The 57,671-nt window shown below is 63.7% G+C and carries 47 protein-coding genes and 4 tRNA genes (1 of these 51 running past the window's edge); 15 read left to right on the top strand and 36 right to left on the bottom strand.

From position 1 onward, the window contains the following. Positions 1-479: benzoate/H(+) symporter BenE family transporter (locus tag APH42_RS11775; protein WP_177336850.1), on the top strand; the 479-nt coding region annotated here is incomplete at its 5' end. A gap of 58 nt (positions 480-537) precedes the next feature. Beyond that, the gene (locus APH42_RS11780; RefSeq protein WP_060493343.1) at positions 538-1,755 is read left to right on the top strand and encodes an MFS transporter; all 1,218 of its coding nucleotides are present in this window, start codon (positions 538-540) and stop codon (positions 1,753-1,755) included. A gap of 29 nt (positions 1,756-1,784) precedes the next feature. Here the strand turns inward: APH42_RS11780 and APH42_RS11785 are convergent, their stop codons facing one another. Beyond that, a complete protein-coding gene (locus tag APH42_RS11785; protein ID WP_060493344.1) occupies positions 1,785-3,095 on the bottom strand; it encodes a DUF2235 domain-containing protein in 1,311 nt (436 codons plus the stop codon). 227 nt (positions 3,096-3,322) lie between these two features. Here APH42_RS11785 and APH42_RS11790 point away from each other — a divergent pair, with 227 nt between their 5' ends. The 9 genes from APH42_RS11790 (at position 3,323) to APH42_RS11830 (ending at position 15,732) form a co-directional block, all read left to right on the top strand. Further along, positions 3,323-4,282 (top strand): MoxR family ATPase, encoded by a 960-nt coding sequence (locus tag APH42_RS11790; protein ID WP_012271235.1) that lies wholly within the window; start codon positions 3,323-3,325, stop codon positions 4,280-4,282. A 4-nt stretch (positions 4,283-4,286) separates the two neighbouring features. Continuing rightward, positions 4,287-5,231 (top strand): DUF58 domain-containing protein, encoded by a 945-nt coding sequence (locus APH42_RS11795; RefSeq protein WP_012271234.1) that lies wholly within the window; start codon positions 4,287-4,289, stop codon positions 5,229-5,231. After that, positions 5,228-5,722: a DUF4381 domain-containing protein gene (locus APH42_RS11800; RefSeq protein WP_060493345.1), complete on the top strand. Its 495-nt coding sequence runs from the start codon at positions 5,228-5,230 to the stop codon at positions 5,720-5,722. Before APH42_RS11795 ends, APH42_RS11800 begins: the two co-directional genes overlap by 4 nt. Next, positions 5,715-6,791 carry a VWA domain-containing protein gene (locus tag APH42_RS11805; RefSeq protein ID WP_060493346.1) on the top strand — a complete coding sequence of 359 codons (1,077 nt, stop codon included), beginning with the start codon at positions 5,715-5,717 and terminating at the stop codon, positions 6,789-6,791. Before APH42_RS11800 ends, APH42_RS11805 begins: the two co-directional genes overlap by 8 nt. Further along, on the top strand, positions 6,788-8,506 hold the full coding sequence (locus APH42_RS11810) for a tetratricopeptide repeat protein (protein WP_060493347.1): 1,719 nt from the start codon (positions 6,788-6,790) through the stop codon (positions 8,504-8,506). The genes APH42_RS11805 and APH42_RS11810 overlap by 4 nt, the downstream gene beginning before the upstream one ends. Next, complete coding sequence (locus APH42_RS11815) at positions 8,503-10,137, top strand: BatD family protein (protein WP_060493348.1); 1,635 nt, start codon at positions 8,503-8,505, stop codon at positions 10,135-10,137. The genes APH42_RS11810 and APH42_RS11815 overlap by 4 nt, the downstream gene beginning before the upstream one ends. A gap of 125 nt (positions 10,138-10,262) precedes the next feature. After that, the gene (locus APH42_RS11820) at positions 10,263-11,501 is read left to right on the top strand and encodes an exonuclease SbcCD subunit D C-terminal domain-containing protein (protein ID WP_012271228.1); all 1,239 of its coding nucleotides are present in this window, start codon (positions 10,263-10,265) and stop codon (positions 11,499-11,501) included. Continuing rightward, a complete protein-coding gene (locus tag APH42_RS11825; RefSeq protein WP_060493349.1) occupies positions 11,498-15,142 on the top strand; it encodes an SbcC/MukB-like Walker B domain-containing protein in 3,645 nt (1,214 codons plus the stop codon). Before APH42_RS11820 ends, APH42_RS11825 begins: the two co-directional genes overlap by 4 nt. Beyond that, positions 15,139-15,732 (top strand): glutathione S-transferase, encoded by a 594-nt coding sequence (locus tag APH42_RS11830; RefSeq protein ID WP_060493350.1) that lies wholly within the window; start codon positions 15,139-15,141, stop codon positions 15,730-15,732. The genes APH42_RS11825 and APH42_RS11830 overlap by 4 nt, the downstream gene beginning before the upstream one ends. 132 nt (positions 15,733-15,864) lie before the next feature. Here the strand turns inward: APH42_RS11830 and APH42_RS11835 are convergent, their stop codons facing one another. The 11 genes from APH42_RS11835 to APH42_RS11885 all read right to left on the bottom strand — a co-directional run bounded on the left by APH42_RS11835 (position 15,865) and on the right by APH42_RS11885 (position 27,758). Then, complete coding sequence (locus APH42_RS11835; protein ID WP_012271225.1) at positions 15,865-16,044, bottom strand: hypothetical protein; 180 nt, start codon at positions 16,042-16,044, stop codon at positions 15,865-15,867. Between the two features lie 122 nt (positions 16,045-16,166). Further along, entirely contained in the window at positions 16,167-17,297 is a 1,131-nt protein-coding gene (locus APH42_RS11840; protein WP_256217822.1) for a lactonase family protein, read from the bottom strand. Next, the gene (locus APH42_RS11845) at positions 17,263-17,553 is read right to left on the bottom strand and encodes a DUF5629 family protein (RefSeq protein ID WP_060493366.1); all 291 of its coding nucleotides are present in this window, start codon (positions 17,551-17,553) and stop codon (positions 17,263-17,265) included. Before APH42_RS11845 ends, APH42_RS11840 begins: the two co-directional genes overlap by 35 nt. Before the next feature lie 63 nt (positions 17,554-17,616). After that, positions 17,617-19,992, bottom strand: a complete 2,376-nt coding sequence (locus APH42_RS11850) for an RND family transporter (protein ID WP_041166422.1) — start codon at positions 19,990-19,992, stop codon at positions 17,617-17,619. 20 nt (positions 19,993-20,012) lie between these two features. After that, complete coding sequence (locus tag APH42_RS11855; RefSeq protein WP_060493352.1) at positions 20,013-21,041, bottom strand: YCF48-related protein; 1,029 nt, start codon at positions 21,039-21,041, stop codon at positions 20,013-20,015. Positions 21,042-21,225: 184 nt separating this feature from the next. Then, entirely contained in the window at positions 21,226-23,883 is a 2,658-nt protein-coding gene (gene pepN, locus APH42_RS11860; protein ID WP_060493353.1) for an aminopeptidase N, read from the bottom strand. 13 nt (positions 23,884-23,896) lie between these two features. Further along, complete coding sequence (locus APH42_RS11865) at positions 23,897-24,727, bottom strand: DUF2797 domain-containing protein (RefSeq protein WP_012271219.1); 831 nt, start codon at positions 24,725-24,727, stop codon at positions 23,897-23,899. Beyond that, the gene (locus APH42_RS11870) at positions 24,724-24,984 is read right to left on the bottom strand and encodes a YeaC family protein (protein WP_003260154.1); all 261 of its coding nucleotides are present in this window, start codon (positions 24,982-24,984) and stop codon (positions 24,724-24,726) included. Before APH42_RS11870 ends, APH42_RS11865 begins: the two co-directional genes overlap by 4 nt. A gap of 13 nt (positions 24,985-24,997) precedes the next feature. Beyond that, positions 24,998-25,900: a rhomboid family intramembrane serine protease gene (locus APH42_RS11875; RefSeq protein WP_060493354.1), complete on the bottom strand. Its 903-nt coding sequence runs from the start codon at positions 25,898-25,900 to the stop codon at positions 24,998-25,000. Continuing rightward, positions 25,897-26,868, bottom strand: a complete 972-nt coding sequence (locus APH42_RS11880; RefSeq protein ID WP_060493355.1) for a metallophosphoesterase — start codon at positions 26,866-26,868, stop codon at positions 25,897-25,899. Before APH42_RS11880 ends, APH42_RS11875 begins: the two co-directional genes overlap by 4 nt. After that, complete coding sequence (locus APH42_RS11885; protein WP_012271216.1) at positions 26,868-27,758, bottom strand: NAD(+) kinase; 891 nt, start codon at positions 27,756-27,758, stop codon at positions 26,868-26,870. The genes APH42_RS11880 and APH42_RS11885 overlap by 1 nt, the downstream gene beginning before the upstream one ends. Here APH42_RS11885 and APH42_RS11890 point away from each other — a divergent pair. Together APH42_RS11890 and APH42_RS11895 are read left to right on the top strand one after the other, a co-directional pair. Further along, entirely contained in the window at positions 27,757-28,779 is a 1,023-nt protein-coding gene (locus APH42_RS11890; RefSeq protein ID WP_060493356.1) for a DUF1853 family protein, read from the top strand. The genes APH42_RS11885 and APH42_RS11890 overlap by 2 nt on opposite strands. A 136-nt stretch (positions 28,780-28,915) precedes the next feature. Next, entirely contained in the window at positions 28,916-29,461 is a 546-nt protein-coding gene (locus tag APH42_RS11895; protein ID WP_012271214.1) for a cytochrome b, read from the top strand. On the opposite strand, the gene APH42_RS11900 is transcribed toward APH42_RS11895, so the two are convergent. Together APH42_RS11900 and APH42_RS11905 are read right to left on the bottom strand one after the other, a co-directional pair. Further along, on the bottom strand, positions 29,452-30,345 hold the full coding sequence (locus APH42_RS11900) for a 1-aminocyclopropane-1-carboxylate deaminase/D-cysteine desulfhydrase (RefSeq protein ID WP_060493357.1): 894 nt from the start codon (positions 30,343-30,345) through the stop codon (positions 29,452-29,454). The genes APH42_RS11895 and APH42_RS11900 overlap by 10 nt on opposite strands. A 96-nt stretch (positions 30,346-30,441) precedes the next feature. Further along, positions 30,442-32,478, bottom strand: a complete 2,037-nt coding sequence (locus APH42_RS11905) for an NADPH-dependent 2,4-dienoyl-CoA reductase (protein ID WP_012271212.1) — start codon at positions 32,476-32,478, stop codon at positions 30,442-30,444. A gap of 192 nt (positions 32,479-32,670) precedes the next feature. Here APH42_RS11905 and APH42_RS11910 point away from each other — a divergent pair, with 192 nt between their 5' ends. Both APH42_RS11910 and APH42_RS11915 read left to right on the top strand, forming a co-directional pair. After that, positions 32,671-33,789 carry a nitrilase-related carbon-nitrogen hydrolase gene (locus tag APH42_RS11910; protein WP_012271211.1) on the top strand — a complete coding sequence of 373 codons (1,119 nt, stop codon included), beginning with the start codon at positions 32,671-32,673 and terminating at the stop codon, positions 33,787-33,789. A 4-nt stretch (positions 33,790-33,793) separates the two neighbouring features. Continuing rightward, positions 33,794-34,834: an AraC family transcriptional regulator gene (locus APH42_RS11915; RefSeq protein WP_012271210.1), complete on the top strand. Its 1,041-nt coding sequence runs from the start codon at positions 33,794-33,796 to the stop codon at positions 34,832-34,834. A gap of 251 nt (positions 34,835-35,085) precedes the next feature. Here the strand turns inward: APH42_RS11915 and APH42_RS11920 are convergent, their stop codons facing one another. The 22 genes from APH42_RS11920 to asd form a co-directional block, all read right to left on the bottom strand. Further along, positions 35,086-35,898 (bottom strand): DUF2242 domain-containing protein, encoded by an 813-nt coding sequence (locus APH42_RS11920; RefSeq protein WP_012271209.1) that lies wholly within the window; start codon positions 35,896-35,898, stop codon positions 35,086-35,088. 201 nt (positions 35,899-36,099) lie between these two features. After that, positions 36,100-36,176 (bottom strand) — tRNA-Asp (locus tag APH42_RS11925). A 141-nt stretch (positions 36,177-36,317) separates the two neighbouring features. Then, positions 36,318-36,394: transfer RNA gene (locus APH42_RS11930), tRNA-Asp, on the bottom strand. Positions 36,395-36,493: 99 nt separating this feature from the next. After that, positions 36,494-36,570: transfer RNA gene (locus APH42_RS11935), tRNA-Asp, on the bottom strand. A 65-nt stretch (positions 36,571-36,635) separates the two neighbouring features. Beyond that, positions 36,636-36,711, bottom strand: a tRNA-Val gene (locus tag APH42_RS11940). A gap of 128 nt (positions 36,712-36,839) precedes the next feature. Further along, on the bottom strand, positions 36,840-37,613 hold the full coding sequence (locus tag APH42_RS11945) for an SDR family oxidoreductase (RefSeq protein ID WP_012271208.1): 774 nt from the start codon (positions 37,611-37,613) through the stop codon (positions 36,840-36,842). Further along, entirely contained in the window at positions 37,610-38,821 is a 1,212-nt protein-coding gene (locus APH42_RS11950) for an O-succinylhomoserine sulfhydrylase (protein WP_012271207.1), read from the bottom strand. The genes APH42_RS11945 and APH42_RS11950 overlap by 4 nt, the downstream gene beginning before the upstream one ends. Positions 38,822-38,837: 16 nt before the next feature. After that, a complete protein-coding gene (gene purF, locus APH42_RS11955; protein WP_012271206.1) occupies positions 38,838-40,343 on the bottom strand; it encodes an amidophosphoribosyltransferase in 1,506 nt (501 codons plus the stop codon). Between the two features lie 42 nt (positions 40,344-40,385). After that, entirely contained in the window at positions 40,386-40,943 is a 558-nt protein-coding gene (locus tag APH42_RS11960) for a CvpA family protein (protein ID WP_012271205.1), read from the bottom strand. Positions 40,944-41,134: 191 nt separating this feature from the next. After that, positions 41,135-41,785 carry an SPOR domain-containing protein gene (locus APH42_RS11965; RefSeq protein WP_012271204.1) on the bottom strand — a complete coding sequence of 217 codons (651 nt, stop codon included), beginning with the start codon at positions 41,783-41,785 and terminating at the stop codon, positions 41,135-41,137. Continuing rightward, positions 41,769-43,076, bottom strand: a complete 1,308-nt coding sequence (folC, locus tag APH42_RS11970; protein WP_060493358.1) for a bifunctional tetrahydrofolate synthase/dihydrofolate synthase — start codon at positions 43,074-43,076, stop codon at positions 41,769-41,771. Before folC ends, APH42_RS11965 begins: the two co-directional genes overlap by 17 nt. Continuing rightward, on the bottom strand, positions 43,076-43,969 hold the full coding sequence (gene accD / locus APH42_RS11975; protein ID WP_012271202.1) for an acetyl-CoA carboxylase, carboxyltransferase subunit beta: 894 nt from the start codon (positions 43,967-43,969) through the stop codon (positions 43,076-43,078). The genes folC and accD overlap by 1 nt, the downstream gene beginning before the upstream one ends. A 222-nt stretch (positions 43,970-44,191) precedes the next feature. Beyond that, positions 44,192-44,812 carry a phosphoribosylanthranilate isomerase gene (locus tag APH42_RS11980; RefSeq protein ID WP_060493359.1) on the bottom strand — a complete coding sequence of 207 codons (621 nt, stop codon included), beginning with the start codon at positions 44,810-44,812 and terminating at the stop codon, positions 44,192-44,194. A 61-nt stretch (positions 44,813-44,873) separates the two neighbouring features. Further along, complete coding sequence (gene truA, locus APH42_RS11985) at positions 44,874-45,734, bottom strand: tRNA pseudouridine(38-40) synthase TruA (RefSeq protein ID WP_012271200.1); 861 nt, start codon at positions 45,732-45,734, stop codon at positions 44,874-44,876. Between the two features lie 130 nt (positions 45,735-45,864). Next, positions 45,865-48,564, bottom strand: coding sequence for a FimV/HubP family polar landmark protein (locus APH42_RS11990; RefSeq protein ID WP_060493360.1), 2,700 nt, complete (start codon positions 48,562-48,564; stop codon positions 45,865-45,867). Positions 48,565-48,635: 71 nt separating this feature from the next. After that, entirely contained in the window at positions 48,636-49,640 is a 1,005-nt protein-coding gene (locus APH42_RS11995; RefSeq protein WP_060493361.1) for an aspartate-semialdehyde dehydrogenase, read from the bottom strand. Positions 49,641-49,723: 83 nt separating this feature from the next. Continuing rightward, the gene (locus APH42_RS12000) at positions 49,724-51,196 is read right to left on the bottom strand and encodes a surface lipoprotein assembly modifier (RefSeq protein WP_060493362.1); all 1,473 of its coding nucleotides are present in this window, start codon (positions 51,194-51,196) and stop codon (positions 49,724-49,726) included. A gap of 90 nt (positions 51,197-51,286) precedes the next feature. Then, on the bottom strand, positions 51,287-52,045 hold the full coding sequence (locus tag APH42_RS12005) for a Slam-dependent surface lipoprotein (RefSeq protein WP_041166420.1): 759 nt from the start codon (positions 52,043-52,045) through the stop codon (positions 51,287-51,289). Positions 52,046-52,132: 87 nt separating this feature from the next. Continuing rightward, the gene (locus tag APH42_RS12010; protein ID WP_060493363.1) at positions 52,133-55,270 is read right to left on the bottom strand and encodes a TonB-dependent receptor domain-containing protein; all 3,138 of its coding nucleotides are present in this window, start codon (positions 55,268-55,270) and stop codon (positions 52,133-52,135) included. 109 nt (positions 55,271-55,379) lie between these two features. Next, positions 55,380-56,378, bottom strand: a complete 999-nt coding sequence (locus APH42_RS12015; RefSeq protein WP_256217823.1) for a FecR domain-containing protein — start codon at positions 56,376-56,378, stop codon at positions 55,380-55,382. Positions 56,379-56,438: 60 nt separating this feature from the next. After that, the gene (locus APH42_RS12020; RefSeq protein ID WP_012271193.1) at positions 56,439-56,930 is read right to left on the bottom strand and encodes an RNA polymerase sigma factor; all 492 of its coding nucleotides are present in this window, start codon (positions 56,928-56,930) and stop codon (positions 56,439-56,441) included. Between the two features lie 210 nt (positions 56,931-57,140). Then, on the bottom strand, positions 57,141-57,671 hold the final stretch of the coding sequence (gene asd, locus APH42_RS12025; protein ID WP_012271192.1) for an aspartate-semialdehyde dehydrogenase. 582 nt of this gene lie beyond the right edge of the window; 531 of the gene's 1,113 nt are visible here — the last part of the coding sequence; its start codon lies off the right edge, out of view — the gene reads right to left on this strand; it ends in the stop codon at positions 57,141-57,143.

The raw sequence follows: 57,671 nt of genomic DNA on the forward strand, positions 1-57,671 counted from the left end.
ATGACGGCTTCAAGACCAGCGCCAGCCCGATCGTCGCGGTCACTGGCCTGGGTTCGTTGCTGATGGCCCCTTTCGGCTCACACGCCTTCAACATCGCCGCTATCACGGCGGCCATCTGCACCGGCAAGGAAGCCCATGAAGACCCGAGCAAGCGCTGGGTGGCGGGGATCGCTGCCGGTGTCTGCTACATCCTCGTGGGGGTGTTCGGCGTCACCCTGGCGAGTGTGTTCATGGCCCTGCCCGCCACCTTCATCACCACCCTGGCAGGCCTTGCACTACTGGGCACCATCGGCGCCAGCCTGGCCAGCGCAATGGCCGATGCCCGCTCACGCGAGGCCGCACTGATCACCTTCCTGGCAGCGGCTGCGAATATCAGCCTGCTCGGCATTGGCGGGGCCTTTTGGGGCTTGGTGATTGGCCTGCTGGCCCATGCTGCGCTGAACGGTCGCCTGCCCGGCTTCGGCGGCGCCTCCCGCTAACCGGGCTTCCACCTCCTTGCTGTGCGCCAAAGGCGCACGCCGTTCGACAGGTATCGACATGCCCCAAGCTGGCCCCAAGCTACTCACTCAAATTGCTGCCGTGCACTTCGTCAGCCATGTACACATCATGCTGATCCCGGCGCTACTGCCCGTGCTGCCTGGCCTGCTGGGGGTGGGCTTCGTCGAGCTCGGCGTAGCCCTGGCGGTGTTCAACATCGTTTCGGCCCTGGTACAGGCCCCGCTGGGTTATGCCGTCGACCACTATGGAGCGCGTAAAGTGCTCAAGGCCGGGCTGTTGCTGGGCAGCCTCAGCTTCCTGCTGCTGGCGGCCAGCCCCAGTCACGCGGTATTGCTGGTGGCAATGGCCATGGCCGGCCTGGCCAATGGCGTGTATCACCCGGCAGACTATGCACTGCTGGCCAATGGCATCGAGCCGGCACGCCTGGGGCGGTCGTTCTCTGTTCATACCTTCGCCGGCTTCCTCGGCTCGGCGGTTACGCCGGCACTTTTCCTCGGCATCGCCACCGTGTTCGGCACACCGGCAGCCCTGGCGGTGGGCGCGGTGTTCGGGGTAGCTGCGCTGCTGCTGATATCGATACCGGGCAGTGGCGTGTACCAGGCTGCCAGGCCTTGCAACAAAGAAGGCGCAGGCCCGGCGCCAACAACAGGCCGCCTGCGCGTGTTCACACCGATGATCGGCGTGCTGACGGTGTTGTTCATCCTGCTCAACCTGAGCACCAGTGCCATCGAGAAGTTTTCCGTAGCCGCCCTGATTCAGGGCCAAGGCCTGACACTGGCCTGGGCCAACACCGCACTCACCGCTTTCCTGCTGTGCAGCGCTGCCGGTGTACTGTGCGGTGGCGCCTTGGCCGACCGTACCCGGCGCCACGGTCTGGTGGCGGCGCTGGCCTTCGCACTGGCAGCGGCACTGACCGCGCTGGTGGCCCTGGGGCTGCTGCAGGACTGGGCACTGGTGGTTGTATTGGGCGCCATTGGCCTGCTGACCGGGGTCATCGCCCCATCGCGGGACATGCTGGTCAAGGCGGCGGCGCCGCCAGGTGCCGAGGGCAAAACCTTCGGGCTGGTGTCGACCGGGTTCAACATCGGTGGCGCCCTCGGGCCGGTGGCGTTCGGCTGGATGCTCGACCAGCACCTGCCCAACGGGGTTTTCATCGCATCAGTCATGTTCATGCTGCTGACGGTGCTGCTGACGCTGGCGCAGGAGGCGTACCTGGCCAGGGCCCGCAACGCTGAACGACTGGCGCGCACCCTGTAGAAGCAGCCTTGCCCAGTCATTTCGATGGCTCAGTGTGCCGGGTTCGCATGCACCACTCGCCCGCCTGCCCCCGGCCGATTGACGAACAGCACATCCAGCACACTGTTGCGCAAGCCCTTCAGTGCATTCCAGTTCGCCGACGCATGCACGTACTTCTCGCGCAACAGCTGCTGCTCTTGCTCACTCAACCCCAGCTGGGTAACTTCTCCAAGGGCAAACGCATGCAACTTGCGGCTAATCGCCAGCAATTCATCCGGCACCCCATGTTCAGCCTGCCCGCCCAACGGCGCAAACGGCACGCCAGCCCGTACCGCCAACGCCCGCATCACGCTCAAGTACACCCGGGACAACTGCCCCGCCACCTGCCGCTCGCGGTACACCGCTGCGTACACCTGCTTTTGCGCCTCATCCGGTCGGCCGCCGGCAATCGGCTCCTCCCAGGTCGTTACTTGCGGCCTGGGTTCGCCCATATTGGCAAACGCCGAAGCCAGCAAGGCACTTGCCGTGGCATGCACGCGGCTCTGCTCGGCACGCATGCCCACCGGCACACGCTGTGACTGCGGCTTGCACAGCAGTACCTGTTCCAACGTGGTTTCCGGGTACCCACTCCCTATATTCGAGTGCACGCCCGGCAGCACGATGTCGTGACCACTGCACACCAGCGGGAAGTTGTGCCGCAGCTCGTCCCCCGCCACCAGTTGCACCACCTGTCGGGCTATACCCGCAGCCAGCCCCAGGCGCAGGTTGCCATGGCGGCCGTTGGCGGGATCGAAGTCACCCTGCAACGGCGCGATGATCGCCGCTACGGTGTCGAACAGGCCGATAAAGTTGATCGAGGTTTCACACACCACCGGCAACACCCCGCCCGCGCCATCGTTCAGCAGGTTGGCCAGGTGCCGCACCGCCGCCGCTCCGCGGCTGAACCCGAACAGATCGAACTCGACCCGCTCCAGCAGTGCCTGCGGATGCGCCCGCTGCCACACCTGCAGTTGCTCGGCCATGCCCTGCAAAGCCTCGGCAACCCGCGCCTCGGCCCCCGTACGCCCACGCCCGGTGGCAGAGGCGTAGACATGGTCGGCTTCACCGGCCAGGGTGCCCACGCCCTCCACATATTGTTTCAAAAACGCCTGCGGGCCATTGGCATTGGCTGCATCTGCCGGATACAACGCATGCAAAAGGGCCACATTGCTCAAGGCATTGCCATAACTGCAGCCCTTGCTGCCCTGCTCATCCATCGCCGTGGCATTGTGCTGGTTGTTACCAGTGCCATCGAAGAACACGCCAAAACGCAGGGTGACCGGCGTTGGGGTTGGCGTGCTGCCGCTGCTCATTTTCATCATCGTGCCTTCTGCTTGCCCAAAAAGCACAAGCAGGCGCCAGCACACCGGCGCGGAACATCAGGCAATGGCCAGCCATACGTAAGACATTTCTGTAGCAGCACACCCCAGCGCGAAGATAAATTTACCCGCCGCCATTAGTCGCCGCCCCCCGGATGGATTAAAGTATCAGCCCTTGCCAGGGCAGCTGCCTTCAGCCGCCTCAGGCCCTCTACCAGGAACCGTCGCCGATGGAACACCGTGAAGCGCTGATCGCGCTGCGCACCTTTCTTTCTTCCCAGATCCTAGGCCAGGAGAAACTGGTCGAGCGGCTGTTGATCGTGCTGCTGGCCGACGGCCACATGCTGGTCGAAGGTGCCCCGGGCCTGGCCAAGACCAAAGCCATCAAAGAACTCGCCGAAGGCATCGAGGCACAGTTCCATCGCATCCAGTTCACCCCCGACCTGCTTCCGGCCGACATCACCGGCACAGAAATCTACCGCCCGGAAACCGGCAGTTTCGTGTTCCAGCAAGGGCCGATCTTCCATAACCTGGTGCTGGCCGACGAAATCAACCGTGCCCCGGCCAAGGTGCAGTCCGCGCTGCTCGAAGCCATGGCCGAGCGCCAGGTCAGCGTGGGCCGCAGCACTTACGACCTGTCGCCACTGTTCCTGGTCATGGCCACGCAGAACCCGATCGAGCAGGAAGGCACCTACCCGCTGCCCGAAGCCCAGCTCGACCGCTTCCTGATGCACGTAAAAATCGGCTTCCCCGACGCAGCGGTAGAACGGCGCATCCTGGCGCAGGCCCGTGGCGAAGCCCTGGGCGGCGAGACCAAGCCCGAGCGCCGGGTCAGCCAACAGGCCATCTTTGCCGCGCGCAAGGAAATCCTTGGCCTGTACATGGCCGATGCGGTGGAGGAATACCTGGTGCAGTTGGTCATGGCCACCCGCACCCCGGCCAAGTTCGACACGGAACTTGCCGACTGGATCGCCTACGGCGCCAGCCCGCGCGGTTCCATTTCGCTGGACCGTTGCGCGCGTGCCCACGCCTGGCTGGCCGGGCGCGACTTCGTCAGCCCCGAAGACATCCAGGCCGTGCTGTTCGACGTGCTGCGCCACCGCATCATCCTCTCGTTCGAGGCCGAGGCGGCAGGGATCGACCAGGACCGCGTGGTCCAGCGCATCCTCGACGTCGTCGCCGTTGCCTGAGCCCATGCCCACTGCGCAGCTGACCGAACCTGGCATCCGCATCGGCCTTGCCGAGCTGATCGACATGCGCCACCGCGTGCGCGAAATCCAGCTGTTTTCCAAGCCCGGCCAGCGCAGCCCGCTGGTGGGCCTGCACCATTCCAAGCTGCGTGGGCGCGGCGTGGACTTCGACCAGGTGCGCGTGTACCAGGCCGGCGATGATGTGCGCAACATCGACTGGCGGGTCACTGCACGTACCCAGGAACCGCACACCAAGCTGTTCCACGAAGAGCGCGAGCGGCCAATCTTCATCCTCGTCGAACAAAGCCAGCGGCTGTTCTTCGGTTCGGGGCTGATGTTCAAATCGGTGCTGGCGGCCCAGGCCGCCGCACTGTTCGGCTGGGCCGCGCTGGGCCACAACGACCGCATCGGCGGCCTGGTGTTCGGCGACAACGAACACCACGAAATCAAACCCCGGCGCAGCAAACAAAGCCTGCTGCAATTGCTCAATCGCCTGGCCAAGGTCAACCAGTCGCTGCACACCGAGGCCACGCCCGGGGCCGACAGCCTCGGCCTGGCCCTGCGCCGTGCCCGCGAAGTGCTGCGCCCCGGCAGCCTGGCCATCGTGATCTGCGACGAACGCTCGCTCAGCGCCCAGGTGGAACAGCACCTGGCCATGCTCTCGCGGCATTGCGACCTGCTGTTGTTGCCGGTGTCCGACCCGCTCGACCATGCCCTGCCCGCCGCCGGCCTGCTGCGCTTCGCCCAGCGCAGCGCCCAGCTGGAGCTGGACACCCTCGACGCCAACCTTCGCCAGGCCTACCGCCAACAGGCCGAAGCACGCATCGAGCGCTGGGAGGTGCTGGCGCAAAAGCTGCGGGTGATACTGATGCCACTGAGCACGCAAAGCGAAATGATCGAGCAACTGCGCGAGTACCTGAACGCCCAGCGCCCACGGAGCGCGTCATGAACCCGCTCGATCAATTGCACCCGCTGATCGCTCCGGCACCGATCAGCCTGTGGCCACCGGCACCGGGCTGGTGGCTGCTACTGGCCGTGTTACCGCTGCTGGGCTGGGGCCTGTGGCGGCTGCGTCGCTGGCGCCCGGGCAAGCGCCGCATCGTGCGCGCCGAGCAACCTCTGGACCCGGTGCGCGTGGAAGCCCTGGCCGAGCTGGCCCGCCTGCCACGCCCGTACGACGGCGCCCCGGCGGGCGCCTGGCTGCAACAGATCAACGCCCTGCTCAAGCGCCTGTGCCGCAACCACTACCCAGGCGCCAATAGCCACACGCTCAACGGCCGCCAGTGGCTGGCATTTCTCGACAACCGTTGCCCGGCCGCCGGCCTGACCCGCTGGATGGTACTGGTCGAAGGCGCCTACAAACCCGAGTGCAAACTCGACGACAAGGCCATTGCCGGGCTCAGCCAAGCCGTCGAAACCTGGATCCGCAAGCATGTTTGAACTGGCCTGGCCGTGGGTCTTCGCCCTGTTGCCGCTGCCTTGGCTGGCGCGCCTGCTGCTGCCGGCCGCCGACAGTGGCGAGCCGGTACTCAAGGTAGGCTTCCTCAGTGAACTGGAAGGCCTGGCCGGGCGCCGTGCGCGGCTTAACCTGCCAACCTGGCGCCAGCAGGCGCCGTTCGTCGTCATCTGGCTGCTGCTGCTGTGCGCTGCTGCTCGCCCGCAATGGCTGGGCGAACCGGTGCCAGTGGCCGCCAGCGGCCGCGACCTGCTGGTAGCGGTAGACGTGTCCGGGTCGATGGACTTCCCCGACATGCAGTGGAAAAACGAAGACATCAGCCGCCTCGACCTGGTCAAAGCGCTGATGGGCGATTTTCTGCAAGACCGTGAAGGCGACCGCGTGGGGCTGATCCTGTTCGGCAGCCAGGCGTACTTGCAGGCGCCGCTCACCTTCGACCGACGCACCGTGCGCACCTTCCTCGACGAAGCGCAAATCGGTATCGCCGGCAAGAACACCGCCATCGGCGACGCCATTGGCCTGGCGGTCAAACGCCTGCGCCAACGCCCGGCTCAAAGCCGAGTGCTGGTGCTGATCACCGACGGTGCCAACAACGGCGGGCAGATCCACCCACTGACCGCCGCCCGCCTGGCGGCCCAGGAAGGGGTACGCATCTACACCATCGGTATCGGCGCCAACCCCGAAGCCAGTGGCACCCCCGGCCTGCTCGGCCTCAACCCGAGCCTGGACCTGGACGAGGCCGCCCTCAAGGAAATTGCCGACATCACCCACGGTGCCTACTTCCGCGCCCATGACGGCGCCGAGCTGGACGCCATCGGCGACACCCTCGACCAGCTGGAGCCGGTGGCCCAGCAACCGACCCAAGCCCGCACTGCTCAGGCCCTGTACGCCTGGCCATTGGCCCTGGCGCTGCTGCTCAGCGTGCTACTGGTAGTGGCCGTGCAGTGGCCCGACAACCTGCTGCAACGCCTGCTGCGCAAGCCGCGTTTCCTGCAGCCGCACCCCGAATGGCGCCAGCGTTTGAAGCGCCTGCGCTTGAGGAGGCGGCGATGATCGACCTATGGCCGCAATGGCTGCGTCCGCTCTGGTTGCTGGCGGTGCCCCTGCTCGGCTGGCTGCTGTACAAGCTGTGGCACCGGCGCAAACGCGCCGGGCGCTGGCAGATGATTTTGCCGCCCGCCTTCCATGGCGTATTGCTGGGCGGTGGCAGCGGCAGCACCAGCAAATTGCCGTGGATAGCCCTGGGCCTGGCCTGGGCGCTGGTGATCCTGGCCTTGCTCGGGCCCAGCTGGCAGCGCGTGGAAGAAAGCCGCCAACGGCCGGCCGACCCACTGGTGATCCTGCTCGAACTGACCCCGCAGATGCTCGCCGAAGACAGCCCGCCCAACCGCCTGGAACAGGCCCGGCGCAAAATCCTCGACCTGCTTGAACACCGCCGCGACAGCCAGACGGCGCTGGTGGTGTATGCCGGGTCCGCGCACACCCTGGTGCCGCTGTCCGACGACCTGGCCACCACCCGCAACTTGCTCGAGGCCATCGACCCATCGATCATGCCCAAACCCGGCCAACGCGCCGACCTGGCCGTGCAAAAAGGCCTGGCGCTGCTGGCCCAGAGCGGGCTCGGACAAGGCCGCCTGCTGCTGATCGCCTCGGCCCTCAGCGCGCCAGAGCGCCAGGGCATTGCCCAGGCCCTCGGCCGCCAAGGCCCAAGCCTGCTGATGCTGGGCATCGGCAGTCGAGAAGGCGCCCCCGTGCGCCAGGCCAACGGCGAATACCTCAAGGACGACCAGGGCGGCATCCTCCTGCCACGTCTGGACAGCGCCAGCCTCAAAAGCTTTATCAGCGGCACCGGCGGGCGCTACAGGCATGCCCGTATAGACGACCTCGACCTGCGCGGACTGGGCCTGTTCGACAACCCACGGGTCGGGCGCAATGACGGCCAGACCCTGCAGCTGGACAGCTGGGCCGACCAGGGTTACTGGCTGCTGATCCCATTGCTGCTGCTAGCCGCCTGTGCCGGCCGGCGCGGCTGGCTGTTCTGCCTGCCTCTGCTGCTGGCCTTGCCGCAGCCCAGCCAGGCTTTCGAATTCAACGACCTGTGGCTGCGCCCCGACCAGCAAGGCCAGCGGCTGCTGGAGCAAAATCGCCCGGCCAGCGCTGCGCGCCACTTCCAGGACTCGCAATGGCGCGGCATGGCCTTGTACCAGGCCGGCGACTATGCCGGAGCCGCCGAAGCATTTTCCCAAGGCGACACCGCAGCCGCCCACTACAATCGAGGCAATGCCCTGGCCCACAGCGGCGAACTGGAAGCCGCCCTGGACGCCTACGAGCAAGCCTTGGAGCGTCAGCCCGACCTGCAAGCCGCGCTGGACAACCAGGCACTGGTGCAACAACTGCTGCAGCAGCGTGAAGCCAAGGCCGAGGAACAACCGCCCAGCAGTGATGCCCAAGGCACACCTGGCAGCGAAACCGAAGGCAACAGCAGCTCGGCTGGCAGCCCGGCCCAAGGCACACCCGGCAACGACCAGGAAGCCAACGCCGAACAAGCTGGCGAAAGCAGCAGCAACAACCAAGCCGCACCCGGCAACCAGGCCGGGGGGGACGACAGCGTCATCCAGCCGCCACAGCGCCCGGTGTCCACCAACCTCGATACCGAACAGCGCCAGGCCCTGGAACAATGGCTGCGGGAAATCCCCGACAACCCGGCGGAGCTGCTGCGGCGCAAGTTCTGGTATGAACAGCAATTGCATCAGGAAAACCCACGATGAGTCGCTTCGGCGTCTTTCTCCTCACCCTGCTATGGGCCGTTCTGGCTCAGGCCGAACCGCTGCTGCAAGCCAGCGTCGACCGCACTCGCCTGGAGGCCGGCGAAAGCCTGGAACTGACCCTGGAAAGCCAGGACGTTACCCAGTTCGGCAAGCCCGACCTACGCGCCCTGGAAGGTGACTTCGAAGTGCGCGGCACGCGCCAGCTGAACAGCTTGCATACCCTCGACGGCGAAACCCGCGCCAGTACCCGCTGGATCATCACCCTGCTGCCACGGCGCAGCGGCAGCCTGCGCATTCCCGAGCTGCAACTGGGCCAGTCGCACAGCCAGGCCATCGAACTGCAAGTGCTGCAAGCCGATGCCAGCCGCCCGGACAGCGCCTCACAGGTGTTCATCGAGGCCACCCTCGACAGCAACGACGTCTATGTCCAGGCACAGGCCGTGCTCACCCTGCGCATCTACCACTCGGTAGCCCTGTACGACGACAGCAGCCTGACCCCGCTGCAACTGGAGAACGCCAAGGTCGAGCCACTGGGCGAATCGCGCACCTATGAAAAGGAAATCAACGGCGTGCGTCACGGCGTGATCGAAACCCGCTATGCAGTGTACGCCCAGCAAAGCGGCAGCCTCGACATCCCGCCACTGACGTTCACCGCCACGGCCGCCGCCAGCAACGACGAGGCGCCACAGGCCAACGGCACCGCCCGCGCCGGCCGCCAGGTACAGGTCAGCTCGCTGCCGTTGCGCCTCACTGTTCGGCCTATTCCGGCCGCCTGGCCCGCCGGCGTGCCGTGGCTGCCAGCGCGCAACCTGACCCTGGAAGAGCACTGGAACCCCGACCCCGGCAGCCAGAAGGTGCAAATTGGCGACTCACTGACGCGCAACATCACCTTGCGTGCCGAAGGCTTGTCCAGCACCCAACTGCCGCCGCTGCCGGCCACGGAGATCATCGGCCTGCGCCGCTACCCCGACCAGCCGCTGTTGCGCAACGAAATCAACGAACGCGGCATGACCGCCAACCGCGAAGAGCGCGAAGCCCTGGTGCCCACCCACGCCGGCACGTTGGCCTTACCGGCGCTGGAAGTGGCCTGGTGGAACACACGCGAAGACCACTTGGAACACAGCAGTTTGCCAGCGCGCACCTTGAACGTGCAGGACAACCCGGCGCTGAGCGCCGACACCCCGGTGGGCGAAAACAGCAACGCCAGTACCCTGCTGTGGCCTTGGCAGCTAGCCACACTGCTGTTCGCCCTGACCACCGTGCTGGGCTTTGCCCTGTGGTGGCGCGCCCGCTCGCGGCCTGCGGTGCTGCGTGCCGCGCAGAACGGGCCAAGCCCGCGTACCCTGCTGGATGACCTCAAGCGCGCGTGCCAGGCCAACGACCCACAGGCCACGCGCCAGGCGCTGGATGCCTGGGCCCGGCAACAGCCGGAAACCCTGGCCGAGATGGCGGCGCGCTTCGTGCCGTTGTCGGATGCGCTGGATGGGTTGAACGGGGCGTTGTACAGCGAGAGTGGCCAATATTGGCAGGGGGAGGATTTGTGGCGGGCGATCGGGACGATTCCGCCGGCCGAGCAGGTGTTGTTGCCGGCGGGTGAGACCGGCACCTTGCCGCCGCTTTATCCCAAGTAACGCGCTGCCTGCACGATCCCTGTAGCCGCGGCCTTGTGTCGCGATTGGGCCGCACAGCGGCCCCACGCTTGGGTTACCATACCGCCCTTCCCCCGCTTGCCCGATTCGACACCAACAGGTCATCCATGCGTCTGTTTCATACCTCCGACTGGCACCTGGGCCAAAGCCTGCACGGCCAGGAACGCGACTTCGAACACGCCTGCTTCCTCGACTGGCTGCTCGGCCAGCTGCACCTGCGTCAACCCGATGCGCTGCTGATCGCCGGCGATATCTTCGACACGGTCAACCCGCCGGTCAAAGCCCAGGAACGCCTCTACGACTTCATCGTCCAGGCCCACGAGCAACAGCCCAAGCTGGACATCGTGATGATCGCCGGCAACCACGACTCGGGCTCGCGCATCGAACTGCCCGCCGCGCTCATGCGGCGCCTGCGCACCCATGCCCTGGGCCGTGTGCACTGGCTGGACGAAGGCCAGCTGGATGCCGAGCGGCTGCTGATTCCGCTGACCAACGGCCGTGGCAAGGTCGCTGCCTGGTGCCTGGCCCTGCCTTTCCTGCGCCCGGCTGAAGTGACCGGCCCGCACCTGGGTGACGACTACCTGCAAGGCATCACCCAGGTGCACCAGCAACTGATCGCCGCCGCGCAAAAAAAGCGCAAGAAAGACCAGGCGCTGATCGCCATCAGCCATGCACACATGGCCGGTGGATCCGTGTCGGAAGACTCCGAGCGCAGCCTGATCATCGGCAATGCCGAGGCGCTGCCGGCCAAGCTGTTCGACAAGGCCATCAGCTACGTTGCCCTGGGCCACCTGCACAAACCGCAGAAGGTCAACCGCGAAGAGCGTATTCGCTACAGCGGCTCGCCGATTCCGCTGTCGTTCGCCGAAATCAACTACCCACACCAGGTGCTGGAAGTGGAGCTGGACGGCGCTGGCCTGGTCAGCGTCGAACCGCGCCCGGTACCGCGCGCGGTAGCCCTGCAACGGGTGGGCCCGGCACCGTTGGGCGAGCTGCTGCAGCAACTGGCCGACCTGCCGGTGATCGACCTGCTCGAAGACCCCAACCGCCAACCCTGGCTGGAAGTGCGGGTTGTTCTGGACGAGCCGCAACCCGACCTGCGCCAGCAAATCGAAACCGCGCTGGAGGGTAAGGCGGTACGGCTGATCCGCATCAGCGCCGAATACGCTGGCCGCACCAACGCCGAAGATGACGACTTGGCCTTTGTCGAACTGGCCCAGATGACCCCGCAAGATCTGTTCAGCCGTGCCTGGGAGCAAGCCTACGGCAACCCCGCCGACGAGCAGGCGCTGGCCGACTTCGCCCTGCTGTTGCAGGACGTGCAGCAGGAAGAGGAACAGCCATGAAGATTCTCGCCATCCGCCTGAAGAACCTGGCATCGCTGGCCGGCCCGGTCGAAATTGACTTCACCGCAGAACCCTTGGCCAGCGCGGGCCTGTTCGCCATCACCGGGCCGACCGGTGCCGGCAAGAGCACCCTGCTCGACGCCTTGTGCCTGGCGTTGTTTGGCACCGTGCCACGGCTCAATGACATCGGCCGAGAGGCCAAGGTGCCGGATGCCGACGGCGAAATCCCCACGTCAGACCCGCGCAACCTGCTGCGCCGTGGCACCGGCAGCGGTTTTGCCGAGGTCGATTTCGTCGGCATCGATGGCCGCCGCTACCGTGCCCGCTGGGAAGCCAACCGCGCCCGCGACAAAGCCAACGGCAAACTGCAACTTAGCCGCCAGAGCCTCTACGATCTCGACAGCGAGCAAGTACTGGCCAGCGCCAAGAACGAGTTCAAACCACTGGTCGAGGCCAGTCTGGGCCTGAACTTCGAGCAGTTCACCCGTGCAGTGATGCTGGCCCAGAGCGAGTTCGGCGCGTTCCTCAAGGCCGACGACAAAGAGCGCAGCGAACTGCTGGAAAAGCTCACCAACACCGCCATCTACACCCGCCTGGGCCAGCGCGCCTTCAGCAAGGCGCGTGAAGCCGGCGAGGCGCACAAAGCCCTGAATGACCGCGCCAGCCACTTGTTGCCGATGGCCGTCGAAGCCCGTACCGAGCTCGACCAACGCCTGGAGCAGGCGCAGCAACAGTTCAAGGCCGACCAAACCGGCGAGCGCCAACTTGAGCAGCAACGCAGCTGGCTGAATGAGCAACGCCAGCTGCAAGCCCAGCACGTCGAAGCCGGCACCGCACTGCAGGCCGCTGAACAGGGCTGGCAGTTGCTGGCCGAACCCCGCCTGGACTTGGTACGCCTGGAGCGCCTGGCGCCACAACGTCACCAATTTCATCGCCAACAGGCACTCAGCGCACAACTGGCGCCAGTGGCCGCGAAAATTGCCGAGCTGCAACAGCAGCAAGACGCACTGCAGGTGCGTACCCACGAGCTGGAACAGGCGCTGAACGCTGCCCGCCAAGCGCTGGCCGATCGCCAGGCCCAGCATGGCGAAAACACCCCACGCCTGCGCCAGGCCTTTGCCGCCCAGGACAACCTGGCCCGCCTGGACCAGGAGCTGGCCACCCAGCGCAGCAGCAACCAACAGGCTGAACAGCAAGTCGCTGACGGCCAGCAGCAGCTGCAGCAGTTGGAAGACAATCAGCAGCGCAGCCTGCAGCAACTGGCACAGATCGACACCGCGCTTGCCGACAGTCAGCACCTGGCGGGCCTGACCGATGCCTGGCACGCCTACTTGCCGCAACTTAAACAGGTGATGCTGATAGGCGGCCGCCTGAGCAAAGGCCGCGACGAGCTGCCCGGCCTGCAGGCCCTGGCCAGCCAGGCCAATGCGCACTTGCAGGCCGAGCGTGACGCCTACGACCTGCTGTTCCGCGAGGCCAAGGCCGAACCACAGGCCCTTGCCGAGCAGATCGACCTGCTGGGCGGCATGCTGCAGGACAACCGCAAGCAGCAGCGCGCCGTCGAGGAACTGTCGCGCCTGCACGCCCGTGAACGGGAGCTGCGCCAGCAATTGGACGCCGCGCGCGAACGGCAGCAGCAGGCCATGCAGCAGCGCCAGCAGCTGATTACCGAGGGCACCGCCGCCAAGGCCGAGCTGGAGGCCGCCGAACAGGCGCTCACCCTCACCCGCCAGTTGCTGGAGCGCCAGCGCCTGGCACGCAACACCAGCGTCGAAGAACTGCGTGGCCAATTGCGCGACGGCGAACCCTGCCCGGTATGCGGCAGCGCCGAACACCCGTTCCATCAGCCCGAAGCGCTGCTGCAGAGCCTGGGCCGCCATGACCAGGCCGAAGAAGACGCCGCCCAGAAACAGGTCGAAAGCCTCAACAGCAAACTGGTGGAGCTTCGTACCCAGCTGGGTGTGGTCAATGCTCAACTCAAGGACTACCAGCAGCAACAGCAACACCTGAGCGAACAGCTGCAGCCAATAGTGGCCCAGGTACAGGCGCACAGCCTGTGGCCTGCCCTCGCCCCGCAGGACGACATCGCCCGTAGCACCTGGCTCGACAGCCAACTGCGGCGCCTGGACGAACACATCGGCCAGGACGAGAAGCGCCAAAAAGTCCTGCTAGCCCTACAAAAAGACGCCGCCCGCCTCAACCAGCAACTGCAGGCCGCCCACGACGCCCAGCAGCAGGCCCAGCGCCACCTGGAGCAACAGCACCAGGCCCTGGCCAACGATGAGCAGCAGTTGCAGCAAGGCCTGAGCGACCTGGCCGGGGTTCTGCCCGAGGAAGCCCTCAAGGCCCTGAACGAAGACCCGGCCAATGCCTTCCTGGCCCTTGACCAGCAAATTGCCCTGCGCCGGCAACACCTGGAACAGCGCAAGGACGAACAGGAAGAACAGCAAGCCCGCCAAACCCAGCTGGACAAACTGCGCGACCAACAACAGGCGCGCGTGCAAGGCCAGCAGCAGTTGCAACAAAAGCTGGCTACCCTCGACGAGCAACGCCAGCAAGCCCAGGCCTCGCTCGGCGAGCTGCTCGGCGAACATGCCAGCGCCGAAGCCTGGCAACAGCACATGGACACCGCGCTGGAGCAAGCCCGTGCCCTTGACGCCGACACCGCCCAGCGCCTGCAGGAACTGCGCACCCAGGGCGTACAACTGGCCAGCGAGCTCAAGGCCAATGCCCAGCAGCAACAGGCGCTGACCAGCGAATGCCAGCAGTTGCAGGGCCAGATCGCCCAATGGCGCAGCGAGCACCCGGAACTGGATGACGCCGGGCTGGACCGCCTGCTGGGCATGGATGATGCCCAGGTGAATGAACTGCGCCAGCGCCTGCAAAACGCTGAAAAGGCCATCGAACAAGGCCGGGTGCTGCTGCAGGAACGTGAGCAGCGCCTGCAGCAGCACGCCGCGCAAATGACCGTGGACACCTCGGTCGAAGCCCTGGAGCAAGCCCTGACCGAGCTACGCGAGCGCCTGACCCTGCACGAGCAACAGTGCGCAGAATTGCGCGCGCTGCAGGCCGACGACCAGCGCCGGCAGCAGGCCCACCAAGCACTGGCGGCAGAAATCGATGAGGCTCGCCAGCAATGGCAACGCTGGGGTCGCCTGAATGACCTGATCGGTTCGGCTTCGGGCGACGTGTTCCGCAAGATTGCCCAAGGCTACAACCTCGACCTGCTGCTGCACCACGCCAACGCCCAGCTACGCCAGCTGGCCCGCCGCTACCGCCTCAAGCGCGGCGGCAGTGCCCTGGGCCTGCTGGTACTGGATACCGAGATGGGCGACGAACTGCGTTCGGTGCACTCGTTGTCGGGCGGGGAAACCTTCCTGGTATCGCTGGCCCTGGCCCTGGGCCTGGCGTCAATGGCCTCCAGCACCCTGCGCATCGAATCGCTGTTCATCGACGAAGGCTTCGGCAGCCTCGACCCCGAGTCGTTGCAACTTGCCATGGACGCCCTCGACGGCTTGCAGGCCCAAGGCCGCAAGGTGGCGGTGATTTCCCACGTGCAGGAAATGCACGAGCGCATCCCGGTGCAGATCCAGGTGCGGCGCCAGGGTAATGGCCTGAGTGACGTGGAGGTGTGTGGGTGATCCTCTACTCGTTCCGCCGCTGCCCCTGGGCCATGCGCGCGCGCCTGGCCTTGCGCTACGCCGGCTGCACGGTGGAAGTACGCGAGGTGGCGATGAAGAACAAGCCGGCAGAATTGCTGGCCTTGTCGCCCAAAGGCACGGTGCCGGTGCTGGATACCGGTGCCGGAGTGCTGGAAGAGAGCCTGGACATCATGCGCTGGGCGCTGGCGCAAAATGACCCGCAGGATTGGCAACTGCAAGCAGACCCTGCGGCGGCGCAGCACGCTGAAGCCCTGATTGCGCGCAACGACACTACGTTCAAGGCGCAGGTGAACCTGTACAAGTATGCCGAGCGTTACCCGGCGTATCCCCGCGAGCATTACCGCCAACAGGCCGAAGCCTGGTTGGCGGAACTCGAAGGCCTGCTGACGGGGCGAGCCTATTTGCTGGCCGATCACCCAAGCCTCGCCGATGCCGCGTTGCTACCCCTGATGCGCCAGTTTGCCGGGGTCGAACCGCAGTGGTTCGCCGAGGCGGCTTATCCGCAAGTGCGGAGCTGGCTGGAGGGGTGGCTGGCTTCGGAGCTTTTTAAGTCGGTAATGGCCAAGTAATCAGCTTTCGACTTTACGCGGAGCCCTGTGGGAGCGGATTTACCCGCGAAGCAGGTCGCGCGGTGCATGGCAAGGGCTTCGCCCTTGTTCGCGGGTAAACCCGCTCCCACAGGGTACGCGTGAGGCTTGGCATCAGTGGTTGTGCTTGCCACTGAGGGCCGCATGGAAATTGGCACTCTGGCGCAGGTACTGCTCGGTGTAACTGTGGGTAGCAGAAGCCTTGCCGCTGCTGTCGGCATGGGCGTGCGCTGGCAGTACGACCGATGCGGAAATGGCGGATGCGGCAATGACCGGGAAGAGATTGAAGTTCATCTGGGCTGACCTCGACGGCGGTGGTTTGACAGTGGCCCGTTTGGGCCTTGGGTCAAACTTACGCCGCCGACGCCGAACGCAAAAATTCATTGCAGCAGTATCGATTATCACGCCGATCGATATCACTCGATGAACTTCAGGTCCGAAGGTGCTTCCTGCTTCAGTGTCTGCACCGTCTCCAGCAGCTTGCCACTGCGCGGATCGCGGCGCATCACCACGATCTGGTTGCTCTTCTGGTTGGCCACCAGCAGGAAGTTGTCACTGGGGTCCAGGGCAAACTCACGGGGATGATCACCTTCCACCGAGCGACGTTGCAGAAACGCCAACTGGCCATCGTCCTTGCCCACACTGAACACAACGATTTCGTTGGCCGTTCCGCGATTGCTCACGTACAGGAAGCGCCCATCTGCCGACAGGTGCAAGCCTCCCGCCGCCTTGGCCGCAGGGTCCTGCTGTTCGGCCAGCGGCAAGCGCTGGCGCTCGAGCAAGGCATCGTCCTTGACATCGAACATCACCACTTCGCCACTCATTTCCAGCGTCAGGTAGGCATGCCGGCCCTTGGCGTCAAACAGCAGGTGACGCGGCCCGCTACCTGGCGGCAAGTCCACCGAGGCCGGGATTGCCGGGCTCAACGGCTTGTCCACACTGGCACCGTCGTAGCGGTAGATGAACACCTTGTCTGCACCCAGGTCGCAGGCATACACATGCTGGCCATCGGGCGACAGCACCAGTGAATGCACGTGGGCACCGGCCTGACGCTCGGGGTTGACCCCACTTGCCTTGTGCCGGGCCTGTTGCACCACGGCCTTGAGCTTGCCGTCCTTGGCCACCGGGATCACCACCAGGCTGCCGCCGGGGTCGGGCTTGACCGCGTAGTTGGCCACAAACAGGTAACGCTGGTCACGGCTGAGGCTGGCGTGAGTCGGTTCGTCACCTTGGGTGGCCACCTGGTTGAGCGGCTTGATCTCACCCTTGGCACTGACGCTGAAACTACTGGCATGCCCACCCCGGGTTTCATTGACCGCGAACAGCAGGCGCTGGTCGGCCGACAGCACCAGCCATGAAGGGCTGACGCTCTTCACCACTTGTTGCGGTGTGGGGTCGATGTGGCCGGCCTTTTCATCGAACTGGTAGCGGTAGATACCCTGGCTGGCGCCATCGGTGTAGCTGCCCACCAGCAAGGTGGCGGCGTGGGCATTGATTGTCAGGCTCATCAGGCTAGCGGTCAGCAGGCTCGTCCAGGTCCGGTTCATCTTGGTCTTCATCCGGGGCGCGAAAGGCACTCATACAGACTAGCCGATGCGCGCCGTTGGCATCGTTGAGTTGCCACTCATCGCCGGTGGCAACGGCGCCGGCGACTTGCTCGGGGGTGAATGACCAGCGGCGCAGTTGGCGGCCGTCCATGCATTCGATGGTAAGGCCGGACTCATCGGCGGTGAAGTCGAAGGCGTGCAGGCCGTCGATGAGGAGCATGTCGCAGGACTGCAGGGCGTTGGCGAGGGGGGACATGGGGGTACCTGTGGAAGAAGTGGCGGCATTATAACCTGGGGCCGCAAAGCGGCCCCCTGCCATTTAATGGGCGAAAATCGACCCACCCTCCTTGCCCACCATTTTTTCAGGCTTGATGAGGAACCGCGCCAGGGCCGGCAGCAGCCAAAGCGCGCCAAACATGTTCCACAGCAGCATGAAGGTCAGCATCAAGCCCATGTCCGCCTGGAATTTGATCGCCGAGAAAATCCAGGTGCACACGCCGATGGCCAGGCACAAACCGGTGAACAACACCGCTTTACCGGTCGAACGCAGGGTCTGGTAGTACGCTTCCTGCAACGGCAAGCCGGCGCGCAGGAAGCTTTCCAGGCGGCTGTAGATGTAGATACCGTAGTCCACGCCAATTCCCACACCCAGCGCCACCACCGGCAAGGTCGCCACCTTCACCCCGATGCCCATGTAGGCCATCAGTGCGTTGCCCAACACCGACGTCAGCACCAGCGGCAGCACGATGCACAGCGTGGCAGCGAACGAGCGGAAGGTGATCAGACACATCACTGCCACGCAGATGTACACCAGGATCAGGATGGTCAACTCGGCTGACTTGATCACTTCGTTGGTCGCAGCCTCGATCCCGGCGTTGCCCGCTGCCAGCAAGAATTGCAGGCCCTCCTTGTTGTGGCTGTCGGCAAACGCCTTGGCCACGGCGGTAACCCGCTCCAGGGTTTCAGCCTTGTGGTCGTTGAGGAACACCAGCACGGGTGCCAGTGAGCAGTCGCCGTTGTACAGGCCGTCGGCACGAGCAATGGAGTTGTTGAGGATGTCCGGGTTACGCGACAGGGTTTCCCATTTCAGGCTGCCCTCGTTCATGCCCTTGATCACCTGCTTGGACACGGTCACCAGGGAAATAGCCGACTGCACGCCCGGCGTGTTCTGCATGGTCCACATCAGCTCGTCGATCGGTGCCATGGTCGAGTGGACAGAGCACTTCTCCGACGGGGTCTTGACCATGATCACCAGCACGTCGGAGCTGGTCGAGTAGTTGCTGATGATGAAGTTGTTGTCCTGGTTGTAGCGTGAGTCAGGGCGCAACTCCGGCGCGCCCTGGTCGAGGTCGCCGATCTTCAGGTTCTGGCTGTACCACAGGCCACCGGCGAAGGCGACCAGTGCCAACAGCACCGAAACCGGCGCCACCTTGGCACTGGCAAAGTTCGACAACAGCCGCCAGAACGGGTGCTCGCGCGTCGCGTCCTTCTTGCTGCGCTCGATGGCCTTCTTGCTGATGCCAACGTAGGAAATGGCCACCGGCAACAGGATCAGGTTGGTGAACACGATCACCGCCACGCCAATGGAGGCGCCGATGGCCAGCTCGCGAATCACCCCGATGTCGATGATCAGCAAGGTGATGAAGCCCACCGCGTCGGCAAGGATAGCGATCATCCCCGGCAGGAACAGCTGGCGGAAGGTACGCCGTGCCGCGGTCAGGGCGTTGTCGGCGTCACTCGACTGCAAGGCAATACCGTTGATCTTCTGCACCCCGTGGGAAATACCAATGGCGAAGATCAGGAACGGCACCAGCATCGAGTACGGGTCCAGACCAAAGCCCACCGCATGCATCAGCCCCAGCTGCCAGACCACCGCCACCAGGGTGGTGATGAGCACGGCGATGGTGCTGCGGATACACCAGGTGAACCAGTACAGCAGTACCCAGGTGATGGCCAGCGCGACGCCGAAGAACATCGCCACCATCACCAGGCCATCGATCAGGTCACCGACCTTCTTGGCGAAGCCGACGATGTGAATTTTCACATTGGGGTTTTGTGCCTGGAACTTGTCGCGGACCTTCTCTTCAAGCAGGTGCGAGAACTGTTGGTAGTCCAGTTTCACCTGTTTGCCTGGGTCTTGCGGGTCGGGATAGCTTTCCAGCAGCGGTACATCGACGATGCTGGACTTGAAGTTGTTGCCCACCAGGCGCCCCACCTGGCCGGACTTGAGCACGTTGTCACGCAGGGTGTCGAGGCTGTCCTGCGAGCCGTTGTAGGTGTTGGGGATTACCTCGCCACCGGAGAAGCCCTCTTCGGTGACCTCGCTCCAGCGCACACTGGGGCTCCACAGCGACTTCAGCCCGGCACGGTCGACACCGGGGATGTAGAACACTTCGTCATGGACCTGGCGCAGGGTCTCCATGTAGTCCTTGTCGAAGATATCGCCGTTCACCGCCTCCACCGAGATGCGCACGGTGTTGCCCAGGTTGGCCAGGTCGTTGCGGTGCTCCATCATCTGCTCGATGAATGGGTGCTGCAGCGGGATCATCTTCTCGAAGCTGGTGGACGGGCGAATCTGCGTGGCCTGCCAGAACAGGAAAATGCTGACCAGCACGCACAGGGCGATGACCACGGGGCGATTGTTGAAGATCAGGCGTTCAAGCAGCGTGGCCTTGTCCTGGTGATGCGGGTGCATGGTAATGCTCTCCCTGCTGGTCATCGGCTCACCCCCTCGGCGCCCTGGGCATCAGCCAGGTGTACGCCACCCTGCCCCACCAACAGCAGGCCGCCGTTGGCCAAGCCACTGACGCCGGCCAGGGCGATGCGGTCGGCACGGTTGTACACGCTGAAGGTTTGCCCATCATCGGTGCTGCGCAACACACTGCCGCCATTGCCGACCAGCACCAGGCTGCCATCATCGACAAGCGTAGCGCCTGCCAGGCCGAATTCGAGGTTACCGCGTGCGGCCTTGAGTTCGATCGGCTGCCAGCTGTCACCGAAGTCGCTGGAGCGGAACAGGTTGCCGCGCAGGCCGTAGGCCAGCAGTGTTTGCGGTTTGGCGGTACCGATCACGCCGAACAGCGAGCCCTCGTAGGGGCCCTGTACCTTGGCCCACGTCTGGCCGTTGTCGGCGGAGCGGAACATGCCGCCCTGCTCGCCGACGATGAACAGGCCGGCTTCGCGCACCCGAGCGATGCCGTTCAGGTGCAACTGGTCGGGGTTGTCCAGCCGCTCGGCCACGTCTTGCCAGTGCTGGCCACCGTCGGTGGTTTCCAGCAAGGCGCCGTAGGCCCCCACGGCAAAGCCGTGCTGGGCGTCGAGGAAGGTGACATCGAGCAAGGGGGCTTCACGGGCGAGGTCTTCGTATTGCTTGCTCCAGGTCGCGCCGCCGTCGCTGCTGGTGAGGATCTGCGCGTCATGGCCGACTGCCCAACCACGCTTGTCGTCGAGGAAGTACACCGCCGTGAGCAGTTGCCGGGTCGGTACACGGGCTTGGGTCCAGGTGCTGCCCTGGTCATCGGAGAACAGGATATGGCCACGATCACCCACCACCACCAGGCGCTTGCCAGCATGGGTGGCGCCGATCAACAGGCTTTGGCTGGCCTTGGCCGATTCGGTGGAGTATTCGTCGGCCCCGGCGGCCTGGGCACTGTCGGCCCACACCCCCAATGCCAGTGCCAGCACTGCGCTGGCCGCCCATGGCCAGGCACCACGCCTGGCTGGCGCCTGTAGCTGTTCCCTCATGACTGCCCCCTGTTGTGTTCTTGTTGGTGGGTCAATGCATTGCAGGTACTGCGAAAAGCCTGATCTAGAGGCCTGCAATAGCTTGAGGGGATCGTAGCGGGGATGTTTGCGGGAATACAACGGGCGGGGTGTTATGTTTTGTTATCCGGGAATGCAGGGGGCTGCTGCGCAGCCCCCTTGGCCCTTAAGCCAGGCTCTTGCTCACAACCTCGTACACATCACTGGACAGCTCACCAGAAGCGAGAATCCGCTCCAGCTCACCTTTCATCAGGGCCTGGCGCGCCTCGTCATACTTGCGCCAGCGGGTCAGCGGCGCCAGTTGGCGCGAAGCAATCTGCGGGTTCAGTGCATTCAGCTCGATCACCAGGTCCGCCAGGAAGCGATACCCCGAGCCATCGGCCGCATGGAAGTTGACCAGGTTCTGACCGGCAAAAGCACCGATCAGCGCACGCACCTTGTTCGGGTTCTTCAAGGTGAACGCCGGGTGCTGCATCAGCGCCTTGACCCGCGCCAGCCCGCCCGGCAAGGCGCTTGCCGCCTGCACGCTGAACCACTGGTCCATGACCAGCGGGTTGTCCTTGAAGTGCTCGGCAAAGGCTTCCAGCGCCTTGGCACGCTCGGCTTCGAACGGCGAGTTGACCAATACTGCCAGCGCGGTCAGGCGCTCGGTCATGTTGTCGCAGTGCTCGAACTGCTCCAGGGTCGCTTCCAGCACCTGCGGCTTGCCGCTCTGCATCAAGTACGACAGGGCGATGTTCTGCAAGCTGCGGCGGGCAAAGTGCTCGGCAGACGCCACATACTCGGTGCTGCGCGACACTTCTCGGTTGGCCTGATAGCGCGCCCACAGGGCGTCGAACAGTTGCTCGGCGATCTGCTGGCGGGCGAATTCGCGGGCGGCGTGGATGGCGTCCACATCGGCCACCTGGCTGATCTCGGTGAGGTAGGCCTCACCCGGCAGCGAGAGCATTTCGGCAACCATGGCCGGGTCCAGCGACTCGTTGCCGAGCACGGTGCCCAGGGCGGTGATCAGGCGCTGGTCGAGCTTCAGCGCTTCGCCGCGCTGATGCTGGCCGATCAGCTCCTGCAACACCTGCACCGACAACTGCTGGCCCGCTTCCCAGCGGTTGAAGCCGTCGCTGTCGTGCTGCATCAGGAACATCAGCTGGTCGCGGTCGTAGGGGAAGCTCAGCTTCACCGGGGCGCTGAAGCCACGCAGCAGCGATGGCAGCGGTTTGGCCTGGATGCGCTGGAAGGTGAAAGTCTGCTCGGCTTCGGTCACCGACAGCACGCGGCTGGTGCCCTGCGCCGTCGCTTCACCGGCCAGTTGCAGCGGCAGGTCGTTGCCTGCGGCGTCCAGCAGGCCCAGCTCCACCGGGATCACGAACGGCAGTTTTTCAGCCTTGTCCGGGGTTTGCGGGCAGCTCTGGCGGAACGTCAGGCTGTAGGTCTGCGCAGCGGCGTCATAAGCTTCGCTGACCTCCAGGCGCGGGGTGCCGGCCTGGCTGTACCAGCGTTTGAACTGGGTGAAATCGACGCCGTTGGCATCTTCCATGGCCTTGATGAAGTCGTCGGTGGTCACCGCCTGGCCATCATGGCGTTCGAAGTACAGGTCGCTGCCCTTGCGGAAGCCTTCGGCACCCAGCAAGGTTCGCACCATGCGCACCACTTCGGCGCCCTTCTCGTACACGGTCAGGGTGTAGAAGTTGGAAATTTCGATGAAGCTGTCCGGGCGCACCGGGTGGGCCATGGGGCCGGCGTCTTCGGCGAACTGGTGGGTGCGCAGGTAGGCGACGTCTTCGATGCGCTTGACCGTGCGCGAGTTCATGTCGGCGCTGAACTCGGCATCGCGGAATACCGTGAAGCCTTCTTTGAGCGACAGCTGGAACCAGTCACGGCAAGTGACACGGTTGCCCGACCAGTTGTGGAAGTACTCGTGGGCGACCACGCCTTCGACGCGCTGGTGCGCGGCATCGGTGGCGGTCTCGGCACGGGCCAGCACACAGCTGGAGTTGAAGATGTTCAGGCCCTTGTTTTCCATGGCGCCCATATTGAAGTCGTTTACCGCGACGATCATGAAGATGTCCAGGTCGTATTCACGGCCATAGACTTCTTCGTCCCAACGCATGGACTTCTTCAGGCTGACCATGGCGTGGTCGCACTTGTCGATGTTCTCGGGTTCAACATAGATGCGCAGGATCACGTCACGGCCGGACTGGCGGGTGAAGGTGTCCTCTACGCACCACAGGTCGCCGGCCACCAGGGCGAACAGGTACGCCGGCTTCATGAACGGATCTTCCCAGGTCGCCCAGTGGCGGCCGTCTTCGGCCGGCCCGCTGCCGATCGGGTTGCCGTTCGACAGCAATACCGGGTAGCGATGCTGCTCGGCGATCACCGTGGTGGTGAACGTGCTCATCACGTCCGGGCGGTCGAGGTAGTAGGTGATCTTGCGGAAGCCCTCGGCCTCGCACTGGGTGCAGAACATCTTGCCCGACTTGTACAGGCCTTCCAGCGCGGTGTTGCTCTCGGGGTGGATCTTCACGCTGGTGTCGAGGGTGAACCGCTCGGCCTTGGGGTGCAGCGTCAGGCTGTCGGCTTCTAGCTGGTAGTCGCCCGCCTGCAGTTCCAGGTCGTCCAGCGAGGCCCGCAGCAATTCCAGCTGCTGACCGTCGAGCACCAGTGGCGGCAGGCCGGCACCGCGTGCCGGGTTGCGGCGCATGACCAGTTGCGCGTGAACCAGGGTGTGGTCCTCGAACAGCTCGAAGGTCAGGTGCGTCTCGTCGATCAGGTACTCGGGCGCCTGGTAATCCTTGAGGTAGATCACTTGCGGTTGTTCGGTACGCATGTGCAGGTCCTTTTTACTGGAGCACGGCCAACTGGTAGGCCGTGTACTTGCGAATGTTGATCACACCGGTGTCGAAGATCAGGTACTGGCCCTTGATGCCCAGCAGCGTGCCTTCGGCCACCGGGTCCTTGTCGAGGTTGAAGCTGACGATCTTTTTCGGGTAGGCCTCGACCGGGTACTTCATCTGCACCACTTCGGCATCGGGCAGCGGCTGGATCGCTTGCAGGCCAAAGCGCCCCTGCAGCTCGCGCAGGCCGTCGGCGCAGGCATCGAAGATCTGCTCGCGGATGGCGGGCAGGTCGAGCACCTCGGCGTCGCCCTTGAGCAGCGCACGCCAGTTGGTGCGGTCCGGCACCTGACTGCGCAGCACGTCTTCGACCAGGCCCGACTGCTGACGAGTAGCCACGCGCATGATCGGCAGGGCCTGGCTGGCACCCTGGTCGAGCCAACGGGTGGGCAACTGGGTGGCGCGGGTGATGCCGACCTTGATCCCCGAAGAGTTGGCCAGGTAGACCACGTGGTCGGTCATGCAGAACTGTTCACCCCACGACGGTTCGCGGCAGGTGCCGGCGTCGTAGTGGCATTTTTCCGGGGCCATGATGCACACGTCGCACTGGGCCAGCTTGGTCATGCAGGGGTAGCAGTAACCCTGGCTGAAGCTGGTCTTGGTGCGCTTGCCGCAATGGCTGCAGTGAATGGCGCCGAGGTATTCCAGGCGCAGACGCTGGCCGATCAGCGGGTTGACCGGCACCTGTGTGTCATCCAGGCGGAAGCTGTACTGCACCACCGGCGCCTGCAGGCTTACCGCCATTTTGCTCAACGAGCCACGAGCGAGTTCGATCAATGTACCGAGTCCGACTTGAACAGAATGTTGGCGATCGGCGCGGACTTCGATGCGCATTCCTGCGGGCCCATGTAGCCGGTACGCTGGTCTTCAGGCAGGTTTTTCATTTCCCAGGCGATGACCGCCTGCAGCGACAGCTCTTTCTGCTCGGCAGTGAGCTTGCGGCCATCCGACCATTTGCCGATTTCCACGGCCAGTTTCAGGCTCTCGTAGATTTCCGGGGTGATGTTTTCAATCATTTGCGCGAAAGTGGACATACAGTCTCCTGATTCAAGCCGACAGTTTACGCCGGGCCAGCGCCCCACCCAAGAGCCCGGTCAGGCATCCGATGAGCAGCCCGCCGACGTGGGCGGCATTGGCGATCTGGCCAAGGCCGAGGGTGCCGACCACACCGGTCAGGCACACCACCAGCCAGATCAGCATCATCACCAGCACACCCTTGGGCAGGTTGAAGTAACGGTTGGGCGCCAGCCACTGGAACAGCCACACATGCCCGAGCAGGCCGTACAGCACGCCGGACAGGCCGCCAAACAGGCTTGGCCCGCTGGTGTAGTGCTGGGCCAGGTTGGAAACCAGGCTGAACAACAGGGTCAGGCCCAGCAGCATCCAGGGCCCTTGGCGCAGCTCGATGCGCTTGCCCAGCTCCCAGTACCACAGGCTGTTCATGGCCAGGTGCAGCACGCCGAAATGCAGCAGCATGGGCGATACCAGGCGCCACCACTGGCCTTCGTCCAGGCTTTGCGCCAGCGAGCTGAAGTACAGGTAGTCGCCCTGGACGCGGAAGTCGAGGAAAGTGAACCAGCTGATGGTGGTGAAGTTGTCACCCAGGCTGGTGAGGCCGGCGACAATGAAGCACAGCAGCAGAGTGAGGGTGGTGACCTTGCAGGCTTTGGCTTGTTCTACCAGGGAGGGTTGTGCGGGGCTATTCGCGGCGGTTCGGCGCCCCGACAAGCCCGCTCCCACAGGGTCCTGTGCAAGTTCGAGGTCGGCGTTGCCGTCGGGGTAGCGCTGGTACAGCTGTAGCACGTCTTGGGCCAGGGTATCGGGGGCCCAGAGGACCTGGGCATCGCCCTCCTCGCTGACCCGGTGTGGCACCTGCAGGCGCTGCAGCAGGTGAACGAAGCCGCTGAGGTCGACCGACAGCGGCAGGCGCATCACTTCGATAATGTTCATTGGTTGGCCTGTGGGCGGTCGACGTCGACCCAGACGAACTTGTGCGGGTCGATGCGGGTTTCATCATCCAGCCGGTAGGCGGCCAGCTTGCCGTAGAGCACGGCGCTGTAGTCCAGGCAGGCCAGGTTGGCGCGGATCGGCGCCGGGCGGCCGCTGCGCCAGTAATGGCCAACGAACAGCAGCGGCTCGTCTTCGTCATAGCGCAGCAAGGCGTTCTTCTGGCTGTGGCTGAGCGGGGTACTGGCCACCTCCGCGGGCAGGGCATCGGGCTGGAACACGATGTCGCCATAGGTTTGCGGGTCTTCTTCCCAGAACTTGGTGCGGAAGAACGCCCGGGTCAGGCCATCACCGCCAGTCAGGGTCAAGCCGTCCGGCAGGCGCATGTCGGTACCGCGCAACAGGCGGTTGCACACGGTGTCGGCAAAACTGCCGCTGACCGCCGAAGCCTGGATGAAATGTTCATCGATGCGCCCGTCGGGGTATTGCTGGCGCAACGGCTCGATCAGGCGCGGGTCCCAGCAGGCGTGCACCAGGCGGAAACGCCCAGCGTCAACGAACAGCGGCAGTTGGTAGAACCAGTTGACGAAGTCGTGCCAGTCGCCGGGGTGGTGGGCGAACTGGGTCAGGGTTTCATCGATCAGCCGGGCATGGCGTGGCGTGTGTTCACGTACATAGGCCTTGCCGCTGCCGGGCAGCGCCGGGGTCACCCAGCCCAGGGCGTTGTACTCGTGGTTGCCCATGATGCAGAACGCCTGACCGGCTTCGACCATGTCGTGGACGATGTGCAGCGCCTCGCGGATACGCGGCCCACGGTCGACGATATCACCGAGGAACAACGCCTGGCGTCGCGGGTGGCGCCACACGCCGGCCACGCGCTTGTATCCGAGAGTCTCGAGCAGGCGTTCAAGGGTCAGCGCACAGCCGTGCACGTCACCGATGATGTCGAAACTTCGCGCCGGATCGAACATCAGTCGTCCCTGCTCCCCAGGCGGCTGCCCCACCCCAGCTTGGTGCGGCAGACCTCGTAGTAATTGTGGTCCAACGGGTGGATCAGGCGCAGTTTCTGCGGTTTCTTGCTCACCGTGATGGTGTCGCCGGGGGCGCAGGTGAAGTGATTCTGGCCGTCACAGGACACCTGCGGGTAGATCTGCAGGTCCTTGGAGACCACGATCTTCAGCTCGCTGTTGCCATCGACCACGATCGGCCGCCCCGACAGGGTGTGCGGGTACATCGGCACGATCACGATAGCGTCGAGCTTGGGGTGCATGATCGGCCCACCGGCCGACAGCGCATAGGCGGTGGAGCCGGTGGGGGTAGCGACGATCAGGCCGTCGGCCTTTTGGCTGCAGACGAACTGGCCGTCGATGTAGATCTCGAACTCGATCATGCGCGTGGACTTGCCGGGGTGCAGCACCACGTCGTTCAGCGCATCACCCTGGCCGATGGCTTCGTGGTGGCGGCGCACCTCGGCTTGCAGCAGGAAGCGGTTTTCTACCAGGTAGTGGCCATCGAGCACCTGGGCGACCTTCTCTTCCAGCTCGTCGGGGCGGATGTCGGTGAGGAAGCCCAGGTTGCCACGGTTGATGCCCAGCACCGGAATGTTGTGCCGGGCCAGGGCACGGGCAGCACCCAGCAGGCTGCCGTCGCCGCCGACCACGATGACCAGGTCGCAGACCTCGCCCAGCAGCTTGCGGGTGGAGGTTTGCAGGCCATGGCCAGGCAGCACTTCGGCGATGGTGTCCTCGAGGATCACGTGCAGGTGGCGATCGAGGAGAAATTTTTTCAGTCGGCGAATGGTGTCGAGCACCTGCGAGCTGCCAAGGCGACCGATGATACCGATATTGCGAAATTGCTCCATGGGGCTCCTGCGAGGCTCTGCGGCGGGTGACGATGCGCCGATTATGGGCGAAAGCACCGGGCAGCGGCAAACCGGCTATGCTCGCAGGATGACGCCATTCACCTTGCTCCAAGACCTGCCCCGACAATTGCAGCGCCCCGCCGTGCGCGATTTGGCCTGGGCCCTGCTGTCGCCGCCACTGCTCAGCGCCCCGCCCTGCCCCCAGCGCCACCCGCTGGCAGGCAGCCTGTGGGCGCAGCAGCCACAACGCCTTGAACAGTGGTTGCGCGGGCTGGATGACGACGACCGCCCGTTGCGCGAATGGCTGGCGAAACTGGGCAGCCGGCGCCTGGGGCATTACTACGAACGCCTGTGGCAATTCGCCCTGGGCCAGGCGCCGGGCATCGAACTACTGGCGGCCAACCTGGCGATTCGCGACGGCGGGCGCACCTTGGGCGAGCTGGACGTGGTACTGCGCGACGGCGACGGCGTACACCACCTGGAACTGGCGATCAAGCTGTACCTGGGCCCTGAAGGCGGCGGGCTCAACCCGCACACCTGGCTGGGCCCAGGCTGCCATGACCGGTTGGGGACCAAGCTTGCGCACCTGGCCGGGCACCAGTTGCCCATGTCCAAGGGCGCGCACAGCCGCGAGCTGTTGGCCACGCTGGGGGTTGAGCAGGTGCAGGCCCATGTATGGCTGGGCGGCTATCTGTTCTATCCGTTGCCTGGGCATGCCGAGCCACCCGCTGGGGCCAACCCGCAGCACTTGCGCGGGCGCTGGGTGCGACGGCGGGACTGGGAGATGGCAGAGGGTGAGCATTGGCAGCCGCTGCAGCGGCATGCCTGGCTGGCACCGGCGCGGGTCGAAGCAGGCGAATGCTGGACGGTGGAGCAATTTGCGGCATGGTTGCATGTGCTGGAGCGGCAAGCGCCGGCACAGTTGCTGGTGAGGTTGGAGCAGGCGGGTGATGGTGTATGGCAGGAGGTGGAGCGGGTGTTTCTGGTGGCTGACAATTGGCCATTTTTACCCGAGGCATGATGTCGCCCGTTAAAAAGGCCGGTGCAGGCAACACAGTTTTCACAGACCCAGCGCAAAGATTTGTTCCCGGTAACCTTTACAGTGGTACCTGAGCGCCAGCAAGAGCGCCATTCCGACCTGATGACGAGGACCGATCATGGTTTCATCCACCCCCGCGACCCATTACGCACGCCTGTCCATCGCCCTGCATTGGCTGATGCTGGTACTGCTGGCCGCTGTCTACGCCCTTATCGAACTGCGTGGCCTGTTCCCCAAGGACAGCGCCGAACGCAACCTGATGAAGGACCTGCACTTCATGCTCGGGCTCAGCGTGTTCGTACTGGTCTGGCTGCGCCTGGCCATGCGCCTGAGCCGCCCGACCCCGCCCATCGTGCCCAAGCCGCCAGCCTGGCAAACCGGCCTTGCACACCTGATGCATTTGGCGCTTTACCTGCTGATGATCGGCCTGCCGCTGGCCGGCTGGCTGATCCTCAGCGCCGCCGACAAACCGGTGCCGTTCTTCGGCCTGGAACTGCCGCACCTGATCGGCCCGAATCCGGACCAGGCCAAGTTCATCAAGGGCTGGCATGAACGTATCGGCAGCTGGGGCTACTGGCTGATCGGCCTGCACGCACTGGCCGGGCTGTACCACCACTATGTTCAGCGCGACAATACACTGTTGCGCATGCTGCCCTACAAGTAACCGCGCCGGCCCTGCAGGCCACCTGTGTGGACGAAGATCAGGCGGCTGCCGGGCGTGAACAGCCCGGCAGCGACCTGATTACGCAGGGCCAGCAGGGCCTTGCCGGTGTAGAGCGCTTCGAACGGCACCCCAGTGTGTTGCTCGCACTCGGCAATGAAGGCCAGCAGTTCATCGTCGAACTTGCCGAAACCACCACGGCAGGCGTCGTGTAGCTGGTAACCAAGCGTGCCGGCCAATGCAGCTACCGTCTCCGGCACACCATGAGCCCTGGGCACGGCAAGTGCGCCATGTACCGCATGTGCCCCCGCCTCGGCCAGCACCAGGCCGGCCAAGGTAGTACCCGTTCCAGCAGCCAGCCACCAGGCGTCGTAGCCCGACCACCCCAGCGTCGCAATTTGCGCCTGCGCCTGCTGCATGATCAGCGCGCAGCCCTGCGCGCCAGCTTGCCCGCCACCGCCTTCGGGGATGCAGTGCCAGCCTGGGTAACGTGCCTGCCAGGGGCCCCAGAAACCGGGCTCGTTGCGTGCGCGGTAGCCGCCATAGCCCAACCAGTGCAGCGCCATGCCCAGCGCCTGCAGGTCACGCACGGTTGGCGTGTCCTGGGCGTGACCGCGCAGCAGGCCGACAGTGGCAAAGCCGAAGCGTTTGCCAGCGGCGGCCAGGGCGTGCAGGTGGTTGGAATGGTTACCGCCGAGGCTGATCAGCCCGGGGGCGTTATCGGCACTGGCCTGATCCAGGTGATGGCGTAGCTTGAACCACTTGTTGCCGCTGATCAGCGGGTCGATCAGGTCCAGACGCAGGATGGCGGCTTCGACCTGTGCGGTTGCCAGCCAAGGCAGATCCAGGCGTTGCAGGGGGGCTAGAGGAAGGTCGAATACAGGCATGGCCGCAGTTTACAGGGATGGACGAAGCGAAAGGTTACGCGATCCTTGTGCGAGCGGCCTTGGTCGCGAAAGGGCCGCGAAGCGGCCCGTGCCCATTCAAAGCTCAGCCGCTAATCGCGACCCCTGGTTGATCGCCCGCTTGGCGTCCAGCTCGGCCGCCACATCCGCGCCACCAATCAGGTGCACCGACTGCCCCGCCGCCACCAGCCCGTCCTGCAACTCGCGCAGCGGTTCCTGCCCGGCGCAGATCACCACGTTGTCCACCGGCAACACCTGCGGCTCGCCGTCCGCCACGCGAATGTGCAAACCGGCATCGTCGATACCCAGGTACTCGACGCTGTTGAGCATCTGCACCCGCTTGTTCTTCAACCCGGTGCGGTGAATCCAGCCGGTCGTCTTGCCCAGGCCATCACCCACCTTGGACTTCTTGCGCTGCAACAGGTAAACCTGCCGTGCCGGGGCATGCGGCTCGGCCTTGATCCCGGCCACCCCACCGCGTGCCTCAAGATGGGTATCGATGCCCCACTCTTTCCAGAATGCGTCACGGTCCTGGCTGGAGGCCACGCCCTGGTGCACCAGGTACTCGGACACATCAAAGCCAATGCCTCCCGCGCCAATCACCGCGACAGCCTTGCCCACCGGCTTGCGCTCGAGCAACACATCCAGGTAGCTGAGCACCTTGGCATGCTCCACACCCGGAATGGCTGGGGTACGCGGGGCGATACCGGTGGCCAGGATAATTTCATCAAAGCCACCCTCCACCAGTGCCTGCACATCGACGCGAGTATTCAGGCGCAGCTCCACGCCCGTGCTTTTGACCTTGTTGCGGAAGTAACGCAGCGTTTCAAAGAATTCTTCTTTGCCCGGCACCCGCTTGGCCACGTTGAACTGGCCACCGATTTCGCTGGCGGCGTCAAACAGGGTCACGGCATGGCCCCGCTCGGCCGCCACGGTGGCCGCCGCCAGGCCTGCCGGCCCGGCGCCGACCACGGCGATACGCTTCACCGCGCGCACAGGCAAGTAGTTGAGTTCGGTTTCGTGGCAGGCACGCGGGTTGACCAGGCAACTGGTCAGCTTGCCGCCAAAGGTGTGGTCCAGGCAGGCCTGGTTGCAGCCAATGCAGGTGTTGATTTCGTCGGCTCGGCCAGCGGCGGCCTTGTTGACGAAATCCGGGTCGGCGAGGAACGGTCGAGCCATCGAGACCATGTCGGCATCCCCCTCGGCCAGCACCGCCTCGGCCACTTCCGGGGTATTGATGCGGTTGGTGGTGATCAGCGGAATGTTCACCACACCGCGCAGTTTGGCGGTGACTTTGCTGAACGCCGCACGCGGCACCTTGGTGGCGATGGTCGGGATACGCGCTTCGTGCCAGCCGATGCCGGTGTTGATCAGGGTCGCACCGGCCTGCTCGATAGCCTTGGCCAGCAGCTCGATTTCGTCCCAGGTGCTGCCACCCTCGACCAGATCGAGCATCGACAGGCGGAAGATGATGATGAAGTTCGGCCCTACCGCACCACGCACCCGGCTGACGATTTCCACGGCCAGGCGCATGCGGTTTTCATAGCTGCCGCCCCAGCGATCGGTGCGGTGGTTGGTGTGGGCGGCGAGGAACTGGTTGATGAAGTAGCCTTCCGACCCCATGATCTCGACACCGTCGTAACCGGCGCGCTGGGCCAACGCCGCACAATTGACGAAGTCGGCAATCTGTTTCTCGATGCCCGCCTCGTCCAGCTCCTTGGGCTTGAACGGGTTGATCGGCGCCTGGATCGCGCTAGGCGCCACTTGCCGTGGGCTGTAGGCATAGCGCCCGGCATGCAGGATCTGCAGGCAGACCTTGCCACCGGCGGCGTGCACCGCCTCGGTGACGATGCGGTGCTTGTCGGCCTCTTCCTCGGTGCTGAGCTTGGCCGCGCCGGAATACACCCCGCCTTCATCATTGGGCGCGATGCCACCAGTGACCATCAAGCCAACGCCACCCCGGGCGCGCTCGGCAAAGTACGCGGCCATGCGCTCGAAACCACCGGGGCGTTCTTCGAGGCCGGTGTGCATCGACCCCATCAGGGTACGGTTGCGCAAGGTGGTAAAGCCTAGGTCCAGCGGAGCAAGCAGGTGCGGGTAGCGGTCGGCGGCCATGGAAAGGTCCCCTGGTGGCGTGATCACGGTATGCGGGCACCTCACTGGTCGGCGGGGCCCGTCGTTTGTCTGTCAGCGACATTAAACAGCCGTTTGAATTGGCTCAATGATCGAAACTGACAAGTTATTGATCCTGGCATACAGCGCGACTAACCTAGGGGACCCTCACTGTCCAAGGTGCCGTACTGCTTCATGCGAAAACTCCTGGCAAGCGCCCTGGCGCTGGTGATGATCGCCGCGCTTTGCGGCTACGGTTTCTGGACTCAACAGCGCCCGGAAGGCCACTACCTGTCCGACCTGCGCATCGAGTTGGCACTCAACCATGGCGTGCCGGGCGAGCATGGCAACCTGCTCGGTGTGGAGCCGCTGCTTTACCCAGGCGACTACCAGAACCTGCAACGCCTGCACCGCAAGCTCGCCGCTTACCTGGAACAAGCCCGAGCCCAAGGGCTGGTGGGCCCACGCACGGTGGTGGTGCTGCCAGAGCACATCGGTACCTGGTTGTGGGCGCGCGGTGAGAAAAACGAGCTGTACCAGGTCACTCAGAGCCGCGAGGCTCAACAATGGCTGGAGCTAAGCAACCCGCTGCGCTACGGCCTGGCCATGCTTGGCGCCGACGGCGACGACTGGCGTGCCGATGCGCACCTGCGCATGAAGGCCGAGCAGATGGCCGCAGACTACCAGCAACTGTTCGGCGGCCTTGCCAAGGAGTTTGGCGTCACCTTGGTGGCCGGCTCGATCGTGCTGCCCGAACCCTACGTGAAACAAGGCGTGCTGCATGCCGGCCGTGGTCCGCTGTTCAACAGCAGCGTGGTGTTTGCCGGCGACGGCTCGCTACTGGGCCAGCCCCAACGCCAGCAATACCCTGACAGTGAAATGCGTCGCTATGTCCACGACGGCCGCCAGCACCCGCTGCAAGTCGTGCAGACTCCCGCCGGGCGCCTGGGGGTACTGGTGGGCAGTGACAGCTGGTACCCGGAAAACCACCAACAACTGGCACAGCAAGCAGTACAGCTGATCGCCAACCCGGTGTTCCTGAGCGGCAAAGGCAGCTGGGAAGCGCCATGGCGTGGCAATCGCCACCAGGAGGCCACCGCTGGGCTGGCCCTGCAACGTGGCGAAGTCAGCGAGCAGAACGCCTGGCAGCGCCTGACCGAGGCAGCCGGGGCCGGCGTCAGCAGCATGAGCGTGTTCATGCGCGGGCAGTTCTGGGAACAGGCCAGCGACGGCCAGGGCTTTGCCCGCCAGTCGGGTGAACTGCTGGCGGGTACTCCTAGCCATGGCGCCCGCCTGCTGAACCTGTGGCTGTAGGCCCATGGCCCGCCCCCGCGTACGCCTCGGCGACCTTTCAGTAGGCTTTGTCCAGCCGCTGACCGAAGCCCTGCGCGAGCGGGGTCATGACCCCGAGCCCCTGTTGCTGCGCTATGGCCTGGATGCCCCACGCCTTGCCGAAGCCGGCGCGCGCTTGTCGATCCCCCGCTACATGCACCTGGGCCACGCAGCCATCGAGCTGAGCGGCGAAGCCGCACTCGGCCTGCACATGGGGCGCTTGAGCCGCCTGGCACATGCCGGCCTGGCCGGAGTAACCGCCGCCCAGGCCCCCACCCTGGGCGAGGCGGCGCGCACGCTGCTGCGCTTCGAGCCCCTGTACGCGGCCAACTACCGTGGCCGTTCCAGCTTCGTGGAAGATGCCCAGGGCGCTTGGTTGCGCTTCTATTCCATCAGCCCCTACAACGCCTACAACCGCTTCGTGGTCGATTCACTGCTTGCCGGCTGGCTGGCGCAACTTGCCGACCTGGCCGGCATGGCGATACAGGCAGAACGCCTTAGCATCGAATTTTCCGCCCCCGCCTATGCTGCGCGCTATCAGGCGCTGTGCAGCACGCCAGTGCAATTCACGGCCGAAGCCAATCAACTGCGGCTAAGCCGCGCAACACTGCAACTAGCCAACCCCAGGCACTGCCCGAGCACCTGGCAGCACCTGCTGCAACTGTGCGAAGCAGAGTTGCTACAGCGCACACGGGTACGCAGCCTGGGCGAGCGCATCACCCATCTGCTGGGCCCGCTGCTCAATGGTGGCCGTGAACCGGACCTGGAAGAAGTGGCGCTGCACCTGCAGCTGCCAACCTGGACCTTGCGTCGCAAACTCGCCGAGGAAGGCACGCGGTTTCGCGACCTGCTCAACGAAACACGGCGCGACCTGGCAGAGACCTACATCCGTGACACGGAGCTGGCCTTTGGCGAGATTGCCTATCTGTTGGGGTTTGCTTCAGCCGAGGCCTTCCAGCGCGCGTTCAAGCGCTGGACGGGCCTCACGCCGGGGGAGTTCCGCCGCAGCCAGCGCCGGGCGGGTTAAAGCTCGGTGGCATCGTCGGCCGGTTCCGGGGTGTCCAGTTCATAAGCCTGGGTTTCGAGTAGTTCTTCCTGATATTCATCCATAGCCCTGCGTCCTCTTTGCTCATTTTGTCTTCGTGGGTATCGCCTTCAGCCTAAGCAGGTGGGATGAAGCGATGATGACAAGCGTATGAGTGATAAACGTAGCAGGTGTTCAGGAAGTTATCGCGGGGTGTCTGTAACAGGGGATGTGTACAGCCTGTACCGGCTTTATCAAAGGGAAGGCGGCACAGCCTCGGCAGGCTGTGCATCCTGCTGCACCTGAATCGGCGCAGCCTCCACGGGCGGTGCGACCGGCTGCGAACCCTGACTGTCATCCACCACCGGTGCCGCGACTGCCTCACTTGCCGGGGAAACAGCCGCAGGCGCGGGTGCAGCTTCCTGGGCAGGGGCAGGCGCCACTGGGTTCGCCGCAGCCTGCTCCGGCAATCCCAGGTCAACCGCCGGCTTTTCAACCTTCGGCACTGGTGCGTCGACCTTGGCCTTTTCGACCTTCTTCGGTTTGGGCAAATAGCTCTCCACCAAGGCGAAATAGCGGTCATAGAACTGCGCCGCAGTCACGGTCTCGCTGGCTACCTTGACCATCGAGTCGTCACTGGAGCCGATCGGCATCGACACCGACCCCAGCACGCCCACACCCAGGCTGGCGGAGGTATTGGACTTTTTCAGTGCATAACGGTCCTGCAGGGCGTTGGCGAACATGGTCGAGCGCTGTTCGTCGCTCACATCCGGCGCGCAGGTGACGTTGAAGCTGATCTGCAGGTGGTTCTCGCTGTTCTGCTGGAAGCTCTTGTTGCCCACCACCTGGTTGGCACCGCTGCTGGTAATGATGTACCCCTGGCTGAGCAAGGCACGCCTGGCCGCCTCGCAAGAGCCAGCATCGCTCACCGGAAAGCTGCGCGAGAACGTACCTGAGTCATCGAAGTTTTCGTGCTCATAGACGGCCGCTTTTTTCGAGGAACAACCGGTCACGCCCGCCAGCACCAGGGCCAGCCCGAGCGCACCAAAGACGGAAGATCTGGTCATTGCGAATTCCGGGTATGTCGAGAAGGTGCCTATTGTGCAACACAGCAGGCAGGCACAGGAACCGTTGGTCGGTGAAGAACCTGTCAGGTTGGTGTAAATCTGGGTAAAGGCAGGCAATTTACCAGGCGCCAGAACGAAAAAAGCGACCCGAAGGTCGCTTTGACGTTGCTTCAAGGCGTTCATGGGGCCTTGAGGCGAAGATGGCGCAGCGGACGGGACTCGAACCCGCGACCCCCGGCGTGACAGGCCGGTATTCTAACCGACTGAACTACCGCTGCGTATCATTCAGGCTTGCGCCCGATTGAAACCTGGGTCTACCCTTGCGCCGCAATGGCATCGGGGCAGGCACAAAAAAAGCGATAACGTGATCGCTTCTCTTGTGTTTGCTTCAAGGTGTTCTAGGGACCTTGAAACGAAGATGGCGCAGCGGACGGGACTCGAACCCGCGACCCCCGGCGTGACAGGCCGGTATTCTAACCGACTGAACTACCGCTGCGTATCGTTCAGGCTCGCGCCTGATTGAAACTGGGATCAGCCCAAGGCATTTGCCTTGTGGCTTCAGACCGGTGCCATGCACCCATCTGTTACTGAAAAATGGCGCAGCGGACGGGACTCGAACCCGCGACCCCCGGCGTGACAGGCCGGTATTCTAACCGACTGAACTACCGCTGCGCAGTGCGTTCCTCTCTGGCTATCGACTTCTTGCAAACCCGATGCTTTAGGAACATCTCAGGAAGTGGTGGGTGATGACGGGATCGAACCGCCGACCCTCTGCTTGTAAGGCAGATGCTCTCCCGGCTGAGCTAATCACCCTCGCGATGTTGCTTGTTGCGTTTGCTTCGCTGAGGCCGCGAAATTTACGCAGATGGCGGAGCTAAGTCAATAGCCCCATTGAATTTTTTTCAAAAAAGACAAAAGCGGCATAGGTTGGACGGGAAGCCTCAGGTGTAGATCATCTTGCGGGTCATGCCGCCATCGACCACGAACTCCTGGCCGGTGACGAACGCCGCCTGGCGCGACAACAGCCAGGCAACCATGGCCGCCACATCTTCCACCGTCCCTACCCTCCCCGTCGGGTGTTGGGCATGATCGGCCTCGGTCAACGGCTCGGCACGGCGCTGCGACGGGTCACGGGCATCGATCCAGCCCGGGCTCACCGCATTGACGCGAATCTCCGGGCCCAAGCTCATGGCCAGAGCATGGGTCAAAGCCACCAGGCCGCCCTTGCTTGCCGCGTAAGCTTCGGTGTCGGGCTCGGACTGCCGCGCCCGAGTAGACGTCAGGTTGACGATCGCCCCATTGTGCGCACGCAGGTACGGCGCACAATGCTTGGCCAGCAGCATCGGGCCGTTGAGGTTGACCGCCAACACCCGGTTCCATTGCGCCAGGCTCAGGCTTTCGAGGGTCTGGTTGTGCGGGTTGGCAATGGCCGCATTGCACACCAGCGCGTCCAGCCGACCGAACTGCCCGAGCACTTCGGACACCCCGGCACTGACCTGGGCCTCGTCGGCAACGTCCATGGTGATGAACCAGGCGTTGTCACCCAACGCCTTGGCCACCTTGGCGCCGCGCTTGCGGTCCAGGTCACTAAGCACCACCTGCCAACCTTCGCAGATCAACCAAGCGGCAATGCCCAGGCCGATGCCGCGCGCGGCACCGGTGACCAAGGCTACCCGGCCATTGTGGCCTGGGGTACTGCCGCTGATTTCGATCACAGTGCAGCCAGCCCGCGCGCCAGGTCGGCTTGCAGGTCGGCCACGTCTTCCAGGCCTACGGCAACACGGATCAGGCTGTCGCGGATACCCGCAGCTTCACGCTCCTGCGGCGACAGGCGACCATGGGAGGTAGTGGCCGGGTGCGCGATGGTAGTTTTGCTGTCACCCAGGTTGGTGGTGATGGAAATCACCCGGGTGGCATCGATGAAGCGCCAGGCACCCTCTTTACCGCCTTTGACTTCAAAGCTGACCACCGCACCAAAACCGCTCATCTGGCGCTTGGCCAGTTCGTGCTGCGGGTGGCTCGGCAGGCCTGCGTAATGCACCTTTTCCACGCCTTCCTGCTGCTCCAGCCATTCGGCCAGGGCCTGGGCGCTTTCGCAGTGCGCACGCATGCGCAGGCGCAACGTTTCCAGGCCCTTGGTGAAGATCCAGGCGTTGAACGGGCTGAGCGTCGGGCCTGCGGTACGCAGGAAACCGACCACTTCTTTCATCTGCTCGGCACGGCCGGCGACCACACCGCCCATGCAGCGGCCCTGGCCGTCGATGAACTTGGTGGCCGAGTGGAACACGATATCGGCACCCAGTTTCAGCGGCTGCTGCAGCGCCGGGGTGCTGAAGCAGTTGTCCACTACCAGCATGGCGCCATGGGCATGAGCGATTTCACTGAGCGCGGTGATATCGACCAGCTCGGCCAGCGGGTTGGACGGCGATTCGACGATCAGCAGCTTGGTGTTGGCCTTGATGGCCTTCTCCCAGCCATTGAGGTCGACCAGTGGCACGTAGTCCACTTGTACGCCAAAGCGCTTGAAGTACTTCTCGAACAGGCTGATGGTGGAGCCAAACACGCTCTGCGACACCAGTACATGGTCACCGGCGCTGCACAGCGACATGACCACGGCCAGGATTGCCGCCATACCGGTGGACGTACCCACGGCCTGCTCCGCGCCTTCCATTGCAGCCAGGCGCTCCTCGAAGGCACGCACTGAGGGGTTGGTGTAGCGCGAGTAGACGTTGCCCGGCGTTTCGCCGGCAAAGCGCGCAGCAGCATCAGCCGCTGTGCGGAACACATAGCTGGAGGTCAGGAACAGCGCTTCGCTGTGTTCGCCTTCCGGTGTACGGTTTTGACCGGCGCGCACCGCCAGGGTGTCGAAACCGACACCCTCGAGGTCACTGTCCAGTCGCCCGGCATCCCATTGATCCGTCATGCCGTCGCTCCCAAAATCAGTTGTTGTAGAGGTCGATGATCGCGCTGACGGCCTGGTTCTTGACCTTGGCCAGGTCATTACGGGCCTGCTCGATACGCTCGAGGTAGGCTTCGTCGATATCGCCGGTGACGTACTCACCGTTGAACACCGCGCAATCGAAATGATCGATCTTGATCTTGCCGCCACCGACCGAGTCGATCAGGTCTGGCAGATCCTGATAGATCAGCCAATCGGCGCCGATCAACTCGGCCACCTGTTCGGTGGTACGGTTGTGGGCGATCAGTTCGTGAACACTCGGCATGTCGATGCCGTAGACGTTGGGGTAGCGTACTGCAGGGGCTGCGGAGCAGAAGTAGACATTTTTGGCGCCGGCTTCGCGGGCCATCTGGATGATCTGCTTGCAGGTGGTGCCGCGCACGATCGAGTCGTCCACCAGCATCACGTTCTTGCCACGGAATTCCAGCTCGATGGCGTTGAGCTTCTGGCGCACTGACTTTTTGCGCGCGGCCTGGCCGGGCATGATGAAGGTACGGCCGATGTAACGGTTCTTGACGAAACCTTCGCGGAACTTGACGCCCAGGCGGTTGGCCAGTTCCAGCGCAGCAGTGCGGCTGGTATCCGGGATCGGGATGACCACGTCGATATCATGCTCAGGGCGCTCGCGCATGATCTTGTCAGCCAGTTTTTCACCCATGCGCAGACGGGCCTTGTACACCGAGATACCGTCGATGATCGAGTCCGGGCGGGCCAGGTAGACGTGCTCGAAGATGCACGGCTGCAACTTCGGCGCTTCGGCGCATTGCTTGGTGAACAGCTGGCCTTCTTCGGTGATGTACACCGCTTCGCCCGGCGCCAGGTCGCGGATCAGGGTAAAGCCGAGCACGTCCAGGGCCACGCTTTCCGAGGCGATCATGTATTCCACGCCTTCATCGGTATGACGCTGGCCGAACACCACCGGGCGGATGCCGTGGGGGTCGCGGAAGCCGACGATGCCGTAGCCGGTGATCATCGCCACCACGGCGTAACCGCCGACGCAGCGGCTGTGTACATGGGAAACCGCCGCGAACACGTCTTCTTCGGTTGGCTGCAACTTGCCACGCACCGCCAACTCATGGGCGAACACGTTCAGCAGCACTTCCGAGTCGGAGTTGGTGTTGACGTGGCGCAGGTCGGACTCGTAGATCTCCTTGGCCAACTGCTCGACATTGGTCAGGTTGCCGTTGTGGGCCAGGGTGATGCCGTACGGCGAGTTGACGTAGAACGGCTGGGCCTCGGCCGAGGTCGAGCTGCCCGCCGTCGGGTAGCGCACGTGGCCGATACCGATGCTGCCCACCAGGCGCTGCATGTGGCGCTGCTGGAACACGTCGCGCACCAGGCCATTATCCTTGCGCAGGAACAACCGGCCGTCATGGCTGGTCACGATACCGGCAGCGTCCTGGCCGCGGTGCTGGAGGACCGTAAGCGCGTCATACAGCGCCTGATTGACGTTCGACTTACCGACGATACCGACGATGCCACACATGCGACGCAACCCCTACTTTGACGAAACTTGAGTGAATAGCGCTCAGGGCTTGGACGGCCCGAGCAACTGTTCCTTGAACGGAAGATCAGCGGGAGCGCTGATCAACCCACTGGGCGACCACTGACCGGTGAAACCCAGAATCAGGTTTTTCGACCAATCGGCGACCAAGAGAAATTGTGGTATCAGGCGTGATTCCTGCCACCAGGTGTCCTGTTGAACCGGCCCCAGGCTGATCAGGCCTATGGCCACCACTACCAGCAAGGCCCCGCGCGCGGCACCGAAGGCCATGCCCAGGAAACGATCGGTGCCGGACAGCCCGGTCACGCGGATCAGTTCGCCGACGAGGAAGTTGACCATGGCCCCCACCAGCAAGGTGGCGACGAAAAGAATGGCGCAGCCAGCGATGACGCGCATCGATGGCGTCTGGATATAGCTCTCAAGATACACCGAGAGCGAACCGCCGAACATCCAGGCAACCGCACCGGCAATGATCCAGATGAGCAAGGACAAGGCCTCTTTGACGAAGCCGCGCTTGAGACTGATCAGTGTGGAGACGGCGATGATCGCAATGATCGCCCAATCAACCAAGGTAAATGCCACGGTGCTGCCTGCAGACGTTTGAGGCGGCGCATTTTACCAGAGCAGAGGGCTGGGAGTAAGCGGAATGTCGGGGATTAGCGCCACCTGGGTGTGGGAGCGGCCTTGTGTCGCGAAAGGGCCGCAAAGCGGCCCCAGCAGTTCTGGCTGTACTGCAGAGATCTTAGGGGCCGCGCAGAAGCCTACGGCCTGAATTAGCTGCGTTCTGGCTGGAACCTCACCACAAAGCCCTTGAGGCTGTTCTGGCGATTGATCGCATCACGCACGCGCTCGGCTTCGGCCCGCTCGATCAACGGCCCGACATACACCCGGTTCATGCCACCCGCCGAGCGGATATAAGCGTTGTAACCCTGGCTACGCAGCGTTTGTTGAAGTTTTTCGGCACCGGCACGGTTTGACAGGCTGGCCAGCTGGATCGACCAGCTGACTGGCAGACCATTGACGTCGATCTTCGAAGGCGCTGCCGGCGCTGGGGCTGCAGCGGGCTTGGCCTCGACCTTTGGCGCTGGCGCGGGCGCTTGCGGCTTGGGCGGTTGAACCTGTGCCTGAGTCTGTGGTGACGGGGTAATGGGCTGGCTGGGCGTGCTCGCCGGCGCAGTGGCTTCATCGATCACCACCGGCGCCTGCTGAGGCGCCTCCGGGATCACCTGCGGTTGCGGCACGGCAACCGGCTCCACCTTCACTTCCGGCAGGCTGGGCATGGCCGGTGCCTGCGGGGTTTCGACGTGCACCTGGCGCATCTCGTCCTCGCGGCTGAACAGCATCGGCAGGAAGATCACCGCCAGCGCCACCAGCACCAGCGCACCGACCATGCGCTGCTTCATCCCTTTATCCAGCACTGCCATCTACTCCACCCTCCTGGGCATGCCGCTCCAGCCATTCCAGCGCCTGGGCGACACAGAAAAACGAACCGAACAGCAGGATCTGGTCATCCGCCGTCGCCTGCGCGCATTGCCCTTCAAGGGCGGCGTCGACGCTGGCATAAGACTTCACTGCGGCGCCATGGTTCGTCAAGGCCGTGGCCAGTTCCGCAGCCGGGCGGCTGCGCGGGGTGTCCAGCGGCGCCACTGCCCATTCGTCGACCAGGCCCTGCAGCGGCGCGATAACGCCGTCCAGGTCCTTGTCGGCGAGCAAGCCGAACACCGCGAAACGGCGCCCATTCAGCGGACGGGCCGCCAGGCGGCGGGCCAGGTACTGCGCCGCATGCGGGTTATGCCCGACATCCAGCAACAGCTCAACTGGCTTGCCCTGCCAGTTCAGCTGGCGGCGGTCGAGACGCCCGGTGATACGGGTATCCAGCAATGCCTGGCGAACCTGCGCCGCATCCCACGGCAGCCCCATCAACAGGTAAGCCTGCAACGCCAACGCGGCGTTTTCCATGGGCAGGTCGAGTAAAGGCAGGTCACTCAGCGCTACCTGCGCACCATTGGCCGCGGTACCACGCCAGCTCCAGCTGCCATCGGCGCTGGCCAGGTCGAAATCACGACCGCGCAGGAACAGTGGCGCGGCCAGTTCGCCAGCCTTGTCCAGCAACGGCCGTGGCGGGTCCAGGTCGCCGCACAGGGCCGGCTTGCCGGGGCGGAAGATGCCGGCCTTCTCGAAGGCCACAAGCTCGCGGGTATCGCCCAGGTAATCGACATGGTCGACGCCGATGCTGGTCACCAGGGCCAGGTCGGCGTCCACCACGTTCACGGTGTCCAGCCGGCCACCAAGGCCCACTTCCAGCACCACGGCATCCAGCTGCGACTGGTAGAACAACCAGAACGCGGCCAGCGTACCCATCTCGAAGTAGGTGAGGGAAATATCGCCCCGCGCCGCCTCAACGGCGGCGAAGGCTTCGCACAAGCGCTCATCGCTGGCTTCTTGGCCCTCGATCAGCACCCGCTCGTTGTAACGCAACAGGTGCGGCGAGCTGTACACGCCGACCTTGAGGCCCTGGGCACGCAGCAACGAAGCCACGAAGGCGCAGGTCGAACCTTTGCCGTTTGTGCCTGTTACCGTCACCACGCGTGGCGCCAGCTTGCCCAGCGCCAGCCGGGCAAGCACCTTCTGCGACCGCTCCAGGCCCATGTCGATGGCCGAGGGGTGCAACTGCTCGAGGTAGGCGAGCCATTCGCCCAGGGATCGTTGTTTCATCACGCGACGGCAGCCGCCTCACGCGCTTGCTCCGGGGTGTCCTGGCCGGTCATCTGCGCCAGCAGGCGGGCCAGACGCGGGCGCAACTCGCCACGGGAGATGATCAGGTCGATGGCACCGTGCTCCAGCAGGAACTCGCTGCGCTGGAAGCCTTCTGGCAGCTTCTCGCGGACGGTCTGTTCGATCACGCGCGGGCCGGCGAAGCCGATCAGCGCCTTTGGCTCACCGACGATGACATCGCCGAGCATTGCCAGGCTGGCAGAGACACCACCGTACACCGGGTCGGTCAGCACCGAGATGAACGGGATGCCTTCTTCGCGCAGGCGTGCCAGCACGGCCGAGGTCTTGGCCATCTGCATCAGCGAGATCAACGCCTCCTGCATGCGCGCACCGCCCGAAGCGGAGAAGCAGACCATCGGGCAGCGATGTTCCAGGGCGTAGTTGGCCGCGCGCACGAAACGTTCGCCGACGATGGCGCCCATGGACCCGCCCATGAACGAGAACTCGAAGGCGCTGACCACGATCGGCATGCCCATCAAGGTGCCACTCATGGAGATCAGCGCGTCTTTTTCGCCGGTCTGTTTCTGGGCGCCGGTCAGGCGGTCCTTGTACTTCTTGCCGTCACGGAACTTCAAGCGGTCGACCGGCTCCAGGTCGGCACCCAGTTCGGCACGGCCTTCGGCGTCGAGGAAGATGTCGATGCGCGCACGTGCGCCGATGCGCATGTGGTGGTTGCACTTGGGGCAGACATCCAGGGTCTTTTCCAGCTCCGGACGATACAGCACGGCCTCGCAGGACGGGCACTTGTGCCACAGCCCCTCAGGCACCGAGCTCTTCTTCACCTCGGAACGCATGATCGAAGGGATCAGTTTGTCGACTAACCAGTTGCTCATGCTTTCTTTCTCCAGTATTGGCAGGCGGGGGTCGGTGTCGCCGGCCCTGCCCTGCCCTTGAGCTCAAAATCTTTTACAAAACGATGGTGGACCGGCCGCCGGGGCTTCCAGCGCGCCACTCCACCGCTAATGTGTTTTCTTGCCGCCATAAGCGCTGGCGGCGGCCCCGCAGGGCTGCGAAAGCTATGGACGATGGCGCGCAGCCAGCCGTCACATCTGCCATCACGCCTGCTTCACCGCTCGCATGAACGCCTCGATCTTCGCCGCGTCCTTGATGCCCTTGGCCTGTTCGACGCCGCCACTGACATCCACCGCATAAGGCCGTACCTGGGCAATGGCCTGGCCAACGTTATCGGCTGACAGCCCGCCCGCCAGAATGATCGGCTTGCTCAGGTGCGCCGGTACCAGTGACCAGTCGAACGCTTCACCGGTTCCCCCAGGCACGCCCGCCACGTAGGTATCCAGCAGAATACCGCGGGCACCTGCGTACTGCTTACAGGCCGCCTCCAGGTCGTCGCCAGGGCGCACACGCAGGGCCTTGATCCAGGGGCGCTGGTAGCCTTCGCAGTCCTGCGGGGTTTCGTCGCCGTGGAACTGTAGCAGGTCCAGCGGAACCACTTCGAGGATCTCGTTCAGCTCGCAGCGCGAGGCATTGACGAACAACCCGACCGTGGTCACGAACGGCGGCAGCTCGGCGATGATCGCCCGCGCCTGGCGCACGTCCACCGCCCTCGGGCTTTTGGCATAGAAGACGAAGCCGATGGCATCGGCACCCGCTTCGGCGGCGGCCAGCGCATCTTCGATGCGGGTAATCCCGCAGATCTTGCTGCGAACATAGCTCATGGAACGCGAACCCTGGTTATTGCGGCGAAAGGCCGGATGTTAGCAAATGGCTTTTCGCCCGTCAGTCTGCCAACGCCTCGTAACCGCTCAAAAAGTGTGGGCCGATGTAACGCTTGGGCAGCGCAAATTCCTCGGGGTACTCCACCTGCACCAGATAAAGCCCGTACGGGTGGGCGGTTACCCCACCTTCGCGGCGGTTACGCCCTTCGAGCACCTCGCGCGCCCAGGTGACTGGGCGCTCACCGGCGCCAATGGCCATCAGCACACCGGCAATGTTGCGCACCATGTGATGCAGAAAAGCGGTGGCACGCACGTCCAGCACGATCATCTGGCCATGACGGGTAACGCGCAGGTGGTAGATGTGCTTGATCGGTGACTTGGCCTGGCACTGGCTGGCGCGGAAGGCGCTGAAGTCGTGGGTGCCGAGCAGAAACTGCGCGGCCTCGGCCATGCGCTCGACGTCCAGCGGACGGTGGTTCCAGGTCACTTCCTCGGCCAGGTGCGCCGGGCGGATCGGGTCGTTGTAGATGACATAGCGGTAGCGCCGGGCGCAGGCCTTGAAGCGGGCATGGAAGTCGGCCGGCATTGGCTGCGACCAGACCACGCTGATGTCGTGCGGCAGGTTGAAGTTGGTGCCCATGGTCCAGGCACGCTCGTCACGCACGGCACGGGTGTCGAAGTGCACGATCTGCCCGCAGCCATGGACCCCGGCGTCGGTACGCCCGGCGCAAATCACCGAAATCGGCTCGTTGGCAACCTTGGACAGGGCTTGTTCCAGGGCCTGCTGGACACTCGGTACACCGCTGGCCTGGCGCTGCCAGCCGCGGTAGCGCGCGCCCTTGTATTCCACGCCCAGGGCGATACGGGAGAAGCCTTCGGCCGCGGATTCGGCGGTAGCGGTGTCGATGATGTCCAAGCGCATGAAACCTGTGGGTGTACGGAATGGCGGGGATTATAACGACAACGGCAGCCGTGTAGGGCTGCCGTTGGATATGCACTGCGTTTGAGGGCCTCTTCGCGGGCTTGCCGCGAAGAGGCCGGCGCAGTCAACCTCAGACCAGGCGAGAGAGCATGTCCTCGGCTTCCTGGCGCTGGCTGTCGTCGCCATCCTTGACCACTTCGTCGAGGATGTCGCGCGCACCCTGGCTGTCGCCCATGTCGATATAGGCACGGGCCAGATCGAGTTTGGTAGCCACTTCGTCACTGCCGGAGAAGAAGTCGAAGTCCAGGTCGTCCAAAGGCTCGGGCTCGGGCTGCGCAACCGCGTCCTCGCGGGTGAAGTGCGGCTCCAGCGATGGCGATTCGAGGCTCTGCGACAGCTTGTCCAGCTCGGCGTTGACGTCGTCCAGCTCCGAGGCAAAGCGCTTGGCTGCGGGCGAGTCGTCTTCCAGCGACAGGGACAAGTCGAAGTCCGACGGCATATCGAACTCGGACACTGGGTCAAATGCCGGCTCGCTGTCGAAGGCGGCCAGTTCGGCGGCGACATCAACCGGTTCTTGCGCCAGCGCGTCAGGAGCAGCTGGGGCAACCGGCTCGCTGATATCGAGGTCGAAATCAGACAGGTCCACGGCAGATTGTGGCTCAGCCTGAGCCAGCATGGCCTCGAAATCAGCGTCGGCGCTGTCTTGCAGCTCGGCATCCACGGCGAACGGCTGTTCTTCTGGCTGAGCGTCTTCCAGCTCTGGCTCATCCAGCACAGGCTCGGCGATGACCAACTCGTCGGGCACAGGCTCCTGGGCCATCGGCTCATCCAGCAACGGCGCTGCCAGCGGGTCTTCCTCGGGCAGGTCTTCACCCAGGCTCAGGTCGAATGCGCTGTCCAGATCCTGCTCATCCAGGCCCGAAGCATCGAGTGTCGGCACGTCATCGAAGGCCTCCAGCTCTGCTTCAGGCTCTGCTTGCGCGACAACCTCGGGTTCGGCCTCCACTTGTGGCTCGAACTCAGGCACCTCGTCAGGCACCACATCCGCAACCACCGGGGCCTCGGGCTCGTCGTGCAGCAGCTCCTGCACGTACTGTTCATCCATCTCGGCAGCCAGCGCCGCCGCACCCAGGCCGGCAGCAGCCAGGCCGAGCATGGCAGGATAACGCTCTTTCAGCCCGGCGACTTCGGCAACGTTCTGCTCGCCGGCCGACAGCTGGCGCTCCTGCTCGGCGAACGCGCTCTGGTCACCCTGGCGAGCGTACACATCCATCAGCTTCAGACGCAGGTCGTCACGCTCCGGCGCTGCGGCCACAGCGGGCTCCAGCAGGTCGGCGGCGCGATTCAGACGGCCTTCGGCCAGGCACTGATCGACTTCTGCAAGCAGTGCGGCGTGCGGGTCTGCTTGTGGTTCAAGCTCGGGCTCTGCCTCGGCAACGGGTGCCGACACTTTTTCCGCAGCGACAGCGGCGGCGGCGGAAGCTGCGACCACAGCCGGCGACAGGGTCACGCTCGGTTCCGAGACTTCGACGCCATCGAGGCTCTCGGTATCGCTGTCGAAGCCTGTGCCCTGCTCTTCTTCCAGCGCACGCGCCATGCGCAGGTGCTTTTCAGCTTCTTGCTGGGCCTTGCGCTTGCGAGCCAGCAGCAATAGCAGAAGCAGCAGCACCAGGAACGCGCTACCGGCGATCAGCCACAGCAACAGCGGGTTGCCCATGATTTCGTCGACAACACCTTGCGACTGGGCGGCAGGCGCCGGCTTGGGCACGCTCGCCGCCGCAGGGGCCGAGGCCGGTGCAGCAGCCGCTGGGGCCGGCGTGGCTGCGCCTTGGGCTTCAAGGCGGGCCAACTGGTTGTTCTTCAGCTCGATAAGACGCTGCAGCTTGTCCAGCTGGCTCTGCAGGTCGCTCATGCGGCTCTTGAGTTCTTCATTGTCGCGGCGGCTGGTGTCAAGGCTTTCCTGGGCCACCGCCAGCTTGTCATTCAACGCCTTGGCCTGGCCGGCACCGGCCTGGTTGCCCGGGCTGACCAGGCGCAGGTTGTCGCCTTGGGCGATACGCGACGGCGCGGCCTCGGCAGCGCCACGGCGGGTGGCATCCAACTGGCGCGCACGCGGCCCCAGGCGGCGGCCTTCTCGCCAGGCGGCATATTGTTCGGCCACCTCGCTGTTCGCCTCGGCCTGCGCAATGTTCTGGATCTGCTGCTGGTCGGGCAGGCGCAGCACCTGGCCAACCTTCAACTGGTTGATGTTGTTGCCAATGAAGGCGTCCGGGTTCAACGCCTGGATCGCGATCATGGTCTGCTGGATAGAGCCACCCTGGGTGTTGCGCGCGGCAATTTGCCACAAGGTGTCGCGGCGCTGGGTGGTGTAACTGCTGGCACCGGTTGTAGCCGGCGTGACATTGCCCGCCGCCGGTTTGTCGCCCTGGGCCTTGGCCTGGTCGAGCAACACGCTGTAGTCACGCAGCAGGCGGCCCTGCGGCCACATCACCTGGACCAGAAACTTGACCACTGGCCCTGGCAGCGGCTGGCTGGAAGTCACCCGCAGCACGCTCTTGCCGTTGGGGTTGATCACCGGTGTGAAGGTCAGGTCTTCGAGGTAGGTCGGAAATGCCACCCCGGCCTTGCTGAACTCTTCCGGTGGCGCCAGGCTCGGCGCCACTTCGGCGGCTTTGAGGTCGCGCACGTCGAGCAATTCGATCTCGGCGTCCAACGGCTGATTCTGTGCCGACTTCAGGGTCAGCTCCCCCAGGCCCAGCGCATTCGCCATGCCAGACGACAGCGCGGATGCTGCAGCCATGGCCAGAACCAGTTTGCGAATTCGAAGCATGACCTCTTCCTTTGTATGAATCGTCCCGAAACCTGCATGCGGAGCAGGACAAAAGTGCTCGCCAGTATCTTTTACGGCATGTGTTTAATCAACAATTGCGCCACTTGCACGGCATTGAGTGCGGCGCCTTTGCGCACGTTGTCGGTGGTCAGCCAGAGGTTGAGCTGCTGGTCTTCATCAACACCGTGACGTACACGACCAACATAGACCACGTCTTGGCCCACTGCGTCACCTACCGGGGTCGGATAATCATCACGCTCCACCAGCTCAACACTTTCGGCGCTCTCCAGGGCCTGATTGACCGCTTCCAGGTCAACCGGGCGACGGCTCTGCACGGCCACACTGAAGCTATCGCCGAAAAACACCGGGACTTGAACACAGCTTACGGAAATCTTCAGTTCAGGCAGCCCCAGCAGCACGCGCAGCTCGCTGACCAGCCGGCGCTCCAGTGCCGTATGGCCCTGTTCATCGGCAGCACCGACCTGGGCCAGCAGGTTGAACGCTACCTGGCGGTCGAAGAAGCGCGGCTCCAGCGGCCGGGCGTTGAGCAGTTCGGCGGTTTGCCGGGCCAGTTCGCTGACCGCTTCACGGCCTTGCGCAGACACCGCCAGCGCGGCCATCACCTGTACCCGCTCGATGTCCAGCAGGCCCTTGAGCGGCGCCAGCGCGACCGCCAGGGCAACCGCCGCCGAGCACGGGCTGACAATACGCGCCGGCAGGGCCAGGCCCGTCAGGCGTTGCGCGTTGGCTTCAGGCACCAGGGCCAGGCCACCGTCCAGCTCACCGGACAGGTCGATGACCGTGCAGCCCGCCTGCAGCGCCTTGCCGGCAAAGCTGCGGCTGACGGCGGCGCCAGTGGCGAAGAAAGCCAGTTTTACCTGGGCGAAATCGAAGCTGTCGACCTCGCGCACCTTCAGCTTCTTGCCGGCGAACATCACGCTGCTGCCTGCCGACTCCATACTGGCCAGCAGGTGCAGGGTGGCGACCGGGAACGCCAGTTCTTCGAGCACCTGTACCAGGGTTTCACCGACGCTGCCGGTGGCGCCGACGACGGCGATATCGAATGTAGGGTTCATGATGCGGTCTGCCTCTGGCGAAACGGGAGCGGCACTTTACTCGCATTGCCCGATCGAGGCCAACGCCGTCGCTAGGCTGGCAGTCAGAACTGCTTCTCCAGCTTGAGGCTGACGCTGTTGCGCTCCCAGCTGTACAGCCAGTCGACGTTGCTGTTCACCTTGTTGTACTTGAAGGTCAGGCTGGGTACCAGATCGTGGAAGGCCAGGCCCGGTGCACGCACGATAAAGGTATAGCCCTGCTCCTCTTCATGACGCCGGTCATCGAGCAAGGCACTGTAGGCGTCGTACTGGCGGGTGCGCCAGGAGGCGAACAGCACAGTGCTCAGGCCGATGCCGAAGTCCTTGGCAACGCCCAGGCGCAGGCCCCTCTGGAAGTAGGCTTCGGTAGCATCGCGGGTGTTGCGGTCGGTGAGGTCGAAGCCGCCGAACAGCACCCACTGCTGTGGCAGGGCTTGCCACAAAGTGGCGTACACGGAGGCTGCGCTGCCGTCATAGGTGTCCGCGGCCTGGCGGCGGTAGGCCATGTCCTTGTATTCGCCTTCCAGCTTGAGCATGCGCGTGGCCGAAAGGTTGTGCATCCATTCACCGCGCAGGCCCCAGGCTGAGTACATCGGGTCACTGCCAATGCGGTTGTATTCGAACTGTGGGCCCAGGCTGTACTGGTTGCGCCCGTCCTGATAGCTGTAGCCGGTGTTACCGATGAAAGTGTCTTCGTTGTACTTGCTCTCTTTGTCGTAAGCCTGCCCGTAGGCGAGCGCCCGGCCGAATACGCCATGGTGGCCGGACAGCGCTACGCGCTTGTTCAGTGTGGCTTCGTAGTCGATGCCTTGTGCCGACACTGCCTTGGGCATCTTGCGCTCGACCAGGTACACCCCGTCACTGGTTTCCAGGCGGTAGTGGGTGGTGCTTTCCGAGGACTGGTTGAGGTTGTCGTTCCAGGTCGGGCCGATGGCAAGCGAGCCTTGCCAGCTTTCGCGGTGGTCCAGCGCCTCGATGAAACTGTCGACGGTATTGCCCAGGCCCTGGTTGCGCGCATCGGCTGGGCCCAGGCTTTGGCTGATCTGACGGAAAGCCTCAGCCGACTCGCGGTCCTTGCGGTTTTCGAACAGCACCCGGGCCAGTTCGAGCTGGCCGGGGAGAAAGTCGCCCTGCAACGTCAGCAACTGGCGGTAGTGCGCCTCGGCTTGCTCCAAGTCGCCACGCGAGCGAGCCAATGCGCCATCGGCGTAGGCCAGCAGCATCCGGTCGTGGCCTGACAGCGCGACGTAGCGGGCGCGGAATGCGGTCACAGCCGCCCATTGCTGGCGCTGCACCGAAACATAAAGGGCACGGCCCAGGTCATCAAGGTTGTTCTCTACCCGGTACGTCTGGCCATCGATGACCAGCGTCGTGCCAGCGATTTCGTCCTTGAGCAGCTCTCGCTCCTGACGGTTGGCGCGGTATTCAATGCTCTGGTTCAGGCGCAGGTTGGTGTCCTGGTCGGCCAAAGCAGTGAGAGGGAAAGAAAGCGGGAGGGACAGCAACAAGACGTAATGCAGGCGTGAAGGCTGGGGCATTGCTTGGCTCTCGGGGGCCTTGAAATAGCTGCAATCAGGGCCGCAAGGCGGCCCTGATGCACTTAACTGACCAGCATCAAGCGGGTCGGCTTACTTCTTCACACCACCGAACGCGGTGTCGTAGTTACGGTTTTCGAACTTGGCGATACCGGCCAGGGAAGCGGCAGCGCCCGCGCCGAAGAAACTGCCCTGAGTGGTGCCCTTGGACAACTGCGCGTTGTTGGTCGGGTTGAGTGCCAGGGCCGCGCCAGAGAAGGCAGCGGTCGATTTGTCGATGTTGGCCGCCAACTGGACTTTCAGTGCACCGTTAGCCAGGTTACCGGTCAGGGTCGGGGCAGCAGCGCCGAAGCTCGCAGTCAGGTCACCCGACAACAGGTTGCCACCGGAGTAGTTGCTGATGCCCTGGACGGCATAGGAAACGTTGGTGGTCGGCAGCACGCGCCCCGTGGTATCACCGGAGTAGTAGACGACGCGGGTCGGGTCATTGTTGGTACCGTTCTGCGACCATTCGCCGAAGTAGACTTGCTGGGTGGAAACCTGCTTGAAGTCAAAGTTACCCAGGGTAGCGTGCGATGGCGGCATCATGGCTGTAGTGATAGTGGTCACACCATGGGTATCAGCCGCGACCATGCCCTTGAGGCCGCTGAACGCAACTTTCGTACCGTTGTAGAAAGCCGACACACCCACGGCAGGCGCGCCCGCTTCACCGGGATGATTGGTAGAGTTGCCTTGGGCGCCACCCACTACGATGGCGCCTGTGTAGCTCTGCCCCGAGGCGGTGTCAGCCTGCGCAACACCAGCCAGACCCAGGAGTGCAACTGCAAGTACGGAAACATTGAACGCTTTCATTTCATAATCCATTGATAAGTTAATAGTATCCAACACACAAGCACGTCCGACGTTCGGCGCCGTTCACCCGTCCATAATCAATTCACCTCAGAAGTTTGCTGTTAAACCGATTTTCAGTGTTCGGCCTGGTGCGGGCATGGCCGACCGGGTCAAAGGGTCCAAATAATAGAGATTGGTAAGGTTGGTGCCGACCAACTCGACACTCACGTCGTCGGTGAGCTTGTAGTTGACATACGCGTCATAGGTCACAATGTCATCCCAGGACAATGGCGTATTCAGGTAGTAACTAACCATGGGATTACCGCTGTAGTTACTGTGAAACTTGCTGTCATGTCCCTTGTAGTAAATGACACGCCCACCCACTTCCAGGCGACGGTCAAGGAAACGTGCGCCCAACCCAAGGTTGGCGGACCATTCAGGCATTGCCATACCCACCAGGTAACCACCGATAAAGCCGTCATCCACGCAGTTCGGGGTAGCGCCGGTGGCGTCCAGTTGCATCGCCGAGTTTTCATCGCACACTTCATTCTTGAGCACATGCGCCACGCTCAAGTCAGTGAAAAAACCGCCATTATCGTATCGGCCTTGTAACTCAACGCCTGCGGTAGTTTGTTTCTCTATATTGGAGAACACCAACTGCGGGCTACGCTCGATGACGTCATTGGTCGTGTTGTGATAATACGTTAGCTTTACATCCGCCTGCTCACTGCCCCACCAACCACTCAGGTTATGGATATAGGCGACTTCATAGTTATGCGCATGTTCAGGCTTCAAGTCCCATGGCGTCAGCGAAGCCGAGAAACCAACGGTACTTTCGAACATGCTTGGGTAACGGATCGCTTCGCTGTAACGAAGGTAAAATCGGCCGTTCTCCGACGTGTAGAATGTGGCGGACAGGTTGGGCACCCACCCCTGATCCTTGCGGTGCCGCGCAGAGGTATCGACTGCCTGATTGACCAGATTACCCTCACTGTCGACAGCATCTGCAGCACCGCTGTACAGGGCAGCGCTGCATGTCACTATTTCCTCGCCAGCGGCTGCAGCCGCGATGCACGGGTTGTTACTACGCTGATACTTTCCCTTGCCGTCATGCGCCCAGTGTTTTTTCTGGTCCACATCGAGAACGTACGGCGTACTCGCTTCAATAGATGCCTTATCAGCCTGCCGTTCGGCTTCGCTATAGCCGAACATGTCCCAGAACATTTGTGCGAATTGAAGTTTTTCATCCACAACTGCGCGCCACTCCTCCTGCGACAGCTGTTTACGCGTGGTATACCAGAGCTCTTTACCGCTTGGGACAACCTGAGTACTCACGCCCGTGTCACGCTGCTGACGCTTGAGAAAATCATCGAACGACCAGTACGAGGAGTAGCGCCCACCCGCTGTGAAGCGTGCAAAGGAAACGGGCTGCCAATCGAAGTTGAAGTTGTATTCCTGCTCTTCGCGACGCCCGGCCCTGGGAAACAGACGCGTTGCCGAGAACGTGGTCGGGTCATAGATGCTGTCGCCCGAACTTAGCTTTTCATGCTGGTAGCTCCCGCCCAACGTCAAATCCAGGCTGTCGAGCAACTTCAACTTGTTGCTGACCGTGAGCCCGGCCCGGTCATGCTTGGCATTGGCCACAGCGGTATTACGAAACTCGCGATTCTGCGCCGTGGTTTCGTTGGGAACGCCACCCGAACTGTAGGTATCGCTGACGGTCCGGGTCATCCACAAGTTCGAGTAGAAGTCGACCCAGCGGTTGTCTTCTGGGTTGAGCTTGTACTCCACGTTATAGGCCTTGCTGTCTACATGGCTCAGCGGCCACTGTGGCACGCCGTAGGTCGCGGCATCATAGGTACTCCCCGGCGTGAAAAATGAAATACGCGAGGGCAGGATCTCGCCATACAACGAGTCAGTGGCACGGTAGCCAAATTCCAGGCTCTGGCCCTCGTCGATCTTCCAGGTAGCCTTGGCCAGCCACGACTCCATCTTGCTGGAACTGTTCGGTACTTCATCGCCAGGCTTGTAGATGCGCGCCAGATTGGGCACGTAGTCCCACTTGCCATCCACCAACTCGCCACTGGCGTAGTAACTGCTCTTTTTCTTGCCCGCGTAGTGGTTGCCCTTTTCCCGGTAGGCGTAGGCGCCCATCAGGTCGAAATGCTCCTGGCGCGTACCCAGTGCCAACCGATAGGCCTTGTCGTCGCTCGACAGCAGGTCGTTGCTGCTACTGGTGCGCGGGTGCTTGTACAGCGACGGGTCGTAGTACGAATTGATCGGAATGTACTGGTAATCCGCACCGGGCATCTGCCCGGTCATCAGTGTGGGCAGCTTCGGGGATACCGAATTGTTACTGCCCTCGATCTTGAACTCGCCGCCGAATGCTTCGCCCTCCTTGAGGATGTCATCGACGCTCAGGGTATTGGCCACCACCGCGCCGCCGACACCGCTGTAGACATTGCGTTCCAGGTTCGGCCCCTTGATTACCTTGATCGAACCGATCAGGTTGGGGTCGATGTAGTTGCGGTTGTTGGCCCCCATGTAGCCGCGGTACACGGTCAGCGCCTGCTCGGTGCCGTCGATGGTCAGCGGCACCCGCCCAGGGCCCTGGATGCCACGTACGTTCGGGTCCAGCGCACCGCTGTTGCGGGCGTCGCCGCTGTAGACGTTGAGCATGCCCTTGAACACGTCGGCGGGGGCGGCGCCCTTGTAGCGCTCGATCTGCTCCTTGCCGGCGTAGACGGTGGAAATGTCCTGGTCGTAGATGTCGCTGTAGCCCTTCTCGTCCCGCGAGCGGCCGTCACGCTGGCCGTACACGTAGGTCGGGTGAAGGTCATCGGTGCCAGCGCTGGTGGCCGATTGCAGATGGATCACCGGGCGGTCGGGCCCGCCACTCAGGCTGAAGCTGATCGGCAAACCACTCAGCAATTGCTTGAGCGCACCTTCCAGAGAGAAACGGCCCTGTACCGGGTTGGCGTACAGGCCATTGAAGGCCTCGCCGGTCAGGTAAAGCTCGGCGCCCGCCTGGCGTGCCAGCTGCAACATGGCCTCTTCAAGTGCCCCGCCCTTCACATCGAATTGATGGTACTGGCCGGCCTGGCTGCGTGCGTCGCCAGCCGGGTCGGTGGCGGCCATGGCAGGCAGTACCGGCGTGGCGCCGCAGCAGGCCAACAGTGCCAGCTGAATCCCCAGGCTCAGCGTTCCACGTTGAGGGGCAAAACGCCCTGAAGCTCCCTTTGACATCGTTTCCAAGCACCCTAGCTAAAGACAAATAAGAGTTATTTGCATTCAGTAACGTGCGAAGCTGGAAAACACAGTAGAGCGATATGATCTATTAAATGGTTTTTTTAGATCAGTAAATCAGCATTAGACCTGGAAGCTCCAGCACCCGGGCATGTGCCTGCCTGGCCAACTGCCTCAGGGAGTCATCGACGTGGTCGACCCGTGCCACGGCATTCACCGGCAGGCGCCGCAGCGCATCGCCGCGCACCAGCGTCAACCCTGCGCGATAACGGCCTAACTGCTCGACTGCCTGGGCCAGGGTCTGCTGGCGCAGCACCACCCTGCCCTCCTGCCAGCTGGCCAGTTCCTCCGGGGATTGCTCCAGTGGCTTGAGCCCGGCATGTGGGCCGAAATACAGACTGTCGCCTTGCTGCAGCACGGCAGATGCCGAAGCATCGTCCAGGCCATGGGAAACCAGGTTGATTTCAACGCTGTGCTGCAGCACGCCCACCCAGCCAGAGCGGTCATCCTTGTCGACCGCGACCAGATAACGAGTGCCACGAGCGGTGATGGTTGCCCCTGGCGTGCTGACAGTGAAGGGTCGTGGCTCCGCTTCGCCAACGGGTGAAGGGCTGAAGACTGCCTCGCCGTGCTTGAGGCGCACCATACGTCGCTGGCCGTCATACGCGATGCTGAGAATGCTGCGGCTGCCCAGCACAAGCTGGCTACCATCGCCCAATGTGACATGGCGCACTTCGCCATAGCCGGTCTGGTAGTCGGCGCCCAGGCCCTGCACCCAGAATGGCGGCGCCAGCCACAACCAACAGGCCATCGCGAATCCGCTGAGTACGCCACCACTGGCCCATGGCCGTTGCCATATAGCCTGTAGCCAGCCCAGCGGCCCGGCGGCGCGAGCTGGACGCGGTGGCCGCACATACCCCTGACGCAGCGCCGCACTGGCTTGCCAGGCGCGGTCGAGGCGCTGGGCGACGGCAGCATGCCGGGGGTCGGCTTCCAGCCAACGCCGATAGGCCGCTTGCTCGGCGGGACCGAGGCGACCTTGACGGTGTTTCATGACCCAATCGGCGGCCTTGCGCTCGATCGGGTCAACAGGTTCTGAGGGGTTCACGGTGCGGTGTTTGCTGCCTGTTGGTGTTTTTCTGGTAGCCCGGCCAGGTCAGCGCCTGGTCTAGTGATCAGGCTCAAGCCCTCGGCCGATCCTGGCCAGGGCACTGGCCAGGTGTTTTTGTACGGAACTTGTGGAAATTCGTAAATACTCGGCAGCCTCTTTGTGCGTCATGCCCTCCACCCGGCACAGCAGGAACACGTTGCGGGTGCGCTCGGGCAGCAACTCCAGGGTTGCGTGCAGGCGCTCAAGCTCTAATGCGCCCAGGGCCTGGTCCTCTGGCGAACTGGCTTCATCGATCAGGCCGTCGAAGATACTGGCCGGCTCGGCCTCGTAGCGCTTGCTGCCATAGCGCCGATGATGGTCGATCATCAGGTTGTGGGCAACGCGGAACAGGTAGGCCGGGGTCGCGAGCAGCCGCTCTACTCCATCCATCTGTGCCAGGCGCAGGAACGTTTCCTGGACGATGTCCGCTGCCAGGCTGGGCGTGCAGTTCTTGCGCAGCAGGTAGCGGTGCAAGGCGGTGGCATGTTCGTTGAAGAGTTGTTCCAGCACGTCAGCACTTTCCTATGCTCAGGCAAACTGGGGAGGCCGATTATAATGAGAATATTTCTCGTTAAGCCAGGCATTTTGCCACTCCAGGACGCCGCTGTTACAAAACAAAAAAAGCCTGGCAGAAGGCGATTTTTGTAGGAGCCGCGCCGCATGCTGGTAATAAAAAACCCGCGCTGTCACCAGCGCGGGTTTTTAGTCAAAGCAGAGCGATCAACGCTCCAGCAGAATCCGCAGCATGCGGCGCAGCGGTTCGGCGGCGCCCCACAGCAGCTGGTCACCCACGGTGAACGCGCCCAGGTACTGCGAACCCATGTTCAGCTTGCGCAGGCGGCCAACCGGGATGTTCAGGGTGCCGGTGACCTTGGTTGGGGTCAGTTCCTGCATGCTGATTTCACGCTGGTTAGGCACCAGCTTCACCCATGGGTTGTGCTGGCTGATCATGCCTTCGATGTCGGCGATCGGCACGTCTTTGTTCAATTTGATGGTCAGCGCCTGGCTGTGGCAACGCATGGCGCCGATTCGCACGCAGATGCCATCGACCGGGATCGGGCTCTTGAAACGACCGAGAATTTTGTTGGTCTCGGCCTGTGCCTTCCACTCTTCGCGGCTCTGGCCGTTCGGTAGTTCCTTGTCGATCCACGGGATCAGGCTGCCAGCCAGCGGCACGCCGAAGTTTTCGGTCGGGAACGCTTCGCTGCGCATGGCCTCGGCAACCTTGCGGTCGATGTCGAGGATGGCGCT

The organism is Pseudomonas sp. NBRC 111140, assembly GCF_001320885.1.
Classification (GTDB): Bacteria; Pseudomonadota; Gammaproteobacteria; order Pseudomonadales; family Pseudomonadaceae; genus Aquipseudomonas; species Aquipseudomonas putida_P.

Bases quoted from the DNA above. Each gene is read 5' to 3' on its own strand.
- APH42_RS11780 (WP_060493343.1), top strand. From the start codon at position 538: ATGCCCCAAGCTGGCCCCAAGCTACTCACTCAAATTGCTGCCGTGCAC.
- APH42_RS11785 (WP_060493344.1), bottom strand. From the start codon at position 3,095: ATGATGAAAATGAGCAGCGGCAGCACGCCAACCCCAACGCCGGTCACC.
- APH42_RS11790 (WP_012271235.1), top strand. From the start codon at position 3,323: ATGGAACACCGTGAAGCGCTGATCGCGCTGCGCACCTTTCTTTCTTCC.
- APH42_RS11795 (WP_012271234.1), top strand. From the start codon at position 4,287: ATGCCCACTGCGCAGCTGACCGAACCTGGCATCCGCATCGGCCTTGCC.
- APH42_RS11800 (WP_060493345.1), top strand. From the start codon at position 5,228: ATGAACCCGCTCGATCAATTGCACCCGCTGATCGCTCCGGCACCGATC.
- APH42_RS11805 (WP_060493346.1), top strand. From the start codon at position 5,715: ATGTTTGAACTGGCCTGGCCGTGGGTCTTCGCCCTGTTGCCGCTGCCT.
- APH42_RS11810 (WP_060493347.1), top strand. From the start codon at position 6,788: ATGATCGACCTATGGCCGCAATGGCTGCGTCCGCTCTGGTTGCTGGCG.
- APH42_RS11815 (WP_060493348.1), top strand. From the start codon at position 8,503: ATGAGTCGCTTCGGCGTCTTTCTCCTCACCCTGCTATGGGCCGTTCTG.
- APH42_RS11820 (WP_012271228.1), top strand. From the start codon at position 10,263: ATGCGTCTGTTTCATACCTCCGACTGGCACCTGGGCCAAAGCCTGCAC.
- APH42_RS11825 (WP_060493349.1), top strand. From the start codon at position 11,498: ATGAAGATTCTCGCCATCCGCCTGAAGAACCTGGCATCGCTGGCCGGC.
- APH42_RS11835 (WP_012271225.1), bottom strand. From the start codon at position 16,044: ATGAACTTCAATCTCTTCCCGGTCATTGCCGCATCCGCCATTTCCGCA.
- APH42_RS11840 (WP_256217822.1), bottom strand. From the start codon at position 17,297: ATGAACCGGACCTGGACGAGCCTGCTGACCGCTAGCCTGATGAGCCTG.
- APH42_RS11845 (WP_060493366.1), bottom strand. From the start codon at position 17,553: ATGTCCCCCCTCGCCAACGCCCTGCAGTCCTGCGACATGCTCCTCATC.
- APH42_RS11850 (WP_041166422.1), bottom strand. From the start codon at position 19,992: ATGCACCCGCATCACCAGGACAAGGCCACGCTGCTTGAACGCCTGATC.
- APH42_RS11855 (WP_060493352.1), bottom strand. From the start codon at position 21,041: ATGAGGGAACAGCTACAGGCGCCAGCCAGGCGTGGTGCCTGGCCATGG.
- pepN (WP_060493353.1), bottom strand. From the start codon at position 23,883: ATGCGTACCGAACAACCGCAAGTGATCTACCTCAAGGATTACCAGGCG.
- APH42_RS11870 (WP_003260154.1), bottom strand. From the start codon at position 24,984: ATGTCCACTTTCGCGCAAATGATTGAAAACATCACCCCGGAAATCTAC.
- APH42_RS11875 (WP_060493354.1), bottom strand. From the start codon at position 25,900: ATGAACATTATCGAAGTGATGCGCCTGCCGCTGTCGGTCGACCTCAGC.
- APH42_RS11880 (WP_060493355.1), bottom strand. From the start codon at position 26,868: ATGTTCGATCCGGCGCGAAGTTTCGACATCATCGGTGACGTGCACGGC.
- APH42_RS11890 (WP_060493356.1), top strand. From the start codon at position 27,757: ATGGGGCTCCTGCGAGGCTCTGCGGCGGGTGACGATGCGCCGATTATG.
- APH42_RS11885 (WP_012271216.1), bottom strand. From the start codon at position 27,758: ATGGAGCAATTTCGCAATATCGGTATCATCGGTCGCCTTGGCAGCTCG.
- APH42_RS11895 (WP_012271214.1), top strand. From the start codon at position 28,916: ATGGTTTCATCCACCCCCGCGACCCATTACGCACGCCTGTCCATCGCC.
- APH42_RS11900 (WP_060493357.1), bottom strand. From the start codon at position 30,345: ATGCCTGTATTCGACCTTCCTCTAGCCCCCCTGCAACGCCTGGATCTG.
- APH42_RS11905 (WP_012271212.1), bottom strand. From the start codon at position 32,478: ATGGCCGCCGACCGCTACCCGCACCTGCTTGCTCCGCTGGACCTAGGC.
- APH42_RS11910 (WP_012271211.1), top strand. From the start codon at position 32,671: ATGCGAAAACTCCTGGCAAGCGCCCTGGCGCTGGTGATGATCGCCGCG.
- APH42_RS11915 (WP_012271210.1), top strand. From the start codon at position 33,794: ATGGCCCGCCCCCGCGTACGCCTCGGCGACCTTTCAGTAGGCTTTGTC.
- APH42_RS11920 (WP_012271209.1), bottom strand. From the start codon at position 35,898: ATGACCAGATCTTCCGTCTTTGGTGCGCTCGGGCTGGCCCTGGTGCTG.
- APH42_RS11950 (WP_012271207.1), bottom strand. From the start codon at position 38,821: ATGACGGATCAATGGGATGCCGGGCGACTGGACAGTGACCTCGAGGGT.
- purF (WP_012271206.1), bottom strand. From the start codon at position 40,343: ATGTGTGGCATCGTCGGTATCGTCGGTAAGTCGAACGTCAATCAGGCG.
- APH42_RS11965 (WP_012271204.1), bottom strand. From the start codon at position 41,785: ATGGCAGTGCTGGATAAAGGGATGAAGCAGCGCATGGTCGGTGCGCTG.
- folC (WP_060493358.1), bottom strand. From the start codon at position 43,076: ATGAAACAACGATCCCTGGGCGAATGGCTCGCCTACCTCGAGCAGTTG.
- accD (WP_012271202.1), bottom strand. From the start codon at position 43,969: ATGAGCAACTGGTTAGTCGACAAACTGATCCCTTCGATCATGCGTTCC.
- APH42_RS11980 (WP_060493359.1), bottom strand. From the start codon at position 44,812: ATGAGCTATGTTCGCAGCAAGATCTGCGGGATTACCCGCATCGAAGAT.
- truA (WP_012271200.1), bottom strand. From the start codon at position 45,734: ATGCGCTTGGACATCATCGACACCGCTACCGCCGAATCCGCGGCCGAA.
- APH42_RS11990 (WP_060493360.1), bottom strand. From the start codon at position 48,564: ATGCTTCGAATTCGCAAACTGGTTCTGGCCATGGCTGCAGCATCCGCG.
- APH42_RS11995 (WP_060493361.1), bottom strand. From the start codon at position 49,640: ATGAACCCTACATTCGATATCGCCGTCGTCGGCGCCACCGGCAGCGTC.
- APH42_RS12000 (WP_060493362.1), bottom strand. From the start codon at position 51,196: ATGCCCCAGCCTTCACGCCTGCATTACGTCTTGTTGCTGTCCCTCCCG.
- APH42_RS12005 (WP_041166420.1), bottom strand. From the start codon at position 52,045: ATGAAAGCGTTCAATGTTTCCGTACTTGCAGTTGCACTCCTGGGTCTG.
- APH42_RS12010 (WP_060493363.1), bottom strand. From the start codon at position 55,270: ATGTCAAAGGGAGCTTCAGGGCGTTTTGCCCCTCAACGTGGAACGCTG.